Raw genomic sequence first — 53,879 nt, 5'->3', positions numbered from 1 at the left:
ACCCCCCCCCCCCCCCAGAATGTAATATTTTCAGGCTTTTTGATATTTTTTAATAGAAAATTAATTTCTCCTCCATGGAAAAACTAAATTTTAGATTAATAGAAAAAGCTCTACCTTTTATTTTTGATAACATTGAACACAATCTCTCTATTATGGATAAAGATTTAAATGTTCTCTGGAGCAACAAAGCTTATATTGAAAGAATGGGTATGAATGCTGAGGATATTCTTGGCAAAAAATGCTATGCTTTATGGCATAAAAGAATTAGTCCCTGTGAAGGCTGCCCCTGTGTTAAAGCTTTAAAAACAGGCAATATTGAAACAGGAGAAAAAACATCAGATGAAGGAAGACATTATGTCTTAACGGGAATTCCTTTTAAAGAGAATGAAGAAATTAAAGCTGTGTTTGAAATTGGGAAAGAAATCACAGAGAAAAAAATAGTTGATGAAAAATTTAAAGAAGTTATAAAACTTGAAGCAGCTTATGAAATTATTGATAACCTTGCACATCAATTTAATAATATATTTAATGGGATTTATGGATTTGCACAGCTAATAAAAGAACGAACAGAAAACAAAGATACTTTAATTTTTATTGAGAAATTAATTGAATCCGTTGAAAAAGGTTCTAAGTTTATTAAAGCTTTACTTGAATTAAAAACATCTCCTTCTGCAATGAAAGTTTTTGATTTGAATTTCTTACTCATTTCAATGAAAGAAATGCTCAAAGACATAGCAGGTGAAAAAATAAAGCTTGAATTTTCTCTTTCTAAGGAAAATCTATTGATTAAAGGTGACCCATTGCAATTAAAAGAGGTTTTAAGTGAGCTTTTACAGAATGCAAAAAATGCAATATTAGACAATGGAGTCATTTTAATCTCAACTGAAAAAATAAAAAGGGAGTCAGAAGAAAAAATTCTTCTGACAATTTCTGATACAGGACATGGAATGGATGAAGAAACAATGAAGAAATGTTTTGAACCTTTATTTACCCATGATCCAAGAAAATTTGGATTAGGACTTTCAATAGTAAAAAATATAGTTCAAAAACATAACAGCGTTATTGAAATAAAAAGTTCTCCAAACGCAGGGACAACAGTAAAAATATTTTTCCCTTCAACTACTTTACAACAAGAACTGGACACTTAGAATATTCAACGACCTTGGCAGATACGCTTCCAATTAGAAATTTTTTTGTTCCATGTTTTCCATGAGAGCCTGTAACAATTAAATCAACCTTCATTTTATGAGCAGTCTCAAGAATTTTTTCAGCTGGGTCTCCTTCTCTTACAAGAAACTTAATCTCAATAGGTTTTCCTGAAAGAGATTTTCTTATTCTTTCCATATTGTCTTCTGTTTCTCTTTTAAGTACTTCTGTAATCCTCTGTCTGTCTGCATCAGAAAGTTCTGTAAGATAAAGTTCTGGAACAACCGCAAGCACAGTAAGTGATGAATTCATGCTTAAAGCAATCTCCAATGCTTTTCTTAATGCTTTGTCAGATGCCTTTGAGCCATCATGGGCTACCAAAATTCTCTGCATTCCCTTCCTCCTTTATATCTTTATGTCCTTTAATAAGTCTCTATTTTCTTTAAACCACTCAACTGTTATTCTGATACCTTCCTCTATTGAGATTTTTGGAGACCATCCTATGTATTGTTTTGCTTCAGAGATGTCTGCCCATGTTGCATAAATGTCTGCTGGATGTCTTGGTTGCCACTGGATTTTTGCTTTTTTGCCAATGAGCTCCTCTATTAAATTTATGACATAAATAAGCTCAACAGGTCTGTCATTGCCAAAATTCATAATTTTATATCCTTCAAGATTCAAACATAATACTGTTGCCTCTGCTATATCTTCAACAAATGTAAAATCTCTTTTCTGCTTTCCATCTCCGTATACAGTTATTGGCTCACCGTCATTTATTTTCTTAATAAATCTGAAAATACTCATATCAGGTCTTCCAAAAGGTCCATATACTGTAAAATATCTTGGAATTATTGTATTTATACCATAAAGATAGTGGTAGCTATAGCAAAAAAGCTCTGCAGATTTTTTTGAAGCAGGATAAGGAGCAAGAGGTTTATCTGTAATATCAGAAACCTTAAAAGGCATCTTTTCTGTATCACCATAAACGCTTGATGTTGAAGCAAGAACAAAATTTTTAATTGCATACTCTTTGACGCATTCAAGCAGATTGATCGTTCCCCTAACATTTGTATCAAGATATCCCCAGGGATTTTCAACCGATGCTCTTACACCAGCTCGTGCAGCAAGATTTATAACACCATCTATTTTATAACTCTTAAAAATGTTTTTCAGATTTTCAAAATCCTCAATATCTGCTTTATAAAAAATAAAGTTCTGAAATTTTTTTAGATCCTGCAGTCTTAGTTCTTTAATCTTGGGGTCATAGTAGTCATTTATGTTATCAATTCCTATAACTGTAAAACCTTTATTTAAAAGTAGTTTGCATGTCGCCCATCCAATAAAACCAGCACTTCCTGTTACAAAAATTGTTTGCATAGTTTTTTATTTTAACATAAAAAATTATTTTCTTTGTTTGATTTTTATGTTTATTGGAGAAAATTTAAAGTGAAATGTTTCCCTCAGAAGTTTTTCAATAAATTTGATATGATGTTGCTTGACTGCTGATTGGTCATTGACAAAAACAACAAATGTGGGAGGTGCTACATTAACCTGAGTTATATAATAAAATTTTAATTCCTTGCCATGAGAAGACATTATCACATCTTTTAGTTTTTCACTAAAAAGTCTATTCAATTCAGATGTTGATACTCTTTTGGAGTACTCTTCTAAAATCTGGTCAATGAGAGGAAATATTTTGGTAAGTCTCGTTTTATCTATAGCGGAAACAGTCAAATATGGTGCATAATCTACAAACCATAGTTTATGTTTTATTTCATCTGTAAAAAATTTTGCTTTTTTGTCTCTTTCATTCGCTGGAATCAAATCCCATTTATTAATTAAAATTATCAATCCTTTCTTCTGTTCCGCAACAATTCCTGCAATTTTCTGGTCCTGATTGACAATTCCTTCAAGGGCATCTATAACCAGAATAGCCACATCAGCTCTTTCAATGCTTCTTAATGCTTTAAAATATGCAAGTCTTTCTACATAAATTTCCTGAGATATCTCTTTTTTATAATAAGAAAGTCTTTTTATTCCTGCTGTGTCAATCAGCAAATATTTCTTTCCGTAATATGTGCAGATAGCATCAATTGTATCCCTTGTTGTTCCAGGGATAGGGCTAACAATCATTCTTTTTTTACCAAGTAAAGCATTGATAATTGTTGATTTACCAACATTGGGACGACCTACAACAGCTATCTTTGGTAAGTTCTGTTGTTCTAAGTTTACTGGTTGAGTATCAGGGATTTTTTCAATAATTTTATCAATAAGTTCATCAAAGCCATATCCTGTAATTCCTGAAATTGGTATAAGTTCTTCAGTGCCTATGCTATAAAAATCATATATTCTACTGAGCTTTGAAGGATCATCTATTTTATTAACAACCCACAAAATATCTTTCCCTGTTTGTCTTAACTGCCTTGCTGTTTCAATATCATCTGGAAGTAATCCTTCTTTACTGTCAAGAAGATGAATTATCAAATCTGCATCAGATATTGCCATCTCTATTTGTTCCAGCATCTGTTTCTGAATTATGTCTTCTATCTTTTCTTCAGGGAAAAAGCCTCCTGTATCAACCACTATAAATTCTTTATCATCCCATTTCGCAACTCCATAGTTTATATCTCTTGTTACTCCTGGAAATTTGTCTGTAATTGCTTTAATTTTCTCATCAGATTTAATCATTCTATTAAAAAGTGTTGATTTTCCAACATTTGGTCGCCCTACAATAACTACAGTAAACATTCTAAACTCCTTTTAATTTTCTGAAAATTCTTTTGGAAGAGTTATTCCGAGAGATTTGATTTTCTTATAAAGATTGCTTCTTTCTATTCCTATAATTTCTGCTGTTTTTGTCATGTTCCAATTATTTTCTTTGAGTTTTTTCAAAATAAAATCCCTTTCAAAAGCATCCCTTGCTTCTCTTAATGTGGTATAAGAAAAATAAGATTCTTCTTTTAATCTATTTCTTATTATTCCTGTGTTTTCAATATCTAAAGCTTCTATTGTTTCTTGTGGAATCATTATCATTAATCTTTCTACAGCATTCTTCAATTCTCTTACATTTCCGGGCCAGTCATAATTCTTAAGAATCCGCATCGCATCATCGCTAATCTTTTTTCTTCTCCATCCTTTTTCTCTGCTAAATTCATCCATAAAGTAGTTTACAAGCTCTGGAATGTCCTCTTTTCTTTCTCTTAAGGGAGATATATAAACTGGAACAACATTAAGCCTGTAATAAAGATCTTCACGGAAGTTACCTTTTTTAATCTCTTCGGTAAGGTCTTTATTTGTTGCTGAAATAATTCTAACATTGACTGTTATATCCCGTGTTCCTCCAACTCTTTGAAATTTCTGGGTTTCAATTACTCTTAAAAGTTTTGCCTGAGTAAGTAATGACATATCTCCAATCTCATCAAGGAAAAGAGTTCCTTCATTTGCAAGCTCAAACTTACCAATTTTTTTATCTATTGCTCCGGTAAAAGCACCCTTTTCATGACCGAATAATTCACTTTCTATAAGCTCCTGAGGGATCGCTGCACAGTTTACCTCAATAAAAGGAGCATTCGCTCTTGGGCTCAATGAATGAATCATTCTTGCTACAAGTTCTTTGCCTGTTCCACTTTCGCCCAATATTAAAACTCTTGAATCACCTCTGGCAATCATTTCAATCTGAGATTTGATTTTTTTCATTGCCTGAGAATTTCCAACAAGCTCATATTTTTTTAGTATGCTACTACGAAGTTTTATATTTTCTTTTTCAAGACTCTTAAACTGTAATGCTCTTTCTGCAGTGAGTATTATTCGTTCCATTGACAGAGGTTTTTCAAGAAAATCAAATGCTCCAAGTTTAACAGCCTGAACCGCTACTTCAACATTTCCATGCCCTGAAATCATGATAACTGGAATATGAAAATCTTTTTCCTTTATTTTTTTTATTGCTTCAATTCCACTCATTTTAGGAAGCCAGACATCAAGAAAAACTAAATCTACCTCTTCTTTATCAAGAATCTCAATTGCAGTCTCAGCATCCTTTGCTGTAAGCGTTGTATATCCTTCATCTTCTAAAATGCCAGAAACTGTATCAAGTATTCCAGCTTCGTCATCAATAATAAGAATTTTACCTTTCAAAGAGGCACCTCTATTTTAAAAATTGTTCCTGAAGGTTTATTATCCATAACAAATATTCTCCCATCATGTTCAGTAATAATTTTCCTTGCAATCGTTAATCCAAGCCCTGTCCCTTCCTTTGTCTTTGAAAAATAAGGTAAAAAAAGTTTTTCTTTTATTTCATCATCAACCCCTGGACCTGTATCAGCAATTTCAATCTGAAGACTATTATTTAGTTTAACAGATATTGTTATTTCACCTTTAGCATTCATTGCTTTTATAGCATTGTCAATTATATTTATCAAAACTCTTTTAAACTCCTGATAATCAAGTAAAACAGGCTTAATTTCTCCATCAGATATAAAGTTTATCTTAACATCCTTGTATCCTTTGTAAAGCTCTATCACATCTTGTATTAAATCTACTGGATTTACAGGTTCTTTTTTAATCTCAGGGAGTTTGCCCAGTTTCTGGAAAGCATCAATGAGATTTTTAAGAGACTCAACCTCTGAAATAATTCTCTGGGTTGACTTTTCAAATACTTTATCAAATTCTTCATCTTTATTTTTCCATTTTTTAACAAGTCTCTCAGTAGCGAGTTTAATAGGTGTAAGAGGATTTTTTATCTCATGCGCAAGTCTTCTGGCTACTTCTTCCCATGCAACTGCCTGCTGAGCTTTAACAATATCTGTGATATCATCAAATAATACAAGAATTCCTGTGGCTTCACTTTCCTCAAATTCTCTTAATGAGACAATTCTTGCTTTTATCATTTTATTTCTACCTTTTATTTTAATATTCAAATCTTTGGAAATCTCATAGATTCGCTCTTGAGAAAGTTTTTTAATAAACTCTTTTAATTCATCAGATTCAACAAATTCCAGAATTTCTGAATAATGTCTACCTTGAAGCTTTTCTGCTGAAATTTGCAGTATCTCCTCCCCTGCTTTATTTATTTTGAATATCTTACCACTGTCCCCAACAAAAATAATTCCTGAAGTTATATTGGAAAATATTCTTTCAAGCAAAATATGTCTTTCCGATAACTCAACATAGGCTTTGTCAAGCTTGCTTATCATTTCATTAAACGAATTGACAAGTATTCCAATTTCATCAGAACTCTTAGTAAGAATTTTTACCTTGAGATCACCTTCAGCAACTCTTTGAGTTGCCTGAACAAGTTCTTTTAAAGGATTCGTAATTTCCTGAGAAATTTTTAAGGATGCCCAGAGTGCAAGAAATATTATAATAAGACTTAAAAAACCAAGAAACATAAAGTAGTTTGATTTAACAGCCTTTCTAAAAGAACCCATTTTAAGATACTCTTCATGATATGCTTTAACTTCTTCAACTTTTTTGGTTACATAAGAAGGAATGCTCATTTTTAAAACAATAACTCCTTGTTTTTCAGGTAATGCAGCTATAATTACATCTCCATCTGAAGAAGATATAACCTGTGTTGATTTTTTACCCTGAAAAGCATCCCGTATTGATTCTGGCATATCTTCCTGAGGATTTTTGAGTCTCTCAACAGAAATCCCATCTGGAAGCCCTTTTATTTTACCTTCATTGAAATCTTCAGCAAATTTAAGCAGTCTTGCTTTTTCAAAATCATAAAAAGACTTAACTGTATCTATTGTTTTTGAGATAACTTCTCTATTTGATTTGGAAAAAATTCTCTCTATTGAACTTTCAAGAACCCCGCTGAAAGCAATAAATAAAAGTGCTGAAGGAATGAGCACCAATCCTACAAAAATAGTGACTATTTTTATCCTGAATCTATAACCAGGAACTTCTCTATGTTTTTCAAGATAAAGCCTGAATATACTTCTTATAACAAAAAATCCTAAGGTTATAATGGAAATTATATTTATTACAAAGAGTGAGACAATTATGAATCTTGTAGGAATCTGCTCAGGAGGTAGTCTTAAAAGATAAATTTCAAATCCAAGCACAATAAAAAGCAAGACTGTAAGGAAAATAGGGAAAAAATATTTTTTCATTTTCTCTTTCATGGCAATCTAAAGTATTCTGATTCCTTTGTTATCTTTTTCTCATATGTTGGTATAAAAAACAAGATGTGCTCAAGAACAGAAGGAAGCTTTTTTATATTTGATTCAACTGTAATTTTTATATAGTATTTTCCTCTATCCACATTATTAATATTTGCTATTTTTATAGGCTCTGTCTTTAATGCCCAATCTAATGCCTCCTGCCAGTTTTTAAATCTCTTCTCTGTTAGTTTATCTCCTTCTAAGGTTTTTATAATAAATTCATCTTTTATAGGATCAGGAATCAAAATCCTCTGTATTTGAACTCCACTTATAAACTCATCAGGAATAATTGACCATCTTCGGTAAAGTTCCACAAGTATAAGAATGTTTTTACTTAAACCATTTTTAAAATCATCAATAAACTCCTGAGAGGGAATAATATGAGCTTTAACTGTCAAAAAAGAATTGTTTTTCTGGATTTCCATGTTAATATTTTCAATTGCATGTGCATAAAACGCATGAAAAAGCAAAAATCCAGCAGTAAATAACATATTTCTTGCAAACTTTTTCATCAGTTTTATTATATTATTTTTGCTTTACTTTTTATTAATCTTTATGATAAAAACAAAATTAAAATCTTGTGGAGGTGCACCATGAAAAGATTTTTAATTATTACAGGAGCAATTTTTGTTTTTCTCACTGGTTGCGCAACAAAAGAATATGTTAAAGAACAAACTGACCCTATCAATCAAAAACTTGAGAGAATTGAAAAACAACTTGAGAATATGAACAAAGATATTTCTTCTCTTAGAACAGACATCAAAGCTGTTAGCTCAAATGTAGAGTCTGTTAACTGGACAGCAAAGGAAGCATTAAAAAAATCCGAAGAAGCAGTTAAAGAATCTAAGGCTGCAGTAATGCAAGCACAGGATGCAGCAAGAAAAGCTCAGGCTGCAGCGGAAACTTCTAAAAAGGCTTTTGAACTACAACAGAAAAAGTAATTTGACATTTTAGATTGATAAATATTAAATTTTCTGATTATGAAAAGCCGATTTATTCATTCTCTATGGATTGGGCTTGTAGCAGGTTGTTTTGGCGGTCTTGTTGGGCTTGGTGGCGGTGTAGTCATGATTCCTCTTATGGTAGCTGTTCTCAAAATTACTCAACATAGAGCTCACGGAACAAGTCTATTTGCTCTTGTATTTACAGGAATTACAGGTGCAATTACATATGGAATGAAAGGCTCTGTTGATTTTATCGCATCTTTGATTCTCGCTGTCACAGCAATTTTTACAGCAAGAATAGGCGCTAAATTTGCACATAGTCTGCCAGAGTGGAAACTTAAAAGAGCTTTTGGTGCTTTTTTAATTTTCGCTGCCTTAATTTTAATAGCAAAACCTTACCTTGCTGAGTTATATCATTTTGAATTTGGAGTCACTGCAAAAATTATTACCCTTCTTGTAATAGGCATATTTGCAGGTTTTCTTGCTGGAATGATGGGTATAGGTGGTGGAACTGTTATGGTTCCAGCGCTTGTTCTTATATTAAACTATGGACAACATATAGCACAGGGAACATCTCTATTATGTATGGTTCCTGCAGGTGCTGTAGGTGCATATACACATCTGAAACTTGGAAATGTCATAAAAGAATTGCTTCCAGGATTGATTGTTGGAATAATTTTAGGAACATATATTGGCTCTAATATTGCACATGCTCTTGCAGATGCTTATCTAAGGGTTATATTTGCTTTTATTATTATATGGACAGGAATAAGATTCTTAAAAACACCAAATCCTGCTAAATGATAAAAAAAACAGTTTTTTTAATATTTTTAATCTTATCGGTCAATGTTAATGCACAAGATAATCTCCATAAAATAGTTATAAAATATGGGAAACATCAAGATTTTCATAGATTTGTTTTTATATGTGAGAAACCTGAGATTGCCTATTCAATAAATGTAAATTTATTAAAAGATGGAAAAATAAAGCTGAGTTTTATAAGCCCATTTGAAATTGAATTTGATGGAAAAATCTTATCAGCACAGGACAGTATAAAAGATTTAAAAATTTTAAAAGAAGATAAAAATCTTATTATCGGAACTTCAAACATTGATAGAATAAAAGTTTCAAGATATGAATCTCCTTCAAGGCTTGTTATAGATGCCTATTTAGAAGAAACAGCCCTTGAAGAAAAAACTAAAACTGTTTCAGTATTAATTGATCCAGGACACGGAGGAGAAGATTACGGTTTACAAGGGAAAGACAATAATGAAAAAAATATGGACTTGTATATCTCAAAAGAAATAGCATCAAGACTTGCACAAAAGGGTATAAAAACATCTCTAACAAGAGGGATTGATGAATATCTATCATTGAAAAAAAGATTAAAACTGGAAAACAAACTAAGTCCCTCTTTATTTCTGAGTATTCATTTATCAACCGGAGACTATTTTGTCATCTATACATCTCCTATAAAGAAAAATATATCAAAGGATGATCCTTCAAAAGTTTTCTTCACTGAAGATAACTTAGTAAAAAGTTTTACAAACAAATTAAAGGAGAAATTTTCAGAACCTCTTTATACTGAAAAATTGCCTGCAACTCTTTTGAAAGAAGCTTACACACCTGCATTGATGATTGAAATTCCTAAACGAGTTTTGTTTTCTGATAAAAACTATACAAACAAGCTTATAGATGTAATGGTTCAAGTAATTTTAGAAAATTTTAAATCAAAAATCAAACCGGAAAAGGCTAAAAATGAATAAAAAACTTATTATAGTTTCCTTCATATTGATAGCTATAATAGCAGGAATTATAATTTATTTTTCTTTCCTAAAATACGATAAAAAGGCATTTTCTGAAAAATTCAAAACTGAAGAAGCTATTGAAACCTTTAAAATATATATACCTTCTTCTACTTCTTTGGTAACAAAAGAAATATACTTACAAAAAGACGAATTAGAGTTAAAAAATCTTGAAAAAATTTTGGAAATTTTTTTAGTAGAGCTACCATCCCCCTTAAAAGAAACAAAAATTCTTGGAATATATAGAGATAAAGAAAACATAATTTATTTAGATTTATCAAAAAATTTTGCTGCACCTCAGAGTATGCGGGAAGAATATTTTGTAATTAAATCACTTTATAAAACTTTGAAAGAAAACTTCACATGGATAAAAGATATTAAGATTCTCATAGAGAGCAAAGAAATTGAAACTCTCTCAGGTCATATATCAATTGACTCATCTTTAAAGGAGGTAATGGAGGAAAGTTAATGAGAGAAAAACCTGTAGGCATTTTTGACTCCGGAGTTGGAGGATTAACTGTTTTAAAAGAAATAGCGAAATTGCTTCCTAATGAAGAATTGATCTATCTTGGAGACACAGCAAGAGTTCCTTATGGAATCCGTTCTGCTGAAACAGTTATTAAATATTCTATTGAATGTGCGAGTTTTCTTTTTAAAAAAGGAATTAAAATCCTTGTTGTAGCCTGCAATACATCTTCATCTGTAAGCCTTGAAGTTTTAAAAGAAAAGCTACCAATAGCTGTTATTGGTGTTATTGAACCAGGTGTCAGAGCAGCATTAAAAGCTACAAAAAATGGGAAAATCGGCATTATTGGAACAGAAGCAACTATTCAGAGTGGAGCCTATCCAAAAAAAATTAAATCAATAGAACCAGAAATAGAAGTCATTTCAAAAGCCTGCCCGTTATTTGTGCCATTAGTTGAAGAAGGAATTTTAGAAGGCAGTATTGCTGAACTAATAGTTGAAAGGTATCTAAAAGAATTAAAAAATAGCGGGATTGATACTTTAATTCTTGGATGCACACACTATCCTCTGCTGAAAAAGACTATTCAGAAATATATGGAAGGAATTCAACTTGTTGATTCTGCTGAAGAAATATCTCGTGAAGTAAAAGAAATGCTTTCTTATCAGGGACTTATAAATGAAAAAACAAATTCAGGAGGAAAAACATTCTATGTAACTGATTCTCCTGACAGATTTAAAAAAATTGGTGAAATATTTTTAGATTGTAAAATAGATAACATTTTTAAAGTTTCTCTTGAGGAGGGAAAAATTAAATGAGGCCAGATGGAAGAAAAAATGATGAACTTAGACCAATAAAAATTGAAAAAAACTTCATAAAAAATGCAGATGGGTCAGTTTTAATAGAACTTGGCAATACACGTGTAATATGTACAGCTTCAATAGAAAACAAAGTGCCTCCCTTTTTAAAGGACCAAAAAAAGGGATGGATCACAGCAGAATACGGTATGCTTCCTCGTTCAACTCCTGTTAGGATGCTTAGAGAATCAACATCAGGGAGAGTTGGGGGTAGAACACATGAAATTCAACGACTTATTGGAAGAACATTAAGAGCGGTTGTTGATCTTGAAAAACTCGGTGAAAGAACTATATGGATTGATTGCGATGTAATTGAAGCAGATGGTGGAACTCGTACAGCATCAATAACAGGAGGCTATATTGCATTAGTTGAAGCAGTAAAAAAAGCAATGAATGCTGGAATGATTACAGAAAATCCTATAAAAGACAGTATTGCAGCAATAAGTGTTGGCATTGTATTAGGAGAACCAAGACTTGACCTATGCTATGCAGAAGATTCCCAGGCAGAGGTTGATATGAATATAGTAATGACAGGTTCAGGAAAATTTATTGAAATTCAAGGAACAGCTGAGATTTACCCTTTTTCAAAAGAAAATTTACTTCAACTTTTATCTTTAGCAGAAAAAGGTATAAGGGAGATAATAAGGGTTATAAACAATCTTGATTGAGTATGTATCATGTATTAGTTTTACATTTTGATGATACATACATTTATCAAGAAAAATTATAGATGTTTATGGAGAACCGGATTTGATATGGAAAAACTGAAAAAAGTGAAAGATTAACCTTTCTATCATAGAGTGGATAACAACATTAAACATCAGAAAGTCTGCATAATTAATTTACTAAAATAATTCTAATTATATATAATACTCAACATGAAGATTGCAATTGGTGCTGATCATGCAGGTTTTGAATTAAAAGAACTAATTTCCCAAATTGTTGAAGATGCAGGGCATGAAGTTATTGATATGGGAACTGGTTCATCCTGTTCTGTTGATTATCCAGACTATGCAGAAGCAGTTGCACAGGCAGTATCTGATGAAAAAGCTGAAAGAGGCATTTTAATATGCGGCACAGGAATAGGAATGTCAATAGTTGCAAATAAATTTAAGAATGTAAGAGCAGCCTTATGTAATGACCTGTTTACTGCAAAAATGTCAAGACTTCATAATGATGCTAATATTCTTTGTATGGGCGCAAGAGTCATTGGAAAAGGACTTGCAATAGAGATAGTCAAAACATGGCTTAGCACACCCTTTGAAGCTGAAAGACATTTAAAAAGGGTTGAAAAAATAAATATTATAGAAAGGAAGGTTATTAATAAATGAAGATGAAATCTTTAAGAGAAGTGGATACTGAAATTTATTCTTTGATACTTCAAGAGAAGAAAAGAGAGACGAATAAAATTCTAATGATAGCCTCTGAAAACTATGCAAGTAGAGCTGTTATGGAAGCTCAGGGTTCACTATTTACCAATAAATATGCTGAAGGTTATCCTGGTAGAAGATATTATGGTGGTTGTGAGTATGCTGATAAAGTAGAAAGACTTGCCCAGGAAAGAGCAAAACAACTTTTTAATGTTGAACATGTAAATGTACAGCCACATTCTGGAACACAGGCAAATATGGCTGTTTATTTTGCAATGCTACAGCCAGGAGATACAATAATGGGAATGAGTCTAACTCATGGTGGACATTTATCACATGGCTCACCTGTCAACTTTACAGGCAAGTTATATAAAACTGTATTTTATGGAGTAAATAAAGAAACAGGCTATATTGACATGGATGAAGTAAGGAGACTTGCACAGGAACACAAACCCAAAATAATTATTACAGGAGCAAGTGCCTATCCAAGAACTATTGATTTTAAAGCATTTAGTGAGATAGCAAAAGAAGTTGGTGCTTATTTAATGGCAGACATTGCACATATTGCTGGCTTAATTGCAACAAGTATGCATCCAAGCCCTGTCCCTTACTCAGATTTTATTACTACCACAACCCATAAAACCCTTAGGGGTCCAAGAGGTGGTGTAGTAATGTGCAAAGCTCAGTATGCAAAAGCCATTGATAAAACAGTTTTCCCTGGGATTCAGGGTGGACCTCTTGTCCATGTAATAGCAGCTAAAGCTGTTGCCTTTAAAGAAGCGCTTTCAGAAGATTTCAAAGAATATCAAAAAAAAGTTATAAAAAATGCGAAAACACTCGCTGAAGCATTAAAAAAGAAAGGTTTTAAACTTGTATCTGATGGAACAGATAATCATCTCATGCTTGTTGACCTTACTAATTTTAATATAACAGGGAAGGAAGCAGAGGAAGCTCTTGACAAAGCTGGAATAACAGTTAATAAAAATACTATTCCCTTTGATACAAAACCTCCTACAGTTACATCTGGTATAAGAATTGGAACTCCTTCTGTAACAACTCGTGGAATGGGTGAAGAGGAGATGGAAAAAATTGCTGAAATAATTGAAAGGGTTATAAAGAATATCTCAAATGATTCAGTTATAAAAGATATGCAAAAAAAAGTTCAAGAACTCTGTAAGAAATTTCCAATCTATTAATCTTCTCTTAATTCTTTAAAAAATCTTTTTAAAATTACACGGCATTCTTCCTCAAGAATGCCGTTTGTTATTTCAACTTGATGATTAAGCCTTTTATCATTAAGAATATTATAAAGACTTACTACTGCTCCACCTTTTGGGTCATTACAACCATAAACCAATCTTTTTATTCTTGAATTAACTATAGCACCAGAGCACATTATACAAGGCTCTTTTGTTACATACAAAGTAGCATCTGTAAGTCTCCATGCACCAAGAATCCTTGCAGCTTCTCTTATTGCAAGTATTTCAGCATGAGCTGTTGGATCAAAAGTTGTCTCTTTAATATTATGAGCCTTTGATATTATTTCACCATTTACAACTATTAGAGCACCAACCGGAATCTCTCCTTTTTCGTATGCTTTCTCAGCTTCCTTAAGTGCTTCTTTCATGAAATATTCGTCATAAGCCAGTTGGTCCACTCATCAATTCCCTGCCCGGTTTTACATGATACTTCAAATATTTTTATTTTGGGATTTAAAAATTGAGCATCTTTTTTTATTTTATCCACGCTTACATCAAGTAAATCTTTAAGGTCAATTTTGTTAATAATTAATACAGAAGATTCCTGAAACATTAAAGGATACTTAAGGGGCTTATCATCTCCTTCAGTTAAACTTAATATCATCACTTTAACATCTTCACCAACTTTAAATTCCGCTGGACATACAAGATTACCCACATTTTCTATAAATAAAAGGTCCAAATCTTTTAAGGGTAAATCTTTTGCTGCATCAGCTATCATATTTGCATCAAGATGACATGCTCCTTCTGTGTTTATCTGAACTACAGGAACTCCGAGACGGTCAATTCTTTCAGCATCATTAGTTCCAGTTATGTCTCCCTCAATAACGCCTACTTTAACTTTGTCTTTGATAACACTGATTGTTTTTTCAAGAAGAGAAGTTTTTCCTGCTCCAGGAGAACTCATAAGATTTATTACATAAACTCCAGCTTCTTTAAACATTTTTTTGTTTTCTTCTGCTATTCTTTCATTTGCATCAAGAATTTTTGTTGTTAATTTAACTTTCATTGACTGACCTCCATTTCGGTAATATTAAGTTCTTTTCCAGAAATTATATTTACTGAAAAGCTTCCACAGCTTGGGCATTCAAAAATAAGATAGTTTTCATTACTTTCAAACTCTTTGCCGCAATCTTTACAGACTCCTCTAACAGGAATTTCTTCAATTATTAAATTCGCTTCCTTAGCAAGAGTGTCTTCTTTTAAAACATTAAATGCAAAAAGCAGGGCATCTGTCATGACTCCAGTTGCCCTGCCAACTATAACTTTTATTGAGTCTATTTTTGTATAACCGTTTTTAGAACATTCATCAGAAGCTATTCTAAGGAGTTCCGTAACAATGGACGCTTCATGCATTAAGCTTCTTGCTCCTTCTCTTTAGAGACTTCTTTTTCGTAAGCCTCTTTACCTGCCTCAACAGCTTTAGTAATAGCTGATTTTTTCTCTTCTAATGTTTCTTTGGCTTTATCAAGAGTTGATGAAATTTTTTCTTTAGCTTCTTTTATATAGCTTTCAGCTTTTTCTTTTACATCCTCTGCTGTTTCTTTAATCCTTGCTCTTGTTTCCTTTCCTGCTTGTGGAGCTAAAAGTAATGCTAAACCAGCACCTACTATTCCACCTAATAAAAATGAAATAAATACTGACTTTGCACTAAATCCTCTTTCCTCATCCATTTTTACTTACCTCCTTTCTTTATGTTTTCTAAAAAAACATTTGCTGCAACAGTTATGGCTGTTTTTAAAGCACTACTTTTTAGTGAAAGCGAGCTTTTTACTTTTTCAACAGTTGTGACAAGTTCAGATACAATAAAGTTTAATTTTTCCACAGTTTTTGAAAGTTCTCTTATTTTATAAGTTACTTCATTCACATCCTCAACTGACTCTCTAACTCCATGAATAACCTTTTCAGCTTCATTAATAGTAGGATCTAATTTTGTCTTTGTAACATTAAGAAACTCTTTAAAAGCATTAATACCTCTTCTTAACTCAATTGCTACAACAATAAGAAAAATTAAAGCAGCTATTAAACTGAGTGTGGCAAGAAAATAACCAATGCTTAAGATAATTATCCATGTCTCATTCATATAAGCCTCCTTCTTTAAAAAAGGATAACATTTTAAATCTTATTGATGCAAATTATTGAACTGTTTTTTGGCATGGAAAATTCTCTGAATTACAGTAGCCCAACTGAGAATTGTAAGAACTAATAATATCGGGAACAAAAGACCTGTTAAACACCCAAAGGCAAGAAAAATCAGCCGTTCAGGTCTCTCTATTATTCCCACATTACAGGATATTCCCAATCCTTCTGCCCTTGCTCTAACATAGGAAATCAAAAAAGAGGCTATCATACATAAAATTGTTAAATAAAGAGCAATATCATCATTGATATTAAAAAAGTGCCATGCTATACCAAGAAAAATAAATCCATCTGCAATTCTGTCAAGAGTTGAATCAAAAAGAGCTCCAAATTTTGTTGTCCTGCCATTAACCCTTGCAACTATTCCATCTATTAAATCAAATACACCACCTGCAAGGATAAGAATACCACCTAAAAAGAGATTGAAAGGGATTACAAAACCTGAAGAGGAAGTTATAATCATTCCGATAAAAGTAATAATATTTGGATTTACAGGAAAGGCTTTTGCTAAAGGTGAAAGGGGTTTATCTAAAAAATGGCTGAATTTCTCACTTAGCAAGTTATCTTTCCCTCTTGCCTTCTATAAACTCCTCCACCATATTTCTTGCCACTTCATCTGGATACTGAACTCTTGGATGCTTCATAAAATAGGCTGAAGGTGATATAAGTAATCCACCTATACCTCTATCAAGAGCTAATTTACAGCATCTTATAGCATCAATAACAACACCTGCGCTATTAGGAGAATCCTCTACAGAAAGTCTGAGTTCAAGATTAATTGGAATGTTTCCAAAAATTTCACCCTCTATTCTTAAAAAGCATACTTTGTTATCATTCATCCATGGAATATAATCAGAAGGACCTATATGAATATGATCAGCAGTAATATCATGAGAAATTTGACTTGTTACTGCTTCTGTTTTAGAAATCTTTTTTGAAGCAAGTCTGCTACGATTTAGCATATTGAGAAAATCAGTATTTCCACCTACATTAAGCTGATAAGTATTTGTTATCCTTACCCCTCTATCCATACAAAGTTTTGTAAGAACTCTATGAACAATTGTGGCACCAATTTGGCTTTTTATATCATCTCCTATTATTGGAATATTTTTTTCTTCAAATTTCTTTATCCATTCATCATTTGATGCTATAAAGACAGGAATACAGTTAATAAATGCAACTCCTGCATCAAGGGCAGCCTGAGCATAAAAGCGAGTTGCCTCTTCTGAGCCAACAGGAAGATAGCTAATCATTATTTCTGCACCTGATTTTTTTAGGATATCTACTACATCTACAGGTTTGGCATCGGATGGGATAAACCTCTTATCATCAGGGTAATCCCTCATATGTTCTGCAACTCCATCAAGTACAGGACCCATTGACACTCTGACAGAATAATCTGGCAGTTCTGAAAAAAATACTTTTGTGCAGTTAGGTTTAGCAAAGACAGCTTCTTTTAAAGGTTTATTTACTTTTCTTTTGTCTATATCAAAGGCAGCTACGATTTCTATATCTCCTGGTAGATATCCTCCAAGATTAAAATGCATTAAACCAGGAACCTGTTCTGGTGAATTATGCTTTTTATAATACTCAATTCCCTGGATGAGAGCACTTGCACAATTTCCTATACCAACAATAGCAAGCTTTATTTTCCCCATTAGCAACTCCTTGTTTTTTATCTGAAAAAATGCTAAAACAAAATTTTATAAACTAATAAATGCCTTTATGTCAAGCACTTTGATTTATTTTTAGTCAAATCAAAGTGTTATAAAATGGAGTCAAGTTACGATAATGATAGATTTTTTATATGAATTTGGAAGCTAAAATTAAAGAAAATGCTCCCAAACTCTGTCCAGAGTATAAACGAAGGAGAAGTGAAAGGTCTGCAAAGAATTTCCACCGTTCTGAGAAGAAGACTCATCGGCTTTGCTTAGGGTGGCAGCAAAACTGTCATTCCGAACCGAGCGAAGCGAGCCCTGAGCCGTAGGCGAAGGGTCTGCGAGGAATCTCCACTTTCCGGAATGGAATAGTAGTAGAGATTCCTCGCACCCATTGAGGGTGCTCAGAATGACAGCGAAAGGCTGAAAAGGAGCAATGCCCTCGGAAAAACCCTTTCGGGACAGATTACAAGGGGTTTTAATCTCCTCTCGGAATTACAGTTAGTGATTAAAGAACCTTTGTAATTTCAAAATAAATTTCTCTTGTTGATTAAATTTAGCTATTGATTTTACAATATTTTTTGAGCATGACAAATACTCAATTTTATATAACCAATTTTTTAAATCACATAAAGCTCCAGAAAGGGGATTCTTCTCATACTCTTAGAGCATATAAAAATGATCTGGAAGAGTTTTTCAATTTTGCTAAAGTTGAGCCTGAAAAAGTTGAGCCTATAGTTATCAGAGGGTTTATTTCAGAGCAAATCCTAAAAGGCAAATCAAAAACAACAGTAGCGAGAAAACTTTCCACTTTAAGGTCTTTTTTTTCCTATCTTTATTCAGAAGGATTTATAAAAATCAATCCTGCAAGAGTAGTGTCTTCTGTGAAGATAAAAAGAGCCCTACCCAAATTTCTTACTGTTGATGATGCTTTTAAACTTGTGGAAGCACCTTCTGAAGATAAATTTACTGTTCAAAGAGACAAAGCAATTCTTGAACTTTTTTATAGCAGTGGTATTAGAGTAAGTGAACTTTGCGGATTAAATCTTGAAGATTTAGATTTAAAGGAAGGACTAATAAAAGTAAGAGGAAAGGGTAAAAAAGAAAGAATTGTTCCAGTAGGGCAAAAAGCAAAGGAAGCTTTAAAGAAATATCTTGCCATAAGGCAAATACTCAGGATTAAAAAAAAGCTTTCCTTAGATGAAACTCCTCTGTTTATAAATAATAGAGGTCAGAGAATTTCTGATAGACAGGTAAGAAGGATTGTTGAAAAATATGCAAAATTTATAGGAGTTCTTGAGAAAATAGGCCCTCACACTCTCAGACACACCTTTGCAAGTCATCTTCTTATGGAAGGAGCTGATTTGAGAGTTATTCAGGAACTGCTCGGACATGCATCTCTTTCAACAACTCAAATTTACACACATGTTGATTTAAAACATTTAATAGAAGTTTATGATAAATCTCACCCACTTTCAAAGGAGGATGAATAATGGATTTTCATGGTACAACTGTTTTATGCGTAAAAAGAAATGATTCAGTGATAATAGCCTCTGATGGGCAGGTTACAATGGGAAATACAGTTCTTAAACATAACGCAAAAAAAATAAGAAAACTTTATAATGGTCAAGTGCTTACAGGTTTTGCTGGTTCTACAGCAGATGCTTTTACACTTTTTGAAAGATTTGAAGGAAAACTTGAAACTTACAAAGGGAATCTATTAAGAGCTGCTGTTGAACTTGCCAAAGACTGGAGAACTGACAAAATTTTAAGAAGACTTGAAGCATTGCTGATTGTTGCAGATAAAGAACATATTTTAATTATTTCTGGAAATGGTGATGTTATTGAACCTGAAGACCAGGTTGCTGCAATAGGTTCAGGAGGACCTTTTGCCTTTGCAGCAGCAAAAGCATTATATGATAATACTGAACTTCCAGCAAAAGAAATCGCTATAAAAGCAATGGAAATAGCATCAAAAATATGTATCTACACAAATAACATAATAATTACGGAGGAATTAAGCTGATGGAAAATCTTACTCCCAAGAAAATTGTTGAAGAACTTGATAAATTCATCATAGGTCAAGAAAGTGCTAAAAAAGCTGTTGCAATAGCTTTAAGAAACAGATTTCGTAGACAACTTCTTCCAAAGGAACTAAGAGATGAGATACTTCCCAAGAATATATTAATGATAGGTCCGACAGGAGTTGGAAAAACAGAAATCGCAAGAAGGCTTGCAAGACTTGTAAATGCACCTTTTGTCAAGGTTGAAGCATCAAAATTTACAGAAGTGGGATATGTGGGCAGGGATGTAGAATCCATAATAAGAGACCTTACAGAAGTTGCAATGAATATGGTTAAACAGGAACATACTGAAAGAGTTCAGGAAAAGGCAAGACAGCTTGCTGAAGAAAGAGTTCTTGACATACTTCTACCTCAACCAAGATATACAAGGGATATGAATGAAGCAGAGGAAAGAACACGATATAAAGAAACAAGAGAGAAACTCAGAAAACAACTCAGAGAAGGCATACTTGATGAAAGATACATTGAGATTGATTTAAAGGAAAAAGTTGTGCCTTTTGGCATTATCTCTAATGTAGCAATGGAAGAAATAGAGATAAATCTTAAAGAAATGCTTGGAAGTTTTTTGCCAGAAAAAGTAAAAAGAAAAAAAGTAAAAATTCCAGAGGCTATTCAGTTATTTACACAAGAAGAAGCAAATAAATTGATTGATATGGAAAAGGTAACAAAAGAAGCCATTGAGAGAGTAGAGCAAACAGGAATTGTTTTCATAGATGAGATTGATAAAATTGCATCTCGTGGTAGTTCCTACGGACCTGATGTATCTCGTGAAGGAGTTCAAAGAGACTTACTTCCAATTGTAGAGGGTTCAACTGTTACAACAAAGTATGGTCCTGTAAAAACAGACCATATTCTTTTTATTGCTGCAGGAGCTTTCCATGTGGCAAAACCTTCTGATTTGATACCTGAGCTTCAGGGTAGATTTCCTATTAGAGTTGAACTTAATTCTCTTGGCAAGGAAGAATTTGTAAGAATTCTTACAGAACCTGACAATGCACTCATAAAGCAGTATATTGCTCTTTTAGCAACAGAAGATGTTTATCTTGAGTTCACACAGGATGGAATAGAAGAGATTGCGGATATATCTCAACAGGTAAATGAAAAAACAGAAAACATTGGTGCAAGAAGGCTACACACAGTAATGGAAAAACTTCTTGAAGACATCTCATTTAATGCTTCAGAGTTAAAGGGGCAGAAAATAACAATTGATGCTAAGTTTGTAAGAGAAAAATTGAGCGAAATAATAAAAAGTGAAGACCTTAGCAGATACATTCTTTAGACTTGAGGCTAAAGGTGTAAGGCTTAAGATAATTAGCTTATGTATGTTGCTGATAATTTCCTGTGCTCCTGTAAAAAAACCTCCTTCAGTTGAATATGCTCCGACAGAAGCACGGAAAGGTGTTGCTTCATGGTATGGACCCGATTTTCATGGAAGACCAACAGCCTCAGGAGAAATTTACAACATGTATGATTACACGTGTGCTCACAGAGAATATCCTTTTGGAACCAAACTAAAAGTTGTGAATCTTCAAAATGGTAAGAATGTTACATGCACAGTAAATGACAGAGGACCATTTGTCCCAGGAAGAGACCTTGATTTATCATATGCCTCAGCAAAAAAGATTGATTTAATAGGTCCAGGAACAGCAGAGGTTTTAATGGAACCAATTGGAAGGGATATGAATTATGTAAAATATGTAAGATATACTCCTCTATCTGGAGCATTAACAATACAGGTAGGTGCTTTTAAAGAAATTGACAATGCATTACGATTAAAACAAGCTTTAAGTTTTAAATATCAGAATGTTTACATAAATAAATCAAATATAAAAGGAGAGATTTTTTACAGAGTTAGAGTTGGAAAGTTTACAAACTATGACGAAGCCTTCAATTTAGCTAAATCAATGGGACAGGAAGGATACAAAGTAATAATTACAAATTTTGTTGGAGGGAAAGATGAAATTTAGTTTTGAAGATGTCATAAAGTTTCATGGTCATAGTTGTCCTGGTCTTGCACTTGGTTATAAAGTTGCAGTAACAGCGATTGAAGAACTCGGATTGAATGAAAGAGCTCATGATGAAGAACTTGTATGTATTGTTGAAAATGACTCATGTGCTGTAGATGCTATTCAGGTGATCACAGGATGCACCTTTGGCAAGGGAAATTTGATATTCAGGGATTATGGTAAACAGGTATACACATTTTTTAATAGAAAAGACAATAAAGTAGTAAGACTTTCAGTTGACTTTGAGTTTAAAGAATCTGAGAAAGAAAAAACACTGTGGCAAAGATTTATGCAAGGAGATAGATCACGAGAGATTGTTGAATTTATAGAAAAAAGAAAGGCTCAAAAAATAAACCAGATATTAAAAGCTAAAAAAGATGAAATTTTAAAGATAACCTATCCCCAAATAATACCACCAAAAGAAGCAAGAATATTTAAAAGTCTCAAATGTGAAAACTGCGGAGAAAAAGTAGCAGAAGTAAAAGCACGTTTACTAAAAGGTAAAATACTATGCATTCCTTGTTTTGAGGAACTTCTATGAGTGAAATTGAAATTACCCTTACAGGAATTGCCCATCTTGGTGAGGCTATTGGGAAACATAATGGTAAAGTAGTCTTTGTGCCATATGCTATCCCTGGTGAAACGGTTAAAGCAAAAATAATAAAAGACGAAAAAGATTACTGCAGAGCAGAAATATTAGATATTATTGAGCCTTCCTTTTTTAGAGAAAATCCCCCTTGTAAATTATTTGGTATTTGTGGTGGATGCAGCTTTCAACATGTTGCATATAGTTATCAAATAAAGCTCAAAGAAATAGTTGTTATGGAGCAACTAAAAAGAATTGGAGGTTTTGAAAATCCTGAAGACTTTACAAATCTTACCTTAAAAGCTGAAAGCCCTTATAACTATCGTAACAGAGCAGATTTTTCAATAAACAGACAAAATCTTTTAGGATTTAAAATCAGAGGTACTCATAAATTTCTTCATGTAGAATGCTGTCACATAATGCATGATAAGATAAATAAAATGCTTTCACTTCTTCAAGGCAAAAAGCCAAAAAGAAAAAGCCACAACATAACAATAAGATACGGGATAAATACAGGCACATGGCTAATTCAACCAGAAATGGATACAGTAGAAATAGAAACAGGTCAAAAATTTTATTATGAAAGACTTCTTGGAAAAGATTTTATAATATCTGCACCTTCATTTTTTCAGGTTAATACTTATCAGGCAGAAAAACTAATTCAAACTGTCTTAAACTACATAACACAAGAAGATAAAACAGTTATAGATGCCTATGCAGGAGTAGGAACATTTACAGTATTTTTAGCTCAAAAAGCAGAAAAGGTAATTGCAATTGAAGAAAGCCGCTCTGCATACAAAGATGCGCAGATAAATATAAAAAATTTTGATAACATCACCTATTTATGCAAAAAAACAGAAGAAGCGCTTTTTGAATCAAAAATAAATGGTGATGCAATAGTCATTGACCCACCAAGAGTAGGCTGTATGAAAGAAGTTTTGCAGGCAATAGCAGAAAAAAAGATTAAAAAAGTAATTTATGTTTCCTGTGAGCCTTCAACGCTTGCAAGAGACTTAAAATATCTAAAGGAAATGGGATATAAACTCAAAGAAATTCAACCTGTTGATATGTTTCCCCAGACATATCATATTGAAAATGTAGCTTTAATGATACTTGAATAAAAAAGGAGGGCAAAAATGGCATTAAAAATCAATTTAAACGAAGTTCAGATGAAACCACATCCTAAATTTGAAGGAGTAAAGGTTGGTTATGTTATTACAAAAGAAAAACATCCTGAATTAAGTATTATAATTCTTGAGCTTGACTCAGGAGTTGAAATCCCTTTACATACTCATGAAAAAGAAGTTGACAGCATATTTATAATTGAAGGTGAAGGAGAAATGTATATGGGAGACAACTGGCAAACAGTAAAAAAAGATGATATTATAGCCATCGCAAGCAAAGAACTTCATGGATTAAAAGCAAAAAAACCTCTGAAATGTTATGTAGTTCATGCCCCGGCTTTATGGTAAAAACTATGGAAACTTGAAAATTTGTAAGATAACATCTTTAATTTTTCAAAAAGTCCTGAATTACCATATTACTACATCTTTTTTTCTCACTTTAAATAATACTTACAGCTTACAATATTCTGAGGCGGAGGGGATTTATCGCTCCGTTCTGAATGATAGAAAAGGAAGACAAGAAATAACAGATAAAGATAAATGAAAAATATCAGACTTGTAGTTTATTAATTTACAAGAAATTATTTGAGCAGTCTTATATATTATTGAAAAAGTTCAAATTTATAGCCTGCACCGTATACAGAATATATCACTTCTTTTTCAGGACTTATTTCTTTAATTTTTTTCCGTAACTTTTTTATATGACTATCAATTGTTCTGTCACTTACAATTCTGTTATCGGGGTACATTATATCCATAAGTTGACTGCGAGTAAAAACTCTACCAGGATTAGAAATAAGAATTTTTAAGAGCCTAAATTCAACAGTTGTAAGATGAAGTTCTTGACCATTAAGAAAGGCTTTTAAACTATTCTCATCAAGGTAAAACCCTGAAGGAAAGCTGATTGCTTTGTCATCTTTAAAATTCATACGGCGGAATATAGCTTTTACTCTTGCAATTAATTCTCTCGGACTGAAAGGCTTACATATATAATCATCAGCACCTAATTCAAGACCAACAATTCTATCCACTTCCTCAATTCTTGCTGTTACCATAATAATAGGGATAGTAGAAAATGAACGTATTTCCCTGCATATTTCAAATCCGTCTTTGTTAGGAAGCATGACATCAAGAATAATCAGATCAGGGCAGTTTTCCTTTGTCCATTGTATAACTCTTGCACCATCATCAAGCCAAAAAGCTTCAAATCCTGAGGCTTTTAAATAGTCTATTAAAAGATTTGCAAGCTTAGGCTCATCTTCTACAACTAAGATTTTCTTTTTCATAGTTCATTCTGAGGCAGTATTATTTTTATTAAAACTCCACCCATAGAGGAAGGAAAAGCTGAAATTGTTCCACCATGTGCCTCAACAATATTTTTACAGATAGCAAGACCAAGTCCAGAACCCCCTGTTTTTCTACTGCGGGAGGTTTCTACTCTATAAAATCTTTCAAAAATTTTATTCAATTCTTCTTCACGTATTCCTGGTTCAGAATCCTCAAATTCAATAGTTGTCTGTTTTTTATCTGAAACTAGACGGATTATCAATTGCCCTCCAGAATTTGTATATTTTAAAGAGTTATCAAATAAATTGGATAAAAGTTGTTGCATTCTTTCTTTATCAGCATATATATTGACAGGCTCTTGCGCTACCTCTATTCTTATTTTAATATTCTTTTTGTTGAACTCTTGGAAATAAGTTTGCACAGACTTTATAAGTAAATTTTTCAAATCAATCTTTTCTTTATGGTAATTTAATGTTCCAATATCTGAAATGGCAAGTTGATAAAGGTCTTCTACAAGTCTGTTAAGTCTTAAAATTTCGTTATGGATTGAGTTAATAGTTTCAAGATTAAGGGGTCTGATACCGTCTATTATAGCTTCCACTTCTCCTCTTAGAATGGTTACAGGAGTTCTTATTTCATGAGAAATATCAGCTATCCATTGTCTTCTCGCCTTTTCATTCTTTTCAAGTGCCAGAGCCATCTCATTAAAATTTTTGGCTAATTTTCCTATCTCATCAGCAGAGGATACAGAAACTCTTGCAGAGTAATTGCCTGCAGTAATCTTATTTGTCGCTTTAGCCATTTCCTTTAAAGGATATATCAAATATTTAGAAATAGATATTGAAAATATTCCTACAAATAATAATACAGAGGCAACTATAATCAATAAAGCGGTTTTTTGTTTTTTTAGAAAATCTATTTGAGGTGGCGATAAAAAATGCTTTGGTGATCTTATCCCTATATAACCAATTATTTCCTGTTCATAAAAAATTGGCTTGCATTTCAAATTTTTAATGTCAGAACTATCTCCAACGACAGGATTTTTATCCATATCTAAGACCACAAAAGGGGGAAACGGAAGATGAGGACGTGGAGGAAATTGCAGAGATGGCTGGTTATTGTTGATATTCTCTAAAAGTTGATAAAACATTTCAGGGCTATCTTTTAGAAATTGCCAGTTTTTGCTTTGAGCATATAGAGTTGAAAGTCTCATTCCTAATTGCTCAAGCCTGCTTTGTTCAATTTGATTTAAATATTCAAAAAAACCGTAATTAATACTCCAATAGACAAAAAAGAAAACTGATAAAAGAGCCATTGCCGTTGCACCAAAGATTGAAAGAAATAATTTCTGTCTTAAAGAAAGCTTCATAGTCTTATTTTACAACCAAAATATTATTAAATGTTTATTTTCAAAATATTTCCTTATTTTATTCACATTTTTTACACAGACAGAGGCGATATTTCTATATAGAGATAAATAAAAAACAGGAGGTGATGTATTATGAGGGTTTAAAGTAAGGTAAAAAAATTTTTGAATAGAAAAATTAACAAGGAGGGACAAAATGGAAATCAATTTAAGCAATATAGGAAATTATGCCTATATTATGAATTCGCAATCAAGGCAGAAAAGTTTTGATGGATTGTTTTCTAAAATTGACACTAATTCTGACAACACAGTTGATGAAACAGAACTTTCTTCATTCTTAGAAGATATTTCAACTATTTCGGGTAAATCATTTGATATCAAGGATATTCTTTCAACTTATGATGCAGATGAAAATGGCTCATTAAGCAAAGATGAACTTCAGAGTTTTATGAAGGAAAATGTCCCACCACCTCCACATATGAAGCAAAGAGAAGATATTTTCAGTAAAATAGATACCAATGGGGATGACAGCATTGATGAAACTGAGTTTGAAGAATTTACAAGTAAGATGTCTGAAATTACGGGTAAATCCACGGATACAGATTCCTTCTCTCTTTATGACACAGATGGAGATGGAGTATTAAGTAAAGATGAATTGAACAATTTTATGAAAGAAAATTTTCAGCCACCACCGCCACCAAATAATATGAACTCAGCTGCCTCTGCTTACTCTTCAATAAATGAAAGTAACCAGATTAGTTCTGCGATTGATTCATTAATCAATCAGTTAAGTAGCAATGGCTCTGATTCCTCCTTTAGTTCTACATTGTTAAAGCTATTTTCTACCTGGAATTCACAACGGGAAAGCGGATATAGCAATTTGCTAAACATTGAGGTATAACCTAATGCAGAGAGGGAAGGTAGCAGTATAATCCCTCTCTGCATTTTGTAAAATTCATATTTATTTCAAATTTGTTTCAAATTTTTATGTCATATTTTAATCTATGATATTTTTCAGAGATTCCTTTACTTTCAAGATAATTTTTATCCTTTGCTATTTTTTTATTTTCCTTTTACTTTATGGCTGTTTACCAATGGAGAAAAACCATATTAGTCCTGAGATTTCATTTTCTAATGAATGGAATAATAATAAAATGATTGATATGCAAATTAACAATGATACAGAAAATTTAGCTAAATGGTGGGAAACTTTTAATGACAAAACATTATCTCAACTCATTGAAATTGCTATAAAAAATAATCTTGATCTTAAGCAGGCTCAGGCAAGAATAAAAGAAGCAAAAGCCAGAAGAGAAGTTGCAGGAGCTAAGTTATTGCCATCAATTGATGCAAAAAGTTCAACCAGTTACAGTAAAACAAGAGGGACCAAGATAGAGGATAATACAGTAGAACATCTTTACTCAGCAGGTATTGATGCAAGCTGGGAGGCTGATATTTTTGGAGGAAAAAGAAAATCACTGGAAGCATATCAGGCAGAATTTGAAGCTTCTCAATGGGATTTAAAAGCGACAATTGTTTCATTAATCTCTGAAGTAGCACTAAATTATATAGAGTTAAAAACATACCAGAATAGGCTTGAGATAGCTGAAAAAAATCTAAGTTCCCAAACTGAGACTTACAATTTAACAAAGTGGAAATATATGGCTGGTCTTAATAATGCCATAGATGTTATGCAGGCTGAATATTCAATGGAAACCACAAGAGCTCAGATTCCCTCTTTGCGAATAGCTATAGAGGAAAAAATTAATACAATAGCAGTTTTACTTGGAAAACAACCTCAACAAATAAGTGAAGAATTGAGAAAGTCAGATACAAAACCCCTAATCCCTGAAAAAATTTCTTTAAGAATTCCTGCAGATGTTTTAAAAATGAGACCAGACATAAGAAAAGCTGAAAGACAGCTTGCTGCACAAGCTGCAAGAGTGGATGAAGCCATAGCTGGATTTTATCCTAAATTTACTCTGAGCGGTTCATTTGGGATAGAAGCTCTTTCTCTGAATTCACTTGTAAAAGCTGCTACTAAAATTATAACAGGTGATTTTCTGATAAGCCTTCCAATTTTTCATGCTGATGAAATACGACAGAATGTAGAGATTCAAACAGCACTGCAGGAACAGGCTTTACTTAATTATGAAGCGACGGTTTTAAATGCTATAAAAGAAGTTGAAAATGCCCTTGTTGCTTATGCTGAGGAACAAAAAAGAAAGCAGGCACTGGAAAAAGCAGTTGAAGCATCACAGTTGAGCTTTGCATCGGCATTGCAGAAATATGAAGTAGGATTGACTGATTTTAGCACAGTTCTTGAAACACAAAGGTCTCTTTTAAATCTTCAAGATCAGCTGGAACAAAGCAAAGGAAATATTTTTATCTATTTGATAAAACTTTATAAAGCATTCGGGGGAGGATGGGAAAGTTTTGCCAATGAAGAAGAAAATTAAGGAGGAAACTGTGGAGGCAAATAAGGAAAAAAAATTAAACATAGAAAAAATCAAGCAAATAGGAGGAACTTTCATAGGCAAGAAAACCATGCTCATGATAGCAGGGATAATTATTCTTGTATTGATTATAATGGTAGTTTTATTTTCCAGAGATTCATCCGCCATAAAATATAAAACCGAAGAGATAAAGAAAGGGAATTTAACAGTAATGGTTACAGCTACAGGAACACTTGAAGCGAAAAAAACAGTGACTGTGGGAAGTGAACTGTCAGGAATTATAAAAACAGTATATGTTACTTATAATGACAGAGTAAAGGCAGGACAGATTCTTGCAAAGATTGATACATCAAAATTGGAAGCACAACTCGCTCAGGCTGAAGCTTCCCTTGAATCTGCCAAAGCAAAGCAATTACAGGCACAGGCAACAGTGGATGAAGCTCTGTTAAAACTTAAACAGCTTCAGAAGGTTAAGGAATTGAGTGGAGGCAAAATGCCATCTCAAACAGAGATGGATTCAGCAGAGGCTTCTTACAGAAGAGCTCTGGCAGAACTTGCATCAGCAAAGGCTTCTATAATGGAAGCACAGGCAAAAATAAAAGAGTATAAAACAGAGATATCAAAATCTTTTATACGGTCACCAATTAGAGGGATAGTACTCAAAAGAAATGTTGAGCCTGGTCAGACCGTGGCAGCAACTCTTGAAGCACCTGAACTCTTTACAATTGCTGAAGATTTAACAAAGATGGAACTACATCTTAATATAGATGAAGCTGATGTTGGCAAAATAAAAGAGGGACAAAGGGCAACTTTTAAAGTTGATGCATATCCAGAACAAACCTTTGATGGGAAAGTTATTCAGGTAAGATATGCATCAAAAACTGTATCAAATGTAGTGACCTATACAGTCATTCTTGAAGTCAGCAATCCAGAACTTCTATTAAGACTCGGTATGACAGCCACTGCCGATATTCTGGTAAAGGAAATTAAAGATACTCTCTTAATTCCTTCATCTGCTCTGAAATTTACTCCTTATACTGAAAACCAAGAGAAATCCGAAAATGGATTTATTAGTAAACTATTACCAGGACCACCTCGCTCTATTACTCAGAAACAAGAAAGTTTCTCCAAGACAGAGAAAAAAATATGGATTTTAAAAGATGGGAAAGCCTATCCTGTTATTCTTACTATAGGCGAGACAAGCAATGGCTGGACTCAGGTAATAAGCGGTGATATAAAGTCTGGAATGAAGGTAATAGTAGAGGCTGTTACTAAGGGTAAATAATGAACAATTTTTCTGAGTACTTAATAGAACTTACAGGAATAAAAAAAAATTATGGCAAACCTCCCGCTCTTATTCAGGCACTCAGAGGAATAGACCTCAAGGTAAGAGAGGGAGAATTTGTTGCCATAATGGGACCAAGTGGATCAGGAAAAACAACCTGTCTTAGCATAATAGGCTTGCTTGACACTCCCACTGAAGGGAAATACTTTTTCAATGGAGTTGAGATAGGAGAACTTAATCGTTTACAACGCGCTTTGTTAAGAAGATATTATATTGGTTTTGTATTCCAAAGCTTTAATTTATTGAAACGAGCAACAGCTCTGGAAAATGTGGAACTCCCATTGATTTATCATGGAATTTCTACAAAAGAAAGAAAACATCGTGCGCTGAAAGCTTTAGAAATTGTAGGATTAAAGGGAAGAGAAAGCCATACTCCAGGTGAACTTTCTGGTGGACAGCAGCAGAGAGTAGCAATTGCACGTGCGCTTGTAACAAATCCTTCTGCAATACTTGCAGACGAACCAACAGGAAATCTTGATACAGCCATGAGTCAGGAAATAATGAATTTGTTAACAACGCTTAATCAAACTCAAGGTATAACAATAATAATGATTACTCATGAGCCAGATATAGCATCATATGCAGAGAGAATAATAAATTTCAGGGATGGTCTTATTGTGTCAGAGACTATTAACAGGAGACAATAAAATGCTATGGAACATGATTAATGTTGCATTAAGAGAAATAAAAAGAAATCTTTTAAGGTCAATCCTAACAGTGCTTGGTATTGTAATTGGTGTATCTTCTGTCATAACAATGGTGACAGTTGGTAATGGAGCTACAGAACAGGTAAAACAGCAGATTGCCAGCATGGGAAGCAATATATTAATGATAACACCAGGGAAAAGATTCGGTCCTGGGCAAGCAGGTGGAACAATTCAGTTTAAAGAATTAGACATACAAGCAATAAAGAATGAAATCTTATCAGTTGAAAATGTTACTCCAGTTACAAATGATTCTTTAATAGCTGTATATGGCAATCAAAACTGGACAACGCAGGTTACAGGAACAGACAACAACTATTTCAAGGTTTCAAACAGAATCATTAAAGAGGGAAGACTTTTCAGTGATAGTGAAATTAGGAGTGGAACATCAGTTTGCATAATTGGAGAAACTGTTAAAACAAAACTTTTTGGAGGGCAGAATGCACTGGGAGAAAGAATTCGGATTGGGAAACTCTCCTGCGAAGTCATTGGGCTACTTGAGGCGAAAGGACAGTCAGCAATGGGAACTGATCAGGATGATATTATTATTATCCCCCTAAGAACTTTTCAGAGACGGATATCAGGTAGTCAGGATATAGCAATGATAATGGTCTCAATAAAAAAGGATATCTCCACAGAAAAAGCTCAGCAGGATATAAGAGAACTAATGAGAGAAAGAAGACATCTTTCTCAAAATGAAGATGACAACTTTACAATTATGGACATGAAGGAAATATCAAAAATGCTTACCGAAACTACAAGACTTCTAACAGCTTTACTTGGAGCTGTGGCTGCTGTAAGTCTTCTTGTAGGTGGCATAGGCATAATGAATATCATGCTTGTCTCTGTAACTGAAAGAACAAGAGAAATAGGCATAAGGCTTGCAATTGGAGCAATTGAAAGAGATATTCTTATACAATTTCTGGTGGAAGCAACAGTTTTATCATCTTCAGGTGGATTGTTAGGAATTTTTATTGCTTTAATAGCATCTTTTTTAGTGTGCAATTTTATACAAGTTCCATTTAATTTTAATGTTGGAATAAATTTAATATCTTTCCTTTTTTCAGCATTTGTGGGAATAGTATTTGGCTTTTTCCCGGCCAAAAAAGCAGCAAGGCTTGATCCTATGATAGCACTAAGGAATGAGTAAAATTGTAAAAAAACTTTTTAGTATTCTTAATTAAAAAACTAAGCTTACTTACAATATTAGAAATTGAGATGAGAACTACCAGAAAAATATTCAAACATAAAAAAACAAGCAAAACAACTAATCATTCCAGTCATCTTATCCTGTTCATCAAAAACAACCAGTATTTATCTTTAAATTCATAAAAATAATGATCAATGGAGGTTTTCAGGAGTGTGTCACTTGATGGAAAGCCTTGACAATTCTGGATGGGCGATGAGGGATTTGAACCCACGACCTCTTCCGTGTGAAGGAAGCGCTCTCCCCCTGAGCTAATCGCCCGAACTTTTTGAAATATAACTATTTTTATCCTTCCATGTCAATTCATAAGTAAAAATTTATGGTTGCAATGGCTTGAAATACTTTTATTACAATTGCTATTATAAAATATATTCGTTGACTATACAGTCCTGAAATCTCAAACAGGGATTGAACACGAATTCAATAATCTTGATTTCTTTAAGTTTTTTAATGTAATTTTTATATCTTTTGTTCCTTGAAAATTTTGTTTCTCAAAATGGTATTTTAGAAGCAGAGGAAATCCGCCTGCTGGGACATCCTCTGCTTTCAAGGGCGGAATAAAAATAACCCAGCCTACAGGCTTAAATGCCTGAGTTAGGAGGGATTTATGCATGAAAGCCCCAAAATATCCATTGATATGGCTACTCTGATTGCATACCTTCCTGAAATTGTAAAGTGTCTTCATTCACCATCTGAAGATTTTCAAAATTGTCAGACATGCCAATTCAAACAGGAATGTATGATTATTTCGGCAGTAGGCTTTATGGTTACAAGATTTATAAATGGAGAAAAAGTAAATTTTGGTTCTGAGAAGTTGAATTAAAATAAGTAATAAAGGGGCTCGTTTGAGCCCCTATTTTTTAAAAAGGATTTTTAATGCTTTCTTTAGAAGAAAAAGAGTATATTAAAACATATGCCTACATACCTGAACATCTTCCAGATTATGTTGTCAGTATCTCTCAATCTGAGCCTTTTTTATTTGATGAATATATATTCTACTTTAAAAATTCACATCTAATTTTTATTGGATACCCTCTTGGAAAAATTCACCATAAAGAACAGACACAGAAAATTTTAGATTTAATTATTGAACAATTTAGACCTAAAAGTGTTGCTGTGATAGTTCCTTTCTCTTTAATGTCCCAAGAAAAATTCCTTCAAAAAAGCTCAGATTTTTATTACCAGCTTGACCTATCTAATTTTATGCTTAATTCTTCTTTAAAAAACAGTATTAAAAGAGCTCTTAAAGAAGTAAACACCGAACAAAATAAAGTTATAACAGAAGAACATATTGAGTTAATAGATGAATTTATAAAAATACATGAGATTGATGAATATACTCAATTTATCTTTAAAAAAATTCCAGATTATGTGCATTCATCAAAGACCGCAATGGTATTTAATGCAAGGGATAAAAAAGGTAGTCTCTCAGGATTTAGTGTGGCAGATTATGGAGCTAATAACTATGCTTTTTATATGTTTAATTTTCCATCTCGTAAATATTATGTTCCAGGAGTCTCTGATCTTTTGCTATATGAAATTGTTAAAGCATCCATAGATAAAGGAAAATCATATATAAATCTTGGTTTGGGAATTAATAAAGGTATAGAGTTTTTCAAAAAAAAGTGGTCAGGTAAGCCTTTTTTGCAATACGAATTTTGTTTTTACAAAATTTCATACAAAACTTCTATTCTGAAAATTTTAAAAAAATTATTTATTCAATGATATGAAATCCATCTTTAATAGCTCTATCTATAATTCCGGCTATATGTGTAATTCCTACAAGAATAAGGGAATCACCTCGCTCTAAGAATGGATACATTCTTTCATATAAAACAGGATCACGTTTATTAATTATAGATTCACATCTTGTTGGAAATTCCTGAGTATGACTGATCAGGTTATTCAGGTCTCCTTTTAAATATATTTTCTCATAGTTTTTTATATAACTTTCCCAAAAATCTATTTTTTTGATGAAGTTAACAGTTTTAATCAGTGGAATGCTTTCTAAAGCCTCTATCTGTTCATCTATTTTTTCAAGATAATAAACCTTTTTTTTAAGTTTATGAGCTATTTTAAATGCATCTAAATCCATAGAATACTTCCAATCCATAAGATTTAAAAAGAGATACCACAAACTGAAAAAAGCCATCCAGTGTCTATAATTTTTCAAAATATCTTTGATTGATGTATTATAATAAGCTCTCAAATAAGGCTCTGAAAATTCTCTTATAGAGGGAATAACCTTTTCTAAGGAAATATTTATAAACTTTGTAATCATAAGTTCTACAGTTTGTTCATCAAGAATATCATGGAGAGATGACTCTGAACTTTGTATCCCTGTTTTTACAACCTTTTCCATTTCTTCTTTATCAAGCGGTCCTTCTATTACTACCGATTCAGTTTTAGAAATATGGTATTCTAAGAAATCTCTAAAACTATGTGAAAATATATGGGATGTACCAATTAAATAGGATGTTTTACCTTTTCCCTTAATTCCCCATATCATTTTTAGTTTTTTTCTTTTAAATAGCATGTGAAACCCTAAAATTATGGATTTATTAAGAAATAATCTAAAAAATTAACTCTACTATATTCATATGTCCTATACTTTAAAAATGGAATACCTCCCCATTTCTCCTTAAATCTTCTAATTCCTTCATTGACTCCTATACCTAAATTAATATACTTTTTCCCTTCTTTTTGAGAGATTTTTATTAACTCATACATTAAGAGATCTGAAGAGTATGAAACATAATTTATTTTTGAATTACACCCAATCAAGTAAGCTGAAAACTGCTCAGCTTCCATTTCAATGATATAATAAGCTGTAAGTCGTCCTTCTTTGGTATAAGTGCTTAATAAAAAAGTGGTTTCTGATTTTTTAAGATATTCTGGCAATTTAATATATAATTGCCTTACATTTTTGGATACCTCTCTGGTTTTTAAAAATTCATTTGTAAGGTCTTTATGCTGCTCTGTATATATCTTCTCTACTACAACTTTAAGTTTATCGGAAGCTTTTTCCACAACTTTTATCAGTTTTTTATTAATAACCAAATTTTTTATATCAAGTTTATAATAGTAATCATCCTCTAACTTTTTAAACTTTTCTTGTAGAAAGTCAGGAATTTCATCTGTTAAAAGCCATAAAGTTTCAGGTTTGAATTTTTTTAAGACTTGCTGAATACTATTTCCAAACTCATTAATATCAAAGTTTCTGTCTAAAGGATAACCAATAAAGATAAGCCAGTTTTCCCCTTTAAAATACAGATAATTTTTATTCAAAAGTGCAGGATCTCCTCCTGACAAAAAACTCATTAGCTTAGGTATATGTTCAGGAACATATGCTGCTGACAGAATATATTTTTCATCCAACATCTCTATTTAATTTTAACAAAAATAAAAATCTATAAATATCAGTTAATTAAAAGGAGTTTTTATGATAAAATTAAAAAAATGGTTAGCAGGAGAAAAAAATGAAAGAAATGAAAATTTTTATTGAAGGAATGAGTTGTGCTCATTGTATTAAGAGGGTTTCCCATGCACTTGAAGAAGCTGGAGTTACAGAAGCAGATGTAAAAATTGGAGAAGCTAACATTATCTTTGATGAAACTAAAACAAACCTTGACAAAATTGCAAAAGCTCTTGAAGAAGCAGGTTATAAACTAAAAAATTAGATTCTGAGGGCAGCTCCAGTTTCAGCTATAATTTTTCCAATCAAATTATTGTGAATATTTTCAACTTCCTCTGCTGTTAATGTTCTGTCAGATGCTCTATAGGTTATTCTGAATGCAATACTTTTTTTGCCCTCAGGAATTCCTTTACCTTGATAGACATCAAAAATAAAAACATTCTCAATAAGTTCGTTATCAAAGGACTTTATAATATCAAATATTCTCTGAGATTCAAAATCAATAGGCAGTATCAGGGCTGTGTCTCTCTTAACAGCAGGATATGTTGAAAATGGTTTATATTTTATTTCTGCCTCAGCAAAACTAAACAATCTATTAAGATCAATTTCTGCCATGCATATAAATGGTTTTGTTTTAAAATCAAGCTTTGAGAGAACTTCTGGTGATATAACTCCAATAAAACCTATTTTTTCTCCTTTGATTAAAATATCTGCTGACTGCCCAGGATGCAGGAATACTTCATTAGACCTTATATAACGGATATTGTTTATTTTAAAATGTCTGAAAACTCCCTCTATCAATCCTTTTAACGCATAAAAATCATATGGGTCATCCTTAAATGAAGATTTAATTTCTTCCTTTTTTGTAATTATGCCAAGATGAACAATTTCCTGTGGAAGAGAAGCTCCTTCTTGGGCTATAAATACTTTCCCTATTTCAAAAAGTCTTAAATTTTCTATACCACGTGCAGTATTTTTTTCAGTATTTTTTAGCAGACTTGGCAATAGCATTGTTCTCATTATTGATTCTTCCTGCCTTAAAGGGTTAACAAGAGAAATATAATGCCTTCTTATATCATTTTCTGATATACCGAATACATTAAGATCATCTGGAGACATAAAGCTGAAATTAACAGCTTCACTATAACCCAGTGAAATTAAATAGTCTCTTATAAGATTTAAAAATTTTCTTTTTTTGGTAAGTTCATGATTTTCAGTAACATATTTAAATGCTGAAGGCATCTGAGCAGGAATTGTATCATAGCCATAAATTCTTGCAACTTCTTCTGCAATATCTTCTTCTATTGCCAGGTCTTGTCTGTGTGTGGGTATACTTGCAATATAAAATTTTTCATCTTTCTTTGTAACATTTATTTCAAGAAGTTCCAGAATTCTCAAAACTTCTTTATCCTTCAAAGTAACTCCGATAAACTTACATATCTTTTCCATGCTGAATAAAATTTTCTTCTCTGGAATTTTCACAGGATACACATCTATAGCCTCATAGACAGTTCCACCTGTAAGCTCCTGAATAAGAAATGCTGCTCTGTCAAGAGCTTCCTTAAGAGTTTCTATGTCTGTTCCCCTTTCAAACCTGTAAGAGGCTTCTGTTGATATTCCAAGTCTTTTGGATGTTTTTCTTATTCGCTCTGGTTTAAAATAAGCACTCTCAATTAAAATATTTGTAGTCTTATCAGTAACCTCTGTATTCGCTCCTCCCATAATTCCAGCAACTGCAACAGGTTTTACTCCATCCCATATTAAAAGGTCATCATGGTTTATTTTTCTTTTTACTCCGTCAAGCGTTACAATCTCTTCTATGCTTTTCCTAAAAGCTTCTGGAGTTCCTACTCTGATCTGATATCCTTCAAGACGGTCAAGATCAAAAGCATGAAGAGGATGCCCATATTCAAGCAAAACATAGTTAGTTATATCAACTACATTGTTTATTGAACGAATACCTGATGCCTCAAGTCTTTTTTTAAGCCATTGAGGAGATGGAGAAATTTTTACATCTCTTACAATTCTTCCTGCGTAGCGATAGCAAAGCTCAGGATTTGCAATAGAAATGGTAAACTTATTATCTTTTAATTCTTTCTTAATTTTAAAGGAAGGTTTTTTAAGTTTTAGTCCAAATATTGCTTTAATTTCTCTTGCTATGCCAATAATACTTAGGCAATCTGCTCTATTGGGAGTTATTTCAAGGTCAAGAACTGTATCACTATCAAACTCTTCAATCGCTCCTACTTCAAGCCCTGCCATTGTAAGAGCATCAGAAGTTCTTTTTAGTTCTATCTCACCTTCAATATATTCCGTTAACCAACTGAAAGGAACTTTCATCAGAATTGCCTCAAAAATCTTATATCATTTTCAAAGAATAGTCTGATATCATCTATCCCATATTTAAGCATCGTAAGTCTTTCAACTCCCATTCCAAAAGCAAATCCTGTGTACCTACCCTCTGGATACCCAGCAAATTTGAAAACATTTGGATGAACCATCCCAGCGCCAAGAACTTCAAGCCATCCTGTGCCTTTACAGACTCTACATCCATTCCCGCCACAAATAATACATCCTATATCTATCTCAGTTGATGGTTCTGTAAAAGGAAAAAAACTTGGTCTAAATCTTACAGGAATATCTCCAAAAAGTCTCCTCAAAAAATAGACAAGCACACCTTTTAAATGTGAAAATGAAACATCTTCATCAACCATCAATCCTTCAACCTGATGAAACATTGGCGTATGAGAAACATCTGAATCGCAGCGATAAACCTTACCAGGAGAAATAAATCTTAAAGGAGGCTTTTTATTTTCCATAACTCTTACTTGAACAGGTGAAGTATGTGTTCTTAAAACAACGTCTTCACTCACATAAAAAGTGTCCTGCATATCTCTTGCAGGATGGTCCTTAGGTATGTTTAATGCTTCAAAATTATAGTAATCAAGCTCTACTTCAGGTCCTTCTTCAACTGTAAAGCCGAGTTCTCTAAAAATGTCTATAATTTCCAGAAGAGTCTTATTTACGGGATGACTACCACCAAAATAGAAATCTTTTCCAGGTAAGGTTATATCAATAAACTCTTTTTTTAAAATCTCTGAGATTTCTTTCTGTTTTAGTTCTTCTTCTTTATTTTTAATAGTTTCTTCAATGAAACCTTTTAGTTCATTAAGAATTTTCCCTTGCGACCTTCTTTCTTCAGGTGTTAGTCTCCCTAAATTTTTAATTTTCTCTGTTATGATTCCCTTTTTACCAATGTATTTAGCTTTCAGATTAACAAGTTCCTGAATAGAACTGATATCATTTATATCTTTGAGAAAAGACTGTTTTAAAGGGTCTTGCATTTATGCTGCTTTTACAAAAGGTTTTACCTTTTCAACCAACTCTCCGAACACATTTATATCATTGTATGCGATATCAGCAAGAGCCTTTCTGTTAAGAGAGATATTCGCTTTTTTCAATCCATCAATAAACTGATTATATGTGAGTCCAAACATTCTTACAGCTGCATTTATTCTTGTTATCCAGAGTGACCTAAGATCTCTTTTCTTAAGTCTTCTATCTCTATAAGAATGTTCAAGTGCCTTTTCTACTGCTTTAGCTGCAACTTTATAACAGCGACGTCTTCCACTGTAGTAGCCCTTTGCCATTGAAAGAATTTTTTTATGATACCTTCTTGTTTTAAATCCACCCTTTGCTCTTGGCATCTATTCCTCCCTCTTTTATCATCCTGAGGATGCGAAGCATCCGAAGGAACCATTGTCATAAAAAATTTAAACTCCTGGGGAGGGATTCGAACCCCCGACCAAGTGGTTAACAGCCACCCGCTCTGCCGGCTGAGCTACCCAGGAACTAATTAAAATTATCAAATTTAAAAGATTTCTGTCAAACTAATTTGCTTTTTTCTCTTCTTTATCGCTTTCTTTTTCAGGCTTTGCGTAGTCAACAAACTCAAGAATTGCTTTAGGAGCACTGTCTTTTATCCTGAATCCAGTTTTAATAACCCTTACATATCCTCCGTTTCTATCGCTAAAACGAGGAGCAATCTCATTAAAAAGTTTTTTTACAAGTTCTCTATCAGGTAGATAAGAAAGCGCAATTCTTCTTGAATGAAGATCCCCTTTCTTACCGAAAGTAACAAGTCTGTCAGCAAGCTCTTTAACTGCTTTTGCCTTTGCAACAGTTGTTTCAATTCTTTCATATTTAATAAGAGAAGCTAAAAGCCCTCTTAAAAGTGCTTTCCTCTGGTTAGCTGTTCTTCCAAAGTGTCTTCCAGAAACTCTATGTCTCATTCATTACCCCCTGTGAGCTTTTTCCTTAAATTTTTCAAGCAATTCAGGATTTATTCTCATTCCTAACTTTAAGCCCATATTTGTAAGCACTTCCTTTATTTCCTCTAATGAACGTCTGCCAAAATTCTTTGTTTTCATAAGTTCTCCTTCAGTTCTCTGAACAAGTTCCGCAATTGTGTTTATTCCAGCACTTTTCAAACAATTATATGCCCTAACAGATAATTCAAGGTCTTCAATAGGTTTTAAAATATTTTCGTTCAACAAATCAAAATTTAAATCTTCTTCAGGGTTAGGAACAGTTTCATGAATTTCTTTATTCTGAAGTTCGGCTTCTTTGAAAAATATTAGATATTCAAAATGTTTGATCAATATACTGGAAGCATCGCTGATTGCTCTTTCAGGGGTTATGCTACCATCTGTCCATATCTCTAAAATTAATCTATCATAGTCAGTAAGTTCTCCAACTCTTGTCTTTTCAACTCTGAAATTCACCTTTTTAACTGGGCTGAATATAGCATCAACAGTAATTGCATCCACGGGTAACTCATCATCCTTAATTGCCTCTGAAGGAACATATCCTCTTCCTTTTCTTATGTAAAGCACCATTTCCATTTGAGCATCCTGATCCAGGGAACAAATATACTGTGATTTATTCAAAACCTCGTAAGTTCCATCTGTCTGAATAGATTCTGCTGTAACATCAGCTGGTCCTTTTATTTTAATTGTAGCTATTTTTTTATCAGAGTCCTGAGCATAGTATTTAAATCTTAATTTTTTAACATTTAAGATAATATCTAAAATGTCTTCCTTTACTCCTTTTATTGAGCTAAACTCATGTAAAGCATCGTTTATTCTTATTGCATAAACTGCTACTCCATCAAGAGAAGAAAGCAATACCCTTCTTAATGAATTGCCAAGCGTTATTCCGTATCCTCTTTCAAGAGGTTCTATTACAAGTTTTCCATATGTATCTGTTAAACTTTCTTGGTCAAATTCAACTTTTTTTGGCATCTGAAATTCTTTATATAAATTCATTTACTGCCTCCCAATTTTATCACTTTATAAATTATTTTGAATAAAACTCTACAATCAACTGCTCCTGAACCGGAAGCTGCATCTCTTCTCTCTCTGGAAGTCTAACAAATTTTCCTTTCATTTCTTCAGCATTGACCTCTAACCATACTGGGAAACCTCTCTGTTCAGCTAAAGCAAGGCTTTCTTTAATTATCTCTAATTCTTTGCCTGATTGAACAATCTCAATTATATCTCCAGGCCTTACTAAATAAGATGGAATATCCACTTTTTTACCATTAACCGTGAAATATCCATGTCTTACTAATTGTCTTGCTTGCCTTCTATTCATAGCAAATCCCATTCTATAAATAACATTATCAAGTCTTCTTTCAAGTAACTTAAGCAAATTTTCACCTGTTACGCCCTTCATTTTTGTAGCCTTTTCAAAATAATTCTTAAACTGTCTTTCCATAACACCATAAATTCTTTTAACTTTTTGTTTTTCTCTTAGCTGTAGTCCATAATCAGATAATTTACCCCTGTTATGTCCATGTTGTCCCGGAGGATATTTTCTTCTTTCAAAAGCACATTTCTCTGTATAGCATCTTGTGCCTTTGAGGAACATTTTCATGCTCTCTCTTCTACATAATCTACAAAGTGAACCCGTATATCTTGCCATTTAAACCCTCCTTCTCTTTGGAGGTCTGCACCCATTGTGAGGCACAGGTGTTACATCTTTAATTAAATTAATTTCAAGACCTGCTGCCTGCAGAGCCCTTATTGCTGTTTCTCTTCCTGCTCCAGGTCCTTTAACCAAAACATCTATTTGCTTCATTCCCATGTCTATAACTCTCTTTGCAACAGCCTCTGCTGCTATCTGAGCTGCATAAGGAGTTCCTTTCCTTGAACCCTTAAAACCACAACTTCCTGAAGATGCCCATGCTACAACATTACCATTTGGGTCTGTTATAGTTATTATTGTATTATTAAAACTTGTCTGAACATGAGCCACTCCATAAGGAATATTTTTTTTAACCTTTTTTATGCCTTTTCTTTTCTGTGCCATTAATCTATATAACCTCCTTCCAAATTTTTATTTTTTCTTCATAATCTTTCTTCTCGGACCCTTACGAGTTCTTGAATTTGTCCTTGTTCTCTGTCCTCTTACAGGCAAATTAGCCATATGTCTCAACCCTCTATAACAACCTATATCCATTAATCTTTTTATATTCATGGATATTTCTTTTCTTAGTTCACCTTCAACTTTGTAATTTTTTTCTATCTCGCTTCTTATTTTTACTATTTCCTCATCTGTAAGGTCTTTTACTCTTTTATTTGGTTCTACGCCTGTTTCTTTCAATATTTTATTTGATAGACTTCTGCCTATGCCAAAAATTCTTGTTAGCCCTATCTCAACTCTTTCATTTTTAGGTATATCAACACCTGCTATTCTTGCCATATTATACTCCTTTCTTAGCCTTGTCTTTGTTTATGCTTTGGATTTTCACAAATAACTCTAATAACTCCTTTTCTTTTAATTATCTTACACTTTGCACAAATCTTCTTTACTGAGGCTCTTACTTTCAATGAACACCTCCTATTTAAATCTGTAAATTATTCTACCCTTAGTAAGGTCATAGGGAGATATTTCAACCAGAACTTTATCGCCCGGCAAAATTTTTATAAAATGCATTCTCATTTTCCCAGAAACATAAGCAAGGATAACATGACCATTTTCCAACTTTACTCTAAACATAGCATTAGGTAAAGCTTCCTCAATAGTACCCTGCATCTCTATATGTTCTTCTTTCGGCATATAACTTGTTAATATATCTATAATTTCATAATTTAGTCAAGATTTCAGGTTCACCTTCAGTAATTGCAATAGTATGCTCAAAATGAGCAGAAAGGGAACCATCCTTAGTAACCGCTGTCCATCCATCAGAAAGAATTTTTACATCGTGTTTTCCTGCGTTAACCATAGGTTCAATTGCCAGTGTCATACCTTTTTTTAACATTGGACCGATTCCTTTTGTTCCAAAATTAGGAATTTGAGGTTCTTCATGAAGTGACCTTCCTATTCCGTGCCCCACAAATGCTCGCACAACTGAAAATCCGTTGTTTTCAACGTGCATCTGTATAGCATGAGAGATATCACCAATTCTTTTGCCTTCCATTGCCTCAGCAATCCCTTTATATAAGGCTTCTTCTGTAATTTTGAGTAATTTTTCAGCTTCCTTACTAATTTTGCCAATAGGGTATGTATATGCAGCATCTCCATAAAAATGTTCACAAAGCACACCAACATCAACACTTACTAAATCTCCTTCTTTAATAAAAACTTTTTCTGATGGTATTCCATGAACAACCTGCTCATTGATAGATATACACACACTTGCAGGATAACCTCTATAACCTTTGAATGCCGGAATTCCTCCCATTTTTATTATCAGATTCTCAACAAATTGCTCTATCTGTTTTGTTGTCAATCCTTCTTTTATGTATGTTTTAAGCTCTTTAAGAACCTTTGCCACTATCTGGCAGGATTTTCTCATTTTTTTTAATTCTTCAGGACTCTTTAATATAATCACTACTTAATTAGTCCTTCCTGCCCTTTATTCTGAACTTTTTGAAGAATCCTTCATAAGACCTGCTTATCATGTGGGTTTCAATCTGAGAAACTGTATCAAGAGCTACGCCTACAGCAATAAGGAGGGATGTGCCACCAAAATAAAAAGGAACTTTAAATTTAGCAATAAGAATTTCTGGCAAAACGCATACCGCACTTAGATAAAGAGCTCCAATAAATGTAAGACGGGAAAGAACTCTGTAAATATACTCAGATGTTTTCTGCCCTGGTCTTATTCCTGTAATATATCCTCCATTTTTCTGAAGATTTTCAGCTATTTCCACAGGATTGTAAATAACAGCAGTGTAAAAATATGTAAAAAAGATTATTAAACCAACGTAGAGTATAACGTGAAGAAAACTCCCAGGAGACATCTGTTTAGCTAGTGCTTGAACCCATGGAACAGCTATAAATCCAGCAACTGTCGCAGGAAACATCAATACTGAAGAAGCAAAAATTGGTGGAATAACCCCTGCTGAATTAATTTTCAAAGGAAGATATGTTGTGTATCCGCCATACATTTTTTTCCCAACAACTCTTTTTGCATATTGAATAGGAATTCTTCTCTGACCTCTCTCAATGAATATAATACCTGCCACTACACCAACCATGACAACAATTAAAATTAAAACAAAGAATATTGATAATTCACCTGTTCTAACAAGATTATATGTATAAAAAATAGCATTTGGAAATCTTGCAACAATTCCTGCAAATATTATTAAAGAGATACCATTACCAATTCCTTTTTCAGTTATCTGCTCTCCAAGCCACATTAGAAAAGCTGTTCCAGCTGTAAGAGTTATCATTGTTATTATTCTAAATGACCAGCCTGGCTCTTGAATAAACTGGCCTCCTCCCATACTTTCAAGCCCAACAGCTATTCCAAATCCCTGAATTGCTGCTATGACTATAGTTGCATACCTGGTATATCTCGTAATTTTTTTTCTACCTTCTTCTCCTTCTTTTGCAAGTTTTTGCAAAGAAGGAATAACAACAGTTAAAAGCTGAAAAATAATAGATGCACTTATATAAGGCATTACACCAAGAGCAAAGATAGTAACCTTGGAAAGTGCTCCACCTGTAAAAATATCAAAAAAGCCCATAACAGCACCACCACGCTCAAGCAAAAACTTGCTCAATGCTTCACCGTCTATACCTGGCGTGGGTATATGTGCTCCAATTCTAAATACAGCAAGCATTGCAAGAGTGAATAAAACCCTTGCCCTCAACTCAGGTATTTTAAGAATATTTCTGAAGGCTGTTACAAGTCCCACTATATAACCTCTACCTTACCACCTACAGACTGAATTTTTTGCAGTGCGGATTTACTTATGGCATTGGTTTTGACTGTGATAGATTTTTTTATTTCTCCATTGCCAAGAATTTTTAATCCATCTTTTAGGTCTTTTACAATACCTTTTTGTAAAAGAGTTTCGGGAGTAATAATATCAACTTCATCAATAATTTTATTTAGGTCTTCAAGATTCACTATTGCGTATTCTTTTTTAAAAGGTGCATTTGAAAAACCACGTTTTGGAACTCTTCTCTGCAGAGGCATTTGTCCACCTTCAAATCCTGCTCCTTTAGCACCTCCTGAACGAGATTTCTGCCCCTTGAGCCCTTTTGTTGCATATCTGCCATGCCCAGAACCTAATCCTCTTCCGATTCTCTTTGCTTTCTTCTTACTTCCTGGAGCTGGTTTTAAATCATTTATTTTCATAAAACCTTTTCCTCCTCACTTACTGTCTGATTTTCTTCAGATGATTCTATCTCCGAAGGCTTTGTTCTGAGTTTAGCAACAGAAGAAGGCTCTTTTAATCTATTCAATGCTCCTATTGTTGCTTTTACTGAATTGAAAGGATTATGACTTCCAAGAACTTTTGCAACAATATCCTGAACTCCTGCAACTTCAAAAACCGCTCTTGCTGGACCACCAGCTATTATTCCTGTTCCTTTTGGTGCAGGGTTTATTACTATCTTTGTAGCTCCGTATTTATACTCTACACGATGAGGAATTGTAGTATCTTTTAAAGGAAAAACTATAAGATTTTTTTTAGCTTTATCTATTGCCTTTCTTATTGCATCAGGCACTTCTGCTGCTTTTCCCTTGCCTACGCCAACAATACCAGCTTCATTTCCTACAACAACCAAAGCACTGAAAGAAAATCTTCTGCCACCCTTTACAACCTTGGCAACTCTATTTATATAGACTACTTTATCTTTTAAACTCAATTCATTAGCATTTATTCTTTCCTGCTTCATTACTCCTCCCTAAAATTGTAGTCCCCTTTCTCTTGCAGCATCTGCAAGAGCCTTAACACATCCATGATATTTATATCCTGCTCTATCAAAAACAACTTTTGTTATACCAAGTTTAATTGCCCTTTCTGCAATCAATTCTCCAACTTTTTTAGCAAATTCTTTATTACCTTTATGTCCTTTTAAATCCTTTAACTCTTTATCAAGAGTAGAAGCAGCTACAAGTGTGTGTCCCTTTGTGTCATCAATAATCTGGGCATATATATGATTAAGACTCCTGAATATACAAAGCCTTGGTCTTTCAGAAGTTCCAAAAACCTTTTTTCTAATTCTTTGACGTCTTCTGTCTCTTAACTCTGTTTTGTCTCGCAAAGTTTAACCTCCTTATTTCTTTCCGGTCTTTCCAGGTTTTAATTTTAAAACTTCATCAGTATATCTAATTCCTTTACCTTTATATGCATCTGGAGGTCTAATAGCTCTTAAATTAGCAGCTATCTGTCCAACAAGTTGTTTATCTATGCCATGCAGTGTAATAGTTGTCTGCTTTTCATCAACAGTAGCTTTAATGCCTTCTGGAAGAACAAACTCCACAGGATGTGAGTATCCAATGTTAAGTATGATTTTATTTCCGCTTACCTGAGCTCTGTAGCCAACTCCGTAAATTTGAAGAGCTTTTGTAAATCCCTGAGACACACCTGTAACCATATTTGATATTAGACTTCTTGCAAGTCCATGTAAAGCTCTTTGTTTAGAAAGGTCAGACTCTCTTGTAATTAGCATTGTTTTATTATCAATTGTTATTCCTATTCCTTCAGGCAGACTATAACTTAACTGACCCTTTGGTCCTTTCACAATTATCTGTCTGTTTTCTACTGTTACGTTTACATTGTCTGGTATTTGAATTGGCTTTCTTCCTATTCTTGACATCCTATCACCTCTTACCATATATAACATATTACTTCTCCACCGACTCCCTTATGTCGGCATTCTTTGTCAGTCATGACACCCTGAGATGTGGTTAATATAGCTACTCCAAGTCCTCCCATTACATGCGGAATTTCATCTTTACTAACATATACTCTTCTACCGGGTTTACTAATCCTTTGCAAGTTTGAAATTACAGAATCTCCTTCTGATGTATACTTAAGATTTATTCTTATAATACCTTGCTTTTTATCTTTAATAATCTTATAAGACTTAATAAAACCCTCTTCTTTAAGTATTTTGGAAATCTCAATCTTCATTCTTGAAGCAGGAATGTCAACCTTATCTGCTTTTACTTTTATTGCATTTCTGATTCGAGTTAGCATATCTGAAATTGGATCAGTTATCATTCTGTCACCCCTTTACCAGCTTGCTTTTACAACTCCAGGGATTTTCCCTGAGTTGGCTAAAAATCTAAAACAAATTCTACAAAGACCAAAATCTCTCAAGTATCCTCTTGAACGTCCACACATTTTACAACGATTTCTTACCCGGACTTTAAATTTTGCTGGATACTTTGCTCTTTCTATTTTACTTTTTCTTGCCACAACCCCTCCTTATTTTCTGTATGGCATTCCAAATTCTTTTAATAAAGCTAAAGCCTCTTCATCTGTTTTCGCTGTTGTACAGATAGTTATATCAAGCCCGTGTATCATTTCAACTTTATCATAATCTATTTCAGGAAATATAAACTGTTCTTTTATTCCAAAAGAATAATTTCCCCTTCCATCAAAAGATTTTGGAGAAATTCCTCTAAAATCTCTTATTCTTGGTAAAGCAAGAGAAATTAATTTATCTAAAAATTCATACATTCTTTCCTTCCTTAAAGTAACCTTACAACCCAAAGGCATACCTTTTTTTAATTTAAAAGCTGCCAGAGCTCTTTTAGCCTTTGTAACCAGAGGTTTCTGCCCGGTTATTAAAGCTAATTGCTTCTCTGCAGCATCAAGAAGTTTTATATTCTGGATAGCCTCTCCTAAGGTAACATGCACAACTATTTTTTCAAGTCTCGGAACTTCCATTATATTCTTATAATTAAACTTCTTCATTAATGCGGGGATTATCTCCCTATCATATTTATTTTTAAGACGAGGCACGTATTTACTATCAACTTTCGCAGTCATCAGTCAATAACCTCCTTACACTTCTTGCAAACCCTGACTTTTCTGCCATCCTCTAAAATTCTCGCACCTATTCTCGTAGGTTTATCACACTTAGGACACACAAGCATTACCTTTGAGATATAAATCGGAAATTCTTTTTCAATAATTCCACCTTGTGGATATTTACGAGAGGGTTTCTGATGTTTTTTTACAATATTAACCCCCTCTACAACAAGTTTTTCTTTTTTAGGCATAATCACAAGAACTCTTCCCTTTTTATCCTTGTCTTTGCCTGATAAAACCATAACTGTATCACCTTTTTTAATCCTTAAACTCACTTTATTCCTCCACCTAAATAACTTCTGGTGCAAGTGAAACTATTTTTGTAAACTCTTTCCACCTCAGTTCCCTTGCAACAGGACCAAATATTCTTGTACCAATTGGTTCAAGTTGATTATTAACCAGCACGACTGCATTCTGATCAAATCTTATATAAGAACCATCATTTCTTCTAACACTTCTGCGTAATCTAACAATAACAGCCTTAGCTACAGAACCTTTTTTTATGTTGCTGTCAGGTAAAGCCTCTTTGACGCTTACTATGATAACATCTCCTAAACTTGCATATTTTCTGTTAGAACCCCCAAGTACTCTTATGCACTGCACTCTTTTTGCGCCTGAATTATCAGCAACCTCAAGAATGCTTCTTGGCTGAATCATTGAGTATCACCCTCCTTAACAATTCTTAAAACCTTCCATCTTTTGGTTTTACTTATTGGACTGCTTTCAATTATTTCTACCATGTCACCAAGCTGACAAATATTTTCTTCATCATGTGCTTTGTACTTCTTTCTTGTTTTAATAGTCTTTTTGTAAAGAGGATGCTGAAAAACTCTCTCAACTGAAACAACCACTGTTTTGTCCATTTTATCACTTACAACTGTGCCCTTTAATATCTTTTTCGGCATATCCTTAACTCCTTATACCTCTTTCTTTTAATTCTTGTGGGCTTCGCCCTTAGAAGACATCATAGTTTTTTCTGTAATTATAGTTAATATTCTTGCAATATCTTTCTTAACCGCTTTCATTCTTTTTACATTCTGTAGCTCACCTTTAGCAAGTTGAAATCTTAAATTGAACAATTCTCTGCGTAATTCTTTCTCTTTTTTCCTTAGTTCTTCTATTGAAAAATTTCTTAATTCTGTAGCCTTCATACAAAACTCTCCTGCCTCTTTACAAATTTTGTTTTCACTGGAAGCTTATGAGATGCAAGCTCAAATGCTTCTTTTGCAATTTCTTCTGAAACTCCTGACAGTTCAAAAAGAATTCTACCAGGTTTAACAACAGCAACCCAAAACTCAGGATTTCCTTTTCCTTTACCCATTCTGGTTTCAGCAGGCTTACGAGTAATGGGTTTATCAGGGAAAATTCTTATCCAGAGCTTACAACCTTTTTTAGCATGTCTCATTATTGCTACTCTTGCTGCCTCAATCTGTCTTGCTGTAATCCATGCAGGCTCAAGAACCTTAAGTCCATATTCCCCAAATGATACGGTACCACCTCTGTAAGCAATACCATTCATTCTGCCTTTTTGCATTTTACGAAATTTAACTTTTTTAGGAGCTAACATAATTTATTCCTCTCCGCAAATTAATAGTTATAATTTATATATTGCCCTGGCTGAACTTCACCCTTAAATATCCAGACCTTGACGCCAATTATTCCATAGGTAGTCTTTGCCTCTGCAAATCCGTAATCAATATCTGCTCTAAACGTGCTTAAAGGCACTCTTCCTTCCCTGTACCATTCAGTTCTTGCTATTTCTGCTCCTGCCAATCTTCCAGCACATGATACTTTAATGCCTTTAGCTCCAAATCTCATTGAAGACGCCACAGCCCTTTTCATTGCTCTACGATAAGCAACTCTTTTTTCTATCTGAAGTGCTACATTCTCAGCAACTAATTGAGCATCAAGCTCAGGTCTTCTTACTTCCTTTATTTCAATATTTGCCTGTTTACCTGTTTTTTCTTCTACTTCTTTTTTCAATCTTTCAACTTCCGCGCCCTTTTTACCAATAATTATTCCTGGTCTGGCTGCAAATATTAAAACTCTAACTTTTTCTCCAACTCTTTCTATCTCAATCTTGGATATTCCTGCATGATAAAGTTTGTCTTTTAACATTTTTCTAAGTTTAAGGTCCTCTATTAACTGATCCGCATATCCTTTTTTAGTAAACCATCTACTTTCCCATGTCCTGATTATTCCTAATCTGTTGCCTATCGGATTTGTTTTTTGACCCAACTCAACACCCCCGCTTTAATTTTCTTCAATACCAACATATATTGTAATATGTGAAGTTTTCTTTTTAATAATATTCGCTCTTCCCCTAGCTCTATGCTCAATTCTTTTCATCATCGGACCCTGATCAACACAGGCTTTGACTATTTTCAAATTATCAATATCCAACCTTGGATTTTTTTGCTCAGCATTTGCTAAAGCAGATCTTAAAACTTTTTCAATTATACGAGCGCCTTTATGAGGCATGTACTTCAAAGTCAATAAAGCCTCACCTGCTTTTTTCCCGCGAATTAAATTCATAACTCTTCTTGCCTTAGTTGGAGTTATACGAGCATATCTTAATATAGCCCTTGCTTCCATTTTCTATTTCCCCTTAGCCTTTTTCTTTTCTTCGGAGCCTGCATGACCTTTAAAAGTTCTTGTAGGTGCAAATTCTCCGAGTTTATGTCCAATCATATTTTCAGTCACATATACAGGAATAAACTTTCTTCCATTATGAACTGCAAAAGTAAGTCCAATAAATTCTGGAATAATTGTTGACCTTCTTGACCAAGTCTTTATAGGCTTTTTATCTCCTGACTCCAGAGCTTTTTTTACTTTTTCCATAAGTTTAACATCCACAAACGGACCTTTTTTAAGCGATCTTGGCACCTTTAACCCCCTTTACTTCCGCCTCTTTATTATAAACTTATCAGTTCTCTTATTTTTTCTTGTTTTAACTCCTTCAGGTTTACCCCATGGTGTACACGCAGCTCTTCCTCCTGAAGATTTCCCTTCACCGCCTCCTAAAGGATGATCAATTGGATTCATTGCAACTCCTCTAACTGAAGGACGCCTGCCCATATGTCTTGTTCTTCCAGCTTTTCCTATTATTACATTCTCGTGTTCAAGATTGCTTACCTGTCCTATAGTGGCAAAACAATTCACATTTATCAATCTTACCTCTCCTGAGGGCAGTTTTACGTGAGCATATTTACCCTCTTTAGCCATTAGCTGAGCTGCTGTTCCGGCGCTTCTTACAAGCTTACCTCCTCCATTTGGGAAAAGTTCTATATTGTGTATCATCGTTCCCAGAGGTATTTCCTTAAGAGGCAAAGCATTTCCAACCTTTATGTCTATACCAGAACCGCTCATTATTGTATCCCCCACCTTTAATCCATCTGGCGCAAGAATATATCTATATTCTCCATCCATATACTTCAAAAGAGCTATTCTGGCTGATCTGTTGGGATCGTACTGTATGCTTTCTATTTTTGCTGGAATGCCATGTTTATTTCTTTTAAAGTCTATAATTCTGTAAAGCTTCCTATTCCCTCCGCCTTTTAACCAAGAGGTTATTCTACCCTGATTATTTCTACCTTTTCTCTTTTTGATACATGTAGTTAATGGCTTATAGGGCTCATCTTTTGTTATTTCACTAAAATCATGATACGTTACAAATCTTCTGCCTGCTGATGTTGGTTTACATCTTCTTATACCCATTTATACACCCTCTATCAAATCTAATTTCTCCCCTGCTTTCAGGGTAACTATTGCTTTTTTTGTTTTTTTTGTCTTCGTGAAATGAAGTCCAACTCTTTTTATTTTCGGCTTCACATTAATAATGCTCACACTGTCAACCTTAACTTTAAATATCTCCTCAAAAGCTTTCTTAACCTGAACCTTGTTTACATCAGGATGAACCTCTATAACAACCTTATTTTGACTTTCTTTGAGATTCAAAGCTTTTTCTGTAAAAACAGGTTTTTTTATTATGCTGTAAATATCCATCAAGAAACCCCCTTAATACTGAGCAACTTATCAAGTCCTGCAACTGTAAATACTACCTTATCAAACATTGCTACATGATAAGCATTCAGATCTTCTGCTCTTACAACACCTATATATGGAATATTTCTTGCTGAAAGAAGCACTTTTTCATCCTTCTCTGGAAGAGCTATCAGGACAGAGCTTTCTTCAAGCTGTAAATTCTTTAAAATTTCTACCATATCCTTTGTTTTTATCCTATTGAGAGATAAATTATCAAGCAACAAAATCTCATTATCTCTATATTTCATTGTAAGCGCCTTAAATAATGCCGTATCCTTCATCTGCTTAGGAAGTTGAATATAGTAATCTCTTGGCTTAGGTCCGAATACTATTCCGCCTTTTCTCCACAAAGGTGATCTAATGCTTCCATGTCTTGCTCTTCCTGTATGCTTCTGCCTCCATGGCTTTTTACCTCCGCCTGAAACTTCAGACCTTGTCTTTGTACAATGTGTCCCCTGCCTCTGATTTGCCATATAGGCAACCACTGCTGTATGAACCACAGATTCAGAAGCGGAATTATTGAAAACAATATCAGGAACTTCTTTTTTACCAACTATGTTGTTATTAATATCTCTTATCTCAATCTCTATCATGCTTCTACCTTCCATATTTGTAGAATTCCATTTTCACCACCCGGAACAGCGCCTTTCACAAGAAGCAAATTCTGTTCCGGAATAACATCAACAATTGTTAAATTTTTCACTGTGACCCTTTCATTTCCCATATGACCAGCCATACCCTTACCCTTCCATACTCTTGACGGGAAAGAACTTGCACCAATAGAACCAGGTGCTCTGTTAAACATAGAGCCATGCGTGTCAGGACCACCTGCAAAATTATGCCTTTTCATGACACCTTGGTATCCCTTTCCTTTTGAAATACCAGCTATACTTACCACATCACCCTTTGTAAATATCTCTACAGTAACCTTATCACCCACATTAAATCCTGTCATTTTAAATTCCTTTAAAACCCTACATGGAGGAATTCCTGCTTTTTTAAAAATTCCAAGCAAGGGTTTGGGTACATTTTTTTCTTTCTTGATCTCCTGAAAACCAAGCTGAACTGCTTCGTAACCATTCTTTTCCTTACTCCTTACCTGCACAATCCAGCACGGACCTGCTTCTATTACTGTCACAGGAATAATTCTGCCTTCTTCATCAAATATTTGAGTCATTCCTATTTTTTTACCTAAAATTGCCTTCATAGCTTTATCTCCACATCTACCCCTGCAGAAAGCTCCAATTTCATAAGAGCCTCCACTGTTTCGGGGGTGGGATCATGTATATCTATCAATCTTTTATGCACTCTTATTTCAAATTGTTCTCTTGATTTTTTATCCTGATTTGTTGACCTTAAAACTGTATATTTACTTATTTTTGTTGGTAAAGGCACAGGACCTGAAATCCTTGCACCTGTTTTTTTGACAGTATCCACTATCTCCTTAACAGACTGATCCAGAACCCTGTTGTCATAAGCTCTTAATTTTATTCTAATCTTTTGGTCCATTTTACTCCAGCACCTCTGTAACAACACCTGCACCTACTGTTCTTCCACCTTCTCTTATCGCAAATCTTAATCCTTCTTCCATCGCTATCGGTGCTATCAACTCTACACTTAAATTCACATTGTCACCTGGCATTACCATCTCTACTCCGTCTGGTAACTTTATCACTCCTGTCACATCCGTTGTCCTAAAATAAAACTGTGGCCTGTATCCATTGAAAAATGGTGTATGCCTTCCTCCCTCTTCCTTCGTCAATACGTATACTTCTGCCTTAAACTTCGTATGCGGGGTTATGCTCCCAGGCTTCGCTAATACCATCCCTCTCTCTACTTCATCTTTGCCTATTCCCCTTAATAACACTCCTATGTTGTCTCCTGCCCTTCCTTCATCCAGTATCTTACGAAACATCTCTACTCCTGTGGCTACTGTCTTACGGGTCTCTCTTAATCCCACTATCTCTACTTCATCTCCTACTTTGATTATTCCTCTTTCTACTCTCCCTGTTACTACTGTTCCTCTACCTGATATTGTAAATACATCTTCTATAGGCATTAAAAATGGCTTGTCTATTGGCCTTTCAGGCTCTGGTATGT

The 53,879-nt window shown here is 33.6% G+C and carries 74 protein-coding genes and 2 tRNA genes; 24 read left to right on the top strand and 52 right to left on the bottom strand.

All coding sequences use genetic code 11. The features are described from left to right. Window positions 1-74: 74 nt before the first annotated feature. A complete protein-coding gene (locus tag FLY87_RS09860) occupies window positions 75-1,148 on the top strand; it encodes a nitrogen regulation protein NR(II) (RefSeq protein WP_141267088.1) in 1,074 nt (357 codons plus the stop codon). Here the strand turns inward: FLY87_RS09860 and FLY87_RS09855 are convergent. The 6 genes from FLY87_RS09855 to FLY87_RS09830 are packed head-to-tail and all read right to left on the bottom strand — an operon-like array spanning window position 1,120 to window position 7,825. Next, window positions 1,120-1,539 carry a universal stress protein gene (locus FLY87_RS09855; RefSeq protein WP_012545588.1) on the bottom strand — a complete coding sequence of 140 codons (420 nt, stop codon included), beginning with the start codon at window positions 1,537-1,539 and terminating at the stop codon, window positions 1,120-1,122. The two genes, FLY87_RS09860 and FLY87_RS09855, sit on opposite strands and share 29 nt — an antisense overlap. Window positions 1,540-1,551: 12 nt before the next feature. Next, on the bottom strand, window positions 1,552-2,523 hold the full coding sequence (locus FLY87_RS09850) for an SDR family NAD(P)-dependent oxidoreductase (protein ID WP_012545846.1): 972 nt from the start codon (window positions 2,521-2,523) through the stop codon (window positions 1,552-1,554). 24 nt (window positions 2,524-2,547) lie between these two features. Beyond that, complete coding sequence (gene der / locus FLY87_RS09845; protein WP_012546282.1) at window positions 2,548-3,894, bottom strand: ribosome biogenesis GTPase Der; 1,347 nt, start codon at window positions 3,892-3,894, stop codon at window positions 2,548-2,550. 12 nt (window positions 3,895-3,906) lie between these two features. Further along, a complete protein-coding gene (locus FLY87_RS09840) occupies window positions 3,907-5,280 on the bottom strand; it encodes a sigma-54 dependent transcriptional regulator (protein WP_141267086.1) in 1,374 nt (457 codons plus the stop codon). Beyond that, window positions 5,277-7,274 carry an ATP-binding protein gene (locus tag FLY87_RS09835; protein WP_141267084.1) on the bottom strand — a complete coding sequence of 666 codons (1,998 nt, stop codon included), beginning with the start codon at window positions 7,272-7,274 and terminating at the stop codon, window positions 5,277-5,279. Before FLY87_RS09835 ends, FLY87_RS09840 begins: the two co-directional genes overlap by 4 nt. Continuing rightward, on the bottom strand, window positions 7,271-7,825 hold the full coding sequence (locus FLY87_RS09830) for a DUF4390 domain-containing protein (RefSeq protein ID WP_012546074.1): 555 nt from the start codon (window positions 7,823-7,825) through the stop codon (window positions 7,271-7,273). Before FLY87_RS09830 ends, FLY87_RS09835 begins: the two co-directional genes overlap by 4 nt. Before the next feature lie 81 nt (window positions 7,826-7,906). On the opposite strand from FLY87_RS09830, the gene FLY87_RS09825 reads away from it, so the two are divergent. The 8 genes from FLY87_RS09825 to glyA all read left to right on the top strand — a co-directional run bounded on the left by FLY87_RS09825 (window position 7,907) and on the right by glyA (window position 13,948). Further along, the gene (locus FLY87_RS09825) at window positions 7,907-8,254 is read left to right on the top strand and encodes an alanine-zipper protein (RefSeq protein ID WP_012545139.1); all 348 of its coding nucleotides are present in this window, start codon (window positions 7,907-7,909) and stop codon (window positions 8,252-8,254) included. A 39-nt stretch (window positions 8,255-8,293) separates the two neighbouring features. Further along, complete coding sequence (locus FLY87_RS09820) at window positions 8,294-9,061, top strand: sulfite exporter TauE/SafE family protein (RefSeq protein ID WP_141267082.1); 768 nt, start codon at window positions 8,294-8,296, stop codon at window positions 9,059-9,061. Then, complete coding sequence (locus FLY87_RS09815) at window positions 9,058-10,023, top strand: N-acetylmuramoyl-L-alanine amidase (RefSeq protein ID WP_141267080.1); 966 nt, start codon at window positions 9,058-9,060, stop codon at window positions 10,021-10,023. Before FLY87_RS09820 ends, FLY87_RS09815 begins: the two co-directional genes overlap by 4 nt. Then, window positions 10,016-10,531 carry a GerMN domain-containing protein gene (locus tag FLY87_RS09810; RefSeq protein WP_012546501.1) on the top strand — a complete coding sequence of 172 codons (516 nt, stop codon included), beginning with the start codon at window positions 10,016-10,018 and terminating at the stop codon, window positions 10,529-10,531. Before FLY87_RS09815 ends, FLY87_RS09810 begins: the two co-directional genes overlap by 8 nt. Further along, window positions 10,531-11,343, top strand: a complete 813-nt coding sequence (murI, locus tag FLY87_RS09805) for a glutamate racemase (protein ID WP_012545640.1) — start codon at window positions 10,531-10,533, stop codon at window positions 11,341-11,343. The genes FLY87_RS09810 and murI overlap by 1 nt, the downstream gene beginning before the upstream one ends. Next, a complete protein-coding gene (rph, locus tag FLY87_RS09800) occupies window positions 11,340-12,050 on the top strand; it encodes a ribonuclease PH (RefSeq protein ID WP_012545252.1) in 711 nt (236 codons plus the stop codon). Before murI ends, rph begins: the two co-directional genes overlap by 4 nt. A gap of 210 nt (window positions 12,051-12,260) precedes the next feature. Next, window positions 12,261-12,713 carry a ribose 5-phosphate isomerase B gene (gene rpiB, locus FLY87_RS09795; RefSeq protein WP_141267078.1) on the top strand — a complete coding sequence of 151 codons (453 nt, stop codon included), beginning with the start codon at window positions 12,261-12,263 and terminating at the stop codon, window positions 12,711-12,713. 2 nt (window positions 12,714-12,715) lie between these two features. Then, window positions 12,716-13,948 (top strand): serine hydroxymethyltransferase, encoded by a 1,233-nt coding sequence (gene glyA, locus FLY87_RS09790; RefSeq protein WP_181406034.1) that lies wholly within the window; start codon window positions 12,716-12,718, stop codon window positions 13,946-13,948. On the opposite strand, the gene tadA is transcribed toward glyA, so the two are convergent. Genes tadA through FLY87_RS09755 form a run of 7 tightly spaced genes read right to left on the bottom strand, consistent with a single transcriptional unit; the run spans window position 13,945 to window position 17,808 of the window. After that, the gene (gene tadA / locus FLY87_RS09785) at window positions 13,945-14,409 is read right to left on the bottom strand and encodes a tRNA adenosine(34) deaminase TadA (protein ID WP_012545402.1); all 465 of its coding nucleotides are present in this window, start codon (window positions 14,407-14,409) and stop codon (window positions 13,945-13,947) included. The genes glyA and tadA overlap by 4 nt on opposite strands. Next, window positions 14,376-15,020 (bottom strand): hydrogenase nickel incorporation protein HypB, encoded by a 645-nt coding sequence (gene hypB / locus FLY87_RS09780; protein ID WP_012545559.1) that lies wholly within the window; start codon window positions 15,018-15,020, stop codon window positions 14,376-14,378. Before hypB ends, tadA begins: the two co-directional genes overlap by 34 nt. Continuing rightward, on the bottom strand, window positions 15,017-15,367 hold the full coding sequence (gene hypA, locus FLY87_RS09775) for a hydrogenase maturation nickel metallochaperone HypA (protein WP_012546565.1): 351 nt from the start codon (window positions 15,365-15,367) through the stop codon (window positions 15,017-15,019). Before hypA ends, hypB begins: the two co-directional genes overlap by 4 nt. Then, window positions 15,367-15,684, bottom strand: coding sequence for a YtxH domain-containing protein (locus FLY87_RS09770; protein WP_012545864.1), 318 nt, complete (start codon window positions 15,682-15,684; stop codon window positions 15,367-15,369). The genes hypA and FLY87_RS09770 overlap by 1 nt, the downstream gene beginning before the upstream one ends. Before the next feature lie 2 nt (window positions 15,685-15,686). After that, entirely contained in the window at window positions 15,687-16,094 is a 408-nt protein-coding gene (locus FLY87_RS09765) for a DUF948 domain-containing protein (protein ID WP_012546728.1), read from the bottom strand. A 39-nt stretch (window positions 16,095-16,133) separates the two neighbouring features. Then, window positions 16,134-16,709 carry a CDP-alcohol phosphatidyltransferase family protein gene (locus tag FLY87_RS09760; protein WP_012545889.1) on the bottom strand — a complete coding sequence of 192 codons (576 nt, stop codon included), beginning with the start codon at window positions 16,707-16,709 and terminating at the stop codon, window positions 16,134-16,136. Window position 16,710: 1 nt separating this feature from the next. After that, entirely contained in the window at window positions 16,711-17,808 is a 1,098-nt protein-coding gene (locus FLY87_RS09755; protein WP_012545936.1) for an inositol-3-phosphate synthase, read from the bottom strand. A 587-nt stretch (window positions 17,809-18,395) separates the two neighbouring features. Here FLY87_RS09755 and xerC point away from each other — a divergent pair. From xerC to FLY87_RS09720, 7 genes are read left to right on the top strand one after another with little or no spacing between them, the layout of a single operon-like run. Then, entirely contained in the window at window positions 18,396-19,301 is a 906-nt protein-coding gene (xerC, locus tag FLY87_RS09750; protein ID WP_012545085.1) for a tyrosine recombinase XerC, read from the top strand. After that, window positions 19,301-19,834, top strand: a complete 534-nt coding sequence (hslV, locus tag FLY87_RS09745) for an ATP-dependent protease subunit HslV (RefSeq protein ID WP_012546241.1) — start codon at window positions 19,301-19,303, stop codon at window positions 19,832-19,834. The genes xerC and hslV overlap by 1 nt, the downstream gene beginning before the upstream one ends. Then, entirely contained in the window at window positions 19,834-21,171 is a 1,338-nt protein-coding gene (gene hslU / locus FLY87_RS09740; RefSeq protein ID WP_012546464.1) for an ATP-dependent protease ATPase subunit HslU, read from the top strand. The genes hslV and hslU overlap by 1 nt, the downstream gene beginning before the upstream one ends. After that, a complete protein-coding gene (locus FLY87_RS09735; protein WP_169720701.1) occupies window positions 21,143-21,859 on the top strand; it encodes a septal ring lytic transglycosylase RlpA family protein in 717 nt (238 codons plus the stop codon). The genes hslU and FLY87_RS09735 overlap by 29 nt, the downstream gene beginning before the upstream one ends. Further along, entirely contained in the window at window positions 21,849-22,439 is a 591-nt protein-coding gene (locus tag FLY87_RS09730) for an FmdE family protein (protein ID WP_012545142.1), read from the top strand. Before FLY87_RS09735 ends, FLY87_RS09730 begins: the two co-directional genes overlap by 11 nt. Continuing rightward, window positions 22,436-23,605 carry a 23S rRNA (uracil(1939)-C(5))-methyltransferase RlmD gene (rlmD, locus tag FLY87_RS09725; protein ID WP_038059068.1) on the top strand — a complete coding sequence of 390 codons (1,170 nt, stop codon included), beginning with the start codon at window positions 22,436-22,438 and terminating at the stop codon, window positions 23,603-23,605. Before FLY87_RS09730 ends, rlmD begins: the two co-directional genes overlap by 4 nt. A 15-nt stretch (window positions 23,606-23,620) precedes the next feature. Further along, window positions 23,621-23,956 carry a cupin domain-containing protein gene (locus FLY87_RS09720; RefSeq protein WP_028842381.1) on the top strand — a complete coding sequence of 112 codons (336 nt, stop codon included), beginning with the start codon at window positions 23,621-23,623 and terminating at the stop codon, window positions 23,954-23,956. Window positions 23,957-24,210: 254 nt separating this feature from the next. Here the strand turns inward: FLY87_RS09720 and FLY87_RS09715 are convergent, their stop codons facing one another. Then, on the bottom strand, window positions 24,211-24,894 hold the full coding sequence (locus tag FLY87_RS09715) for a response regulator (RefSeq protein WP_012546865.1): 684 nt from the start codon (window positions 24,892-24,894) through the stop codon (window positions 24,211-24,213). Further along, on the bottom strand, window positions 24,891-26,264 hold the full coding sequence (locus FLY87_RS09710) for an ATP-binding protein (RefSeq protein ID WP_028842380.1): 1,374 nt from the start codon (window positions 26,262-26,264) through the stop codon (window positions 24,891-24,893). Before FLY87_RS09710 ends, FLY87_RS09715 begins: the two co-directional genes overlap by 4 nt. Window positions 26,265-26,457: 193 nt before the next feature. On the opposite strand from FLY87_RS09710, the gene xopAW reads away from it, so the two are divergent. The 5 genes from xopAW (at window position 26,458) to FLY87_RS09685 (ending at window position 31,916) form a co-directional block, all read left to right on the top strand. Beyond that, complete coding sequence (gene xopAW / locus FLY87_RS09705; protein ID WP_141267074.1) at window positions 26,458-27,162, top strand: EF-hand domain-containing protein; 705 nt, start codon at window positions 26,458-26,460, stop codon at window positions 27,160-27,162. A 103-nt stretch (window positions 27,163-27,265) separates the two neighbouring features. Continuing rightward, window positions 27,266-28,720, top strand: a complete 1,455-nt coding sequence (locus FLY87_RS09700; protein WP_141267072.1) for an efflux transporter outer membrane subunit — start codon at window positions 27,266-27,268, stop codon at window positions 28,718-28,720. Further along, window positions 28,704-30,002 carry an efflux RND transporter periplasmic adaptor subunit gene (locus FLY87_RS09695; RefSeq protein ID WP_239639284.1) on the top strand — a complete coding sequence of 433 codons (1,299 nt, stop codon included), beginning with the start codon at window positions 28,704-28,706 and terminating at the stop codon, window positions 30,000-30,002. Before FLY87_RS09700 ends, FLY87_RS09695 begins: the two co-directional genes overlap by 17 nt. Next, window positions 30,002-30,709: an ABC transporter ATP-binding protein gene (locus FLY87_RS09690; RefSeq protein ID WP_012546252.1), complete on the top strand. Its 708-nt coding sequence runs from the start codon at window positions 30,002-30,004 to the stop codon at window positions 30,707-30,709. The genes FLY87_RS09695 and FLY87_RS09690 overlap by 1 nt, the downstream gene beginning before the upstream one ends. Before the next feature lies 1 nt (window position 30,710). Next, the gene (locus FLY87_RS09685) at window positions 30,711-31,916 is read left to right on the top strand and encodes an ABC transporter permease (protein ID WP_141267070.1); all 1,206 of its coding nucleotides are present in this window, start codon (window positions 30,711-30,713) and stop codon (window positions 31,914-31,916) included. Window positions 31,917-32,162: 246 nt separating this feature from the next. Here the strand turns inward: FLY87_RS09685 and FLY87_RS09680 are convergent. Next, window positions 32,163-32,234: transfer RNA gene (locus FLY87_RS09680), tRNA-Val, on the bottom strand. A 346-nt stretch (window positions 32,235-32,580) separates the two neighbouring features. On the opposite strand from FLY87_RS09680, the gene FLY87_RS09670 reads away from it, so the two are divergent. Beyond that, on the top strand, window positions 32,581-32,796 hold the full coding sequence (locus FLY87_RS09670) for a hypothetical protein (RefSeq protein WP_012545837.1): 216 nt from the start codon (window positions 32,581-32,583) through the stop codon (window positions 32,794-32,796). Window positions 32,797-32,849: 53 nt separating this feature from the next. After that, entirely contained in the window at window positions 32,850-33,698 is an 849-nt protein-coding gene (locus FLY87_RS09665) for a hypothetical protein (RefSeq protein WP_141267068.1), read from the top strand. On the opposite strand, the gene FLY87_RS09660 is transcribed toward FLY87_RS09665, so the two are convergent. Both FLY87_RS09660 and FLY87_RS09655 read right to left on the bottom strand, forming a co-directional pair. Next, on the bottom strand, window positions 33,688-34,509 hold the full coding sequence (locus tag FLY87_RS09660; RefSeq protein ID WP_012545953.1) for a TraB/GumN family protein: 822 nt from the start codon (window positions 34,507-34,509) through the stop codon (window positions 33,688-33,690). The genes FLY87_RS09665 and FLY87_RS09660 overlap by 11 nt on opposite strands. A gap of 14 nt (window positions 34,510-34,523) precedes the next feature. Beyond that, window positions 34,524-35,351, bottom strand: coding sequence for a hypothetical protein (locus tag FLY87_RS09655; protein ID WP_012546192.1), 828 nt, complete (start codon window positions 35,349-35,351; stop codon window positions 34,524-34,526). A gap of 101 nt (window positions 35,352-35,452) precedes the next feature. Here FLY87_RS09655 and FLY87_RS09650 point away from each other — a divergent pair, with 101 nt between their 5' ends. Beyond that, complete coding sequence (locus tag FLY87_RS09650; RefSeq protein WP_012545426.1) at window positions 35,453-35,653, top strand: heavy-metal-associated domain-containing protein; 201 nt, start codon at window positions 35,453-35,455, stop codon at window positions 35,651-35,653. Here FLY87_RS09650 and pheT read toward each other — a convergent pair. The 34 genes from pheT to FLY87_RS09480 all read right to left on the bottom strand — a co-directional run. Further along, window positions 35,650-37,728, bottom strand: coding sequence for a phenylalanine--tRNA ligase subunit beta (gene pheT, locus FLY87_RS09645; protein WP_012545282.1), 2,079 nt, complete (start codon window positions 37,726-37,728; stop codon window positions 35,650-35,652). The two genes, FLY87_RS09650 and pheT, sit on opposite strands and share 4 nt — an antisense overlap. Beyond that, a complete protein-coding gene (gene pheS / locus FLY87_RS09640; RefSeq protein WP_012546774.1) occupies window positions 37,728-38,732 on the bottom strand; it encodes a phenylalanine--tRNA ligase subunit alpha in 1,005 nt (334 codons plus the stop codon). Before pheS ends, pheT begins: the two co-directional genes overlap by 1 nt. Beyond that, window positions 38,733-39,095, bottom strand: a complete 363-nt coding sequence (rplT, locus tag FLY87_RS09635) for a 50S ribosomal protein L20 (protein ID WP_012545766.1) — start codon at window positions 39,093-39,095, stop codon at window positions 38,733-38,735. 71 nt (window positions 39,096-39,166) lie between these two features. Next, a tRNA-Asn gene (locus FLY87_RS09630) sits at window positions 39,167-39,239 on the bottom strand. A gap of 39 nt (window positions 39,240-39,278) precedes the next feature. Next, entirely contained in the window at window positions 39,279-39,680 is a 402-nt protein-coding gene (rplQ, locus tag FLY87_RS09625; RefSeq protein WP_012545032.1) for a 50S ribosomal protein L17, read from the bottom strand. 3 nt (window positions 39,681-39,683) lie between these two features. Then, window positions 39,684-40,715, bottom strand: coding sequence for a DNA-directed RNA polymerase subunit alpha (locus tag FLY87_RS09620; RefSeq protein WP_012546042.1), 1,032 nt, complete (start codon window positions 40,713-40,715; stop codon window positions 39,684-39,686). A 31-nt stretch (window positions 40,716-40,746) separates the two neighbouring features. Beyond that, a complete protein-coding gene (gene rpsD / locus FLY87_RS09615; RefSeq protein ID WP_012545818.1) occupies window positions 40,747-41,373 on the bottom strand; it encodes a 30S ribosomal protein S4 in 627 nt (208 codons plus the stop codon). Further along, complete coding sequence (gene rpsK / locus FLY87_RS09610) at window positions 41,374-41,760, bottom strand: 30S ribosomal protein S11 (RefSeq protein WP_012545788.1); 387 nt, start codon at window positions 41,758-41,760, stop codon at window positions 41,374-41,376. Between the two features lie 27 nt (window positions 41,761-41,787). Further along, the gene (rpsM, locus tag FLY87_RS09605) at window positions 41,788-42,153 is read right to left on the bottom strand and encodes a 30S ribosomal protein S13 (RefSeq protein WP_141267066.1); all 366 of its coding nucleotides are present in this window, start codon (window positions 42,151-42,153) and stop codon (window positions 41,788-41,790) included. A gap of 14 nt (window positions 42,154-42,167) precedes the next feature. Next, a complete protein-coding gene (rpmJ, locus tag FLY87_RS09600) occupies window positions 42,168-42,281 on the bottom strand; it encodes a 50S ribosomal protein L36 (protein ID WP_028842799.1) in 114 nt (37 codons plus the stop codon). 10 nt (window positions 42,282-42,291) lie between these two features. After that, complete coding sequence (gene infA / locus FLY87_RS09595) at window positions 42,292-42,510, bottom strand: translation initiation factor IF-1 (protein WP_012546095.1); 219 nt, start codon at window positions 42,508-42,510, stop codon at window positions 42,292-42,294. 25 nt (window positions 42,511-42,535) lie between these two features. Next, a complete protein-coding gene (gene map, locus FLY87_RS09590) occupies window positions 42,536-43,285 on the bottom strand; it encodes a type I methionyl aminopeptidase (RefSeq protein ID WP_141267064.1) in 750 nt (249 codons plus the stop codon). Window positions 43,286-43,292: 7 nt separating this feature from the next. Beyond that, window positions 43,293-44,600 (bottom strand): preprotein translocase subunit SecY, encoded by a 1,308-nt coding sequence (gene secY / locus FLY87_RS09585; protein ID WP_012545307.1) that lies wholly within the window; start codon window positions 44,598-44,600, stop codon window positions 43,293-43,295. Next, window positions 44,600-45,046: a 50S ribosomal protein L15 gene (rplO, locus tag FLY87_RS09580; RefSeq protein ID WP_012546521.1), complete on the bottom strand. Its 447-nt coding sequence runs from the start codon at window positions 45,044-45,046 to the stop codon at window positions 44,600-44,602. The genes secY and rplO overlap by 1 nt, the downstream gene beginning before the upstream one ends. Further along, on the bottom strand, window positions 45,043-45,588 hold the full coding sequence (gene rpsE / locus FLY87_RS09575) for a 30S ribosomal protein S5 (RefSeq protein WP_012545629.1): 546 nt from the start codon (window positions 45,586-45,588) through the stop codon (window positions 45,043-45,045). Before rpsE ends, rplO begins: the two co-directional genes overlap by 4 nt. A gap of 9 nt (window positions 45,589-45,597) precedes the next feature. Next, window positions 45,598-45,957 (bottom strand): 50S ribosomal protein L18, encoded by a 360-nt coding sequence (gene rplR, locus FLY87_RS09570; RefSeq protein ID WP_012545340.1) that lies wholly within the window; start codon window positions 45,955-45,957, stop codon window positions 45,598-45,600. Between the two features lie 12 nt (window positions 45,958-45,969). Continuing rightward, window positions 45,970-46,512, bottom strand: a complete 543-nt coding sequence (rplF, locus tag FLY87_RS09565) for a 50S ribosomal protein L6 (RefSeq protein ID WP_012546082.1) — start codon at window positions 46,510-46,512, stop codon at window positions 45,970-45,972. Between the two features lie 11 nt (window positions 46,513-46,523). Beyond that, window positions 46,524-46,919 carry a 30S ribosomal protein S8 gene (rpsH, locus tag FLY87_RS09560; RefSeq protein ID WP_012545222.1) on the bottom strand — a complete coding sequence of 132 codons (396 nt, stop codon included), beginning with the start codon at window positions 46,917-46,919 and terminating at the stop codon, window positions 46,524-46,526. Window positions 46,920-46,931: 12 nt separating this feature from the next. After that, window positions 46,932-47,117, bottom strand: coding sequence for a type Z 30S ribosomal protein S14 (locus tag FLY87_RS09555; RefSeq protein ID WP_012545654.1), 186 nt, complete (start codon window positions 47,115-47,117; stop codon window positions 46,932-46,934). A gap of 9 nt (window positions 47,118-47,126) precedes the next feature. Beyond that, window positions 47,127-47,693, bottom strand: coding sequence for a 50S ribosomal protein L5 (gene rplE, locus FLY87_RS09550; protein WP_012546533.1), 567 nt, complete (start codon window positions 47,691-47,693; stop codon window positions 47,127-47,129). Continuing rightward, window positions 47,693-48,010, bottom strand: a complete 318-nt coding sequence (gene rplX / locus FLY87_RS09545; RefSeq protein ID WP_012546700.1) for a 50S ribosomal protein L24 — start codon at window positions 48,008-48,010, stop codon at window positions 47,693-47,695. Before rplX ends, rplE begins: the two co-directional genes overlap by 1 nt. Before the next feature lie 13 nt (window positions 48,011-48,023). After that, window positions 48,024-48,392 carry a 50S ribosomal protein L14 gene (gene rplN, locus FLY87_RS09540; protein ID WP_012545550.1) on the bottom strand — a complete coding sequence of 123 codons (369 nt, stop codon included), beginning with the start codon at window positions 48,390-48,392 and terminating at the stop codon, window positions 48,024-48,026. Then, entirely contained in the window at window positions 48,389-48,640 is a 252-nt protein-coding gene (rpsQ, locus tag FLY87_RS09535; RefSeq protein WP_012546149.1) for a 30S ribosomal protein S17, read from the bottom strand. The genes rplN and rpsQ overlap by 4 nt, the downstream gene beginning before the upstream one ends. Window positions 48,641-48,667: 27 nt before the next feature. Further along, on the bottom strand, window positions 48,668-48,886 hold the full coding sequence (gene rpmC / locus FLY87_RS09530) for a 50S ribosomal protein L29 (RefSeq protein WP_012544971.1): 219 nt from the start codon (window positions 48,884-48,886) through the stop codon (window positions 48,668-48,670). Further along, window positions 48,883-49,302, bottom strand: coding sequence for a 50S ribosomal protein L16 (gene rplP, locus FLY87_RS09525; protein ID WP_141267062.1), 420 nt, complete (start codon window positions 49,300-49,302; stop codon window positions 48,883-48,885). The genes rpmC and rplP overlap by 4 nt, the downstream gene beginning before the upstream one ends. Window positions 49,303-49,322: 20 nt before the next feature. Then, window positions 49,323-49,973, bottom strand: a complete 651-nt coding sequence (gene rpsC / locus FLY87_RS09520; protein WP_141267060.1) for a 30S ribosomal protein S3 — start codon at window positions 49,971-49,973, stop codon at window positions 49,323-49,325. 15 nt (window positions 49,974-49,988) lie between these two features. Then, a complete protein-coding gene (gene rplV, locus FLY87_RS09515) occupies window positions 49,989-50,330 on the bottom strand; it encodes a 50S ribosomal protein L22 (RefSeq protein WP_141267058.1) in 342 nt (113 codons plus the stop codon). 3 nt (window positions 50,331-50,333) lie between these two features. Then, window positions 50,334-50,621 carry a 30S ribosomal protein S19 gene (rpsS, locus tag FLY87_RS09510; protein ID WP_012545511.1) on the bottom strand — a complete coding sequence of 96 codons (288 nt, stop codon included), beginning with the start codon at window positions 50,619-50,621 and terminating at the stop codon, window positions 50,334-50,336. A 12-nt stretch (window positions 50,622-50,633) separates the two neighbouring features. Beyond that, the gene (gene rplB, locus FLY87_RS09505) at window positions 50,634-51,452 is read right to left on the bottom strand and encodes a 50S ribosomal protein L2 (protein WP_012546860.1); all 819 of its coding nucleotides are present in this window, start codon (window positions 51,450-51,452) and stop codon (window positions 50,634-50,636) included. Beyond that, window positions 51,453-51,740, bottom strand: coding sequence for a 50S ribosomal protein L23 (gene rplW, locus FLY87_RS09500; protein WP_012546250.1), 288 nt, complete (start codon window positions 51,738-51,740; stop codon window positions 51,453-51,455). Continuing rightward, window positions 51,740-52,372: a 50S ribosomal protein L4 gene (rplD, locus tag FLY87_RS09495; protein ID WP_012546805.1), complete on the bottom strand. Its 633-nt coding sequence runs from the start codon at window positions 52,370-52,372 to the stop codon at window positions 51,740-51,742. The genes rplW and rplD overlap by 1 nt, the downstream gene beginning before the upstream one ends. Continuing rightward, complete coding sequence (rplC, locus tag FLY87_RS09490) at window positions 52,369-52,986, bottom strand: 50S ribosomal protein L3 (protein WP_012545966.1); 618 nt, start codon at window positions 52,984-52,986, stop codon at window positions 52,369-52,371. Before rplC ends, rplD begins: the two co-directional genes overlap by 4 nt. Further along, window positions 52,983-53,288 (bottom strand): 30S ribosomal protein S10, encoded by a 306-nt coding sequence (rpsJ, locus tag FLY87_RS09485; RefSeq protein WP_012545341.1) that lies wholly within the window; start codon window positions 53,286-53,288, stop codon window positions 52,983-52,985. Before rpsJ ends, rplC begins: the two co-directional genes overlap by 4 nt. Before the next feature lies 1 nt (window position 53,289). Then, window positions 53,290-53,879, bottom strand: a 590-nt coding sequence (locus FLY87_RS09480; protein ID WP_255446971.1) for an EF-Tu/IF-2/RF-3 family GTPase, incomplete at its 5' end; no start/stop codon positions are given.

It is taken from the genome of Thermodesulfovibrio sp. Kuro-1 (assembly GCF_006538445.1).
Lineage (GTDB): Bacteria > Nitrospirota > Thermodesulfovibrionia > Thermodesulfovibrionales > Thermodesulfovibrionaceae > Thermodesulfovibrio > Thermodesulfovibrio yellowstonii.
This window is presented reverse-complemented; position numbering and strand designations above follow the sequence as displayed.

Coding starts and splice junctions, on each gene's coding strand:
- FLY87_RS09860 (WP_141267088.1), top strand. CDS start 75: ATGGAAAAACTAAATTTTAGATTAATAGAAAAAGCTCTACCTTTTATT.
- FLY87_RS09855 (WP_012545588.1), bottom strand. CDS start 1,539: ATGCAGAGAATTTTGGTAGCCCATGATGGCTCAAAGGCATCTGACAAA.
- FLY87_RS09850 (WP_012545846.1), bottom strand. CDS start 2,523: ATGCAAACAATTTTTGTAACAGGAAGTGCTGGTTTTATTGGATGGGCG.
- der (WP_012546282.1), bottom strand. CDS start 3,894: ATGTTTACTGTAGTTATTGTAGGGCGACCAAATGTTGGAAAATCAACA.
- FLY87_RS09835 (WP_141267084.1), bottom strand. CDS start 7,274: ATGAAAGAGAAAATGAAAAAATATTTTTTCCCTATTTTCCTTACAGTC.
- FLY87_RS09830 (WP_012546074.1), bottom strand. CDS start 7,825: ATGAAAAAGTTTGCAAGAAATATGTTATTTACTGCTGGATTTTTGCTT.
- FLY87_RS09825 (WP_012545139.1), top strand. CDS start 7,907: ATGAAAAGATTTTTAATTATTACAGGAGCAATTTTTGTTTTTCTCACT.
- FLY87_RS09820 (WP_141267082.1), top strand. CDS start 8,294: ATGAAAAGCCGATTTATTCATTCTCTATGGATTGGGCTTGTAGCAGGT.
- FLY87_RS09815 (WP_141267080.1), top strand. CDS start 9,058: ATGATAAAAAAAACAGTTTTTTTAATATTTTTAATCTTATCGGTCAAT.
- FLY87_RS09810 (WP_012546501.1), top strand. CDS start 10,016: ATGAATAAAAAACTTATTATAGTTTCCTTCATATTGATAGCTATAATA.
- murI (WP_012545640.1), top strand. CDS start 10,531: ATGAGAGAAAAACCTGTAGGCATTTTTGACTCCGGAGTTGGAGGATTA.
- rph (WP_012545252.1), top strand. CDS start 11,340: ATGAGGCCAGATGGAAGAAAAAATGATGAACTTAGACCAATAAAAATT.
- rpiB (WP_141267078.1), top strand. CDS start 12,261: ATGAAGATTGCAATTGGTGCTGATCATGCAGGTTTTGAATTAAAAGAA.
- glyA (WP_181406034.1), top strand. CDS start 12,716: ATGAAATCTTTAAGAGAAGTGGATACTGAAATTTATTCTTTGATACTT.
- hypB (WP_012545559.1), bottom strand. CDS start 15,020: ATGAAAGTTAAATTAACAACAAAAATTCTTGATGCAAATGAAAGAATA.
- hypA (WP_012546565.1), bottom strand. CDS start 15,367: ATGCATGAAGCGTCCATTGTTACGGAACTCCTTAGAATAGCTTCTGAT.
- FLY87_RS09770 (WP_012545864.1), bottom strand. CDS start 15,684: ATGGATGAGGAAAGAGGATTTAGTGCAAAGTCAGTATTTATTTCATTT.
- FLY87_RS09765 (WP_012546728.1), bottom strand. CDS start 16,094: ATGAATGAGACATGGATAATTATCTTAAGCATTGGTTATTTTCTTGCC.
- FLY87_RS09755 (WP_012545936.1), bottom strand. CDS start 17,808: ATGGGGAAAATAAAGCTTGCTATTGTTGGTATAGGAAATTGTGCAAGT.
- xerC (WP_012545085.1), top strand. CDS start 18,396: ATGACAAATACTCAATTTTATATAACCAATTTTTTAAATCACATAAAG.
- hslV (WP_012546241.1), top strand. CDS start 19,301: ATGGATTTTCATGGTACAACTGTTTTATGCGTAAAAAGAAATGATTCA.
- hslU (WP_012546464.1), top strand. CDS start 19,834: ATGGAAAATCTTACTCCCAAGAAAATTGTTGAAGAACTTGATAAATTC.
- FLY87_RS09730 (WP_012545142.1), top strand. CDS start 21,849: ATGAAATTTAGTTTTGAAGATGTCATAAAGTTTCATGGTCATAGTTGT.
- rlmD (WP_038059068.1), top strand. CDS start 22,436: ATGAGTGAAATTGAAATTACCCTTACAGGAATTGCCCATCTTGGTGAG.
- FLY87_RS09720 (WP_028842381.1), top strand. CDS start 23,621: ATGGCATTAAAAATCAATTTAAACGAAGTTCAGATGAAACCACATCCT.
- FLY87_RS09715 (WP_012546865.1), bottom strand. CDS start 24,894: ATGAAAAAGAAAATCTTAGTTGTAGAAGATGAGCCTAAGCTTGCAAAT.
- FLY87_RS09710 (WP_028842380.1), bottom strand. CDS start 26,264: ATGAAGCTTTCTTTAAGACAGAAATTATTTCTTTCAATCTTTGGTGCA.
- xopAW (WP_141267074.1), top strand. CDS start 26,458: ATGGAAATCAATTTAAGCAATATAGGAAATTATGCCTATATTATGAAT.
- FLY87_RS09700 (WP_141267072.1), top strand. CDS start 27,266: ATGATATTTTTCAGAGATTCCTTTACTTTCAAGATAATTTTTATCCTT.
- FLY87_RS09695 (WP_239639284.1), top strand. CDS start 28,704: ATGAAGAAGAAAATTAAGGAGGAAACTGTGGAGGCAAATAAGGAAAAA.
- FLY87_RS09690 (WP_012546252.1), top strand. CDS start 30,002: ATGAACAATTTTTCTGAGTACTTAATAGAACTTACAGGAATAAAAAAA.
- FLY87_RS09685 (WP_141267070.1), top strand. CDS start 30,711: ATGCTATGGAACATGATTAATGTTGCATTAAGAGAAATAAAAAGAAAT.
- FLY87_RS09670 (WP_012545837.1), top strand. CDS start 32,581: ATGCATGAAAGCCCCAAAATATCCATTGATATGGCTACTCTGATTGCA.
- FLY87_RS09665 (WP_141267068.1), top strand. CDS start 32,850: ATGCTTTCTTTAGAAGAAAAAGAGTATATTAAAACATATGCCTACATA.
- FLY87_RS09660 (WP_012545953.1), bottom strand. CDS start 34,509: ATGCTATTTAAAAGAAAAAAACTAAAAATGATATGGGGAATTAAGGGA.
- FLY87_RS09650 (WP_012545426.1), top strand. CDS start 35,453: ATGAAAGAAATGAAAATTTTTATTGAAGGAATGAGTTGTGCTCATTGT.
- pheT (WP_012545282.1), bottom strand. CDS start 37,728: ATGAAAGTTCCTTTCAGTTGGTTAACGGAATATATTGAAGGTGAGATA.
- pheS (WP_012546774.1), bottom strand. CDS start 38,732: ATGCAAGACCCTTTAAAACAGTCTTTTCTCAAAGATATAAATGATATC.
- rplT (WP_012545766.1), bottom strand. CDS start 39,095: ATGCCAAGAGCAAAGGGTGGATTTAAAACAAGAAGGTATCATAAAAAA.
- rplQ (WP_012545032.1), bottom strand. CDS start 39,680: ATGAGACATAGAGTTTCTGGAAGACACTTTGGAAGAACAGCTAACCAG.
- FLY87_RS09620 (WP_012546042.1), bottom strand. CDS start 40,715: ATGAATTTATATAAAGAATTTCAGATGCCAAAAAAAGTTGAATTTGAC.
- rpsD (WP_012545818.1), bottom strand. CDS start 41,373: ATGGCAAGATATACGGGTTCACTTTGTAGATTATGTAGAAGAGAGAGC.
- rpsK (WP_012545788.1), bottom strand. CDS start 41,760: ATGGCACAGAAAAGAAAAGGCATAAAAAAGGTTAAAAAAAATATTCCT.
- rpsM (WP_141267066.1), bottom strand. CDS start 42,153: ATGGCAAGAATAGCAGGTGTTGATATACCTAAAAATGAAAGAGTTGAG.
- infA (WP_012546095.1), bottom strand. CDS start 42,510: ATGCCGAAAGAAGAACATATAGAGATGCAGGGTACTATTGAGGAAGCT.
- rplO (WP_012546521.1), bottom strand. CDS start 45,046: ATGAAAATAAATGATTTAAAACCAGCTCCAGGAAGTAAGAAGAAAGCA.
- rpsE (WP_012545629.1), bottom strand. CDS start 45,588: ATGAAGCAGGAAAGAATAAATGCTAATGAATTGAGTTTAAAAGATAAA.
- rplF (WP_012546082.1), bottom strand. CDS start 46,512: ATGTCAAGAATAGGAAGAAAGCCAATTCAAATACCAGACAATGTAAAC.
- rpsH (WP_012545222.1), bottom strand. CDS start 46,919: ATGATAACTGATCCAATTTCAGATATGCTAACTCGAATCAGAAATGCA.
- rplE (WP_012546533.1), bottom strand. CDS start 47,693: ATGACTGCGAAAGTTGATAGTAAATACGTGCCTCGTCTTAAAAATAAA.
- rplN (WP_012545550.1), bottom strand. CDS start 48,392: ATGATTCAGCCAAGAAGCATTCTTGAGGTTGCTGATAATTCAGGCGCA.
- rpsQ (WP_012546149.1), bottom strand. CDS start 48,640: ATGCCGAAAAAGATATTAAAGGGCACAGTTGTAAGTGATAAAATGGAC.
- rpmC (WP_012544971.1), bottom strand. CDS start 48,886: ATGAAGGCTACAGAATTAAGAAATTTTTCAATAGAAGAACTAAGGAAA.
- rplP (WP_141267062.1), bottom strand. CDS start 49,302: ATGTTAGCTCCTAAAAAAGTTAAATTTCGTAAAATGCAAAAAGGCAGA.
- rplV (WP_141267058.1), bottom strand. CDS start 50,330: ATGGAAGCAAGGGCTATATTAAGATATGCTCGTATAACTCCAACTAAG.
- rplB (WP_012546860.1), bottom strand. CDS start 51,452: ATGGGTATAAGAAGATGTAAACCAACATCAGCAGGCAGAAGATTTGTA.
- rplW (WP_012546250.1), bottom strand. CDS start 51,740: ATGGATATTTACAGCATAATAAAAAAACCTGTTTTTACAGAAAAAGCT.
- rplD (WP_012546805.1), bottom strand. CDS start 52,372: ATGATAGAGATTGAGATAAGAGATATTAATAACAACATAGTTGGTAAA.
- rplC (WP_012545966.1), bottom strand. CDS start 52,986: ATGAAGGCAATTTTAGGTAAAAAAATAGGAATGACTCAAATATTTGAT.
- rpsJ (WP_012545341.1), bottom strand. CDS start 53,288: ATGGACCAAAAGATTAGAATAAAATTAAGAGCTTATGACAACAGGGTT.